Below are 57,671 nucleotides of genomic sequence, written 5' to 3' on the forward strand. Positions count from 1 at the left end.
AATCATGTCAGCATACAGATGATCATAAGCATTGATCATAGCCTGTACGGAGAAATTATCTTTGGCCCGTTGCTGATGTTCTTTCCCAAGTTCATTACGTCGTGCTTCATCATCCAGCAACGCAATGGCGATATCCGCCAGTTTTTCTGCATCGCCAGCAGGTGCAAGCATAGATTTCGAGTTAACAATTTCGCTGATAGCACCGATATCATAACCAATTACCGGTACACGCATATTCATGGCAAAAGGACTTACCTGACCAAAGCTTTCTTTCCATACTGGAGCGACAAACAATGACATGCGGCGATAATAATCCGGTAATGTGCTGTATTCCACATAATCGGTAAACTCAAAGTTAGCTTCAACCCCGGCGTCTTTAACCGCTTGTTGGAATGGGGCTAATAAACTACCACCACCTACGATGAGCACTTTTGTTCTTGGGCGTTTCTGAGCAATAACAATAAATGGTTTGATCGCGTCTTCATTAAGCTTATCGTTTTCAAGCCGATAAACCATACCCACACAGTCTTGCGGAACGGGTTCTGCATCTGCACGCATGAAATGTGAGAAATCAGATCCAGGATAAACGGTTACATGTGAATCTTTATTCTGCCCAAAGACATGGCGGACATAATCGCTCACATACACATAACGTTTTACTGCATCAGATAAATGCGGAGCAATTGGCGTATTAATATTTTCAATGACCGGAATATTTAATATTTTTGCAGCTTCTATCGCCTTAGCATACCAAGGTTCGTCAACATCCCCCCAGTAGTGGACATGAATAAAGTCAGGCTTGCGTCGATTATAATACTCGACAAAAGGTGCGGTATCTTCAGGGAAACGGCATTCCTCAATATCAACCCCCAGATAAGCAGGCGGATCAGGAATATAGCTCGTCAAAATGGCCTGTTTGTAGTCCTTCCCCAAATACTCAATCAAATCAGCAACCAGGCGAGAAGATCCTCCAGTCATAAAGTTGGCAATGATATGCACGATTTGTGGCGCATTTTCCTTAGCCTCAGGTACCAAGACCTGATGACCACGCTGAGGACTTTTATCTCCAGCCTCGATGACTGCCACTGCCGGACGAGTTGCCACTTTTGCCCGCAGTCGACTAATGACCGGTGCTAACGAATCCCGCATCCGTCTAGGGGTAACCAGAGAGGTTAGCAGGTAACCCATATGCAGAACCTTTCTCACGCTCAAAGGTTGCCCGGCAACATTTCTTAGACGAATAAGTCGAGAGTTCAACTGTCCGTTCAGATGCTGGATCGTATTGGTTTGCTCGACAAGCGCCTGCTCTTTATGTGATACGGTCTGATTGAGATGGGCTATAAGCTCTTCCTTATCTGCAATCGCCTGCTTTTTGAGCGACGCGGCCTGACTGAGCTTGGTTATAAGCTCTTCTTTAGCTAAGAGCGCCTGCTCGTTGAGCAATGCAGTCTGATTGAGTTCGGTTATAAGCTTTTCTTTCGCTATGATCGTCTGCTCGTTGAGCAATGCGGTCTGGTTGAGCTTGGTTATAAGCTCTTCTTTAGCTATTTGTGCTGAAAGCAACTCATCAATATATTGGTTATTTTTTTGCAACCTGGCGTTCAAATCATTCAACACCGCATCCTTATCGTGCATAACTTTTCCTAACTCGTTTAATAAGCTATCTTTATCTAACAAAGCCTGATAAATCTCTTCCGCAATTTTCTCTTTACTTGCCAAAGCGGATAGCAGTTGCTCAGTTTGCAGGTGATTCTCCTGCACTGTGACATCTGAATTTTGTGTCATCGCGTTTTTCTCACGCAACGACTTATTTAGACTGGCGATTTCCCTGCTCATGGTCGCCGCTTGTATGCCCACACTGCGGCGCAGTTGTAGCCACCACCATGGCTTATTCTCAAAAGAATCAATATTACTCAACGCATAAGCACACGTGCTTGCATAGTCAAGTATAGAGGATAATTCTGGCAGACCGAATTCGATGGGTTTATCTACGTCACCGAGGCTTAGCTTCCAATCCGCAGCCAAGGCGTGTTGCGCCATGACGATCCCCTGACGCCAGTAGTGGCTGGCTTGTTCTTTGTTCCCATGACCAAGAGCGATGACGCCCAGCAGTTGGCAAGCCTCAATGCTTCGATTCGCCAATAGCGGACTAAACGCCAGAGGCTCGATCGCAATGCACTTCTCAAAGGCCAGCTTTGCCTTTTCGCTATCACCGGCCATCAGCCAAAGCTTTCCGGTCACAAAAAGCAGAGAGACAGTCCATCGGATACCATGCGGCGTTGTCGGCTGCGCATCGATATACATCTCTACTTTATTATTGAAATGCAATATGTCTGCAAAAGTCGTTGTGGACTTGGCGTTCAATAATTGGTAACCAAGCACGCAAAGTGCGGCGCCAGTATCAGCACTGTTATCTTTGTTTTGCTGATAAACGGCCTCACAAAGTGCAACCAACTCGTCTTTGTTTTTCATGCGGTGGCCAATGTCCACCATCGAGCGCACAAGCCACGGGTTCTTATAATCACGAGAAAATGCGGTGACATTCCATGCCTTATTGTCTTCGTACGTGCTGAATTGCGTTTCACGATAAGACACTGACGCCCCAGCCAAGGCAGACTTCATACCGACGGCGAGCCACCACTCCGCTCTAGGTGCATCTTGCAATGAAACATTGCTCGGCACACCATACAGTTCGCGCTTAGCCGGCACCCATTCATGGCTGCCCGGCCCAGCCTTATAGTGCGTCGCTGACTGAACAACTAGCTGCTCAAGGTCATAATGCTCTTTAAGCTCATTACGCAACTTATCGAGAGTATAAACGTGAAGGTGGAAAGGATTAGGATCCTCTCCAGACTCATCACTCCAATCATTCGGAACACTGACGATAATTCTGCCCCCAGGCGTCAACACCCGATAAAACTCAGCCAGTAGCGCTTGCGGTTCGGGAACATGTTCCAACGTTTCGAAAGAGATCACCAAATCCACCGAGTTATCAGCAATATCTTTCAACGCCTCTGGCAACATACCCAGCGAAAAACTCAGTGCGGGAACCATGGAAGCGAAACTACTTTGCGCATACTGAATGGCATAGTCACTACCATCAATACCCAGCGTCTTCGCCGCCATCGTCCCACATTGGATGAGATAGCTTCCGTATCCCAATCCGCAAGCGGCATCAAGCACCGTATCGCCAGGACGCACAAACGTTGCGGCCCACTGATAGCGCGCAATATGCGCATCGGAACGCTCGCCGGTCTCGCGGGTCATATCCATATGCAGATCGCGCTCTTCTTTTAACGCTTCCAATGGATAACGTGTTAACGCTTCATCCGGTATGCATTCCAAAAGAATGGTAACCTCATCACCTTCATACCCAAAAGATTCATAATCCTTAAGCAAGTAATAGGAAGGATGCTTTCGAAAACCTGCGTCAAAAAAGATTCTTTCCCACGCATTTCTATTTCGACCGATCTGAGAGCCTTCTGTTTCCGATGCCGCTATGGTACTGACTCGCACATAAACGGAGCGACGAGTAACCCGACGAACCTCTTCCAGCCCAGCACGCAGAGTCTCTTCGGACAACCCCTCAAGACTATAAGTCAAGATAGCAGTATCGAATGACTGATTTTCGAAAGGCAATTTCTCTATCGGGCATTGTTTGAAACGATTTGGCATCAATTTTTCGCAATGACGGATCGCACCTGCCGATGAATCCACACCGTAAGCATCCATTCCGCTTGAAAGTAATGCCTGAACCAATGCACCATCACCGCAGCCAATGTTCAGGAATGTCCTCCCGCCGCAGGCGTTGAGTATTTCTTCTGAAACGTCAAAGGCATTATCGATTCTTTTCATTTTTATTAACTCTTTGTCATTCCGATTTTTTTCAAAAACATTTTCTTGTTCAGAATTCATCAGTTACGTTCCTGTAGTTGGCTAATCATACGCAGGTCGACAACTCCACCAAAATGGTACGATTGAGGTTCGCTGGTAACGGTAAAAAATGCGGCTTCATCCATCCAATGAATCATCCGTTGCTCAGCGTAATAAGGCTTGCCTTCTTCAGTTATTGAAGCCTGAATCTCATACAGATTTGGGCCTAAGCCACAGATGAATTCAAATTTGACCTGGAACTCATCGTCTTTTTCAAAAGACTTTTCCCAGAATACTTCACCCTCTTTCTGAATCTGACTGCGAATAGCCATATCTTGGTTAAGCGTGCCCCAAGAGTAAATCTTGACCCCTTCTTTATTCCTAATTCGCAATCCTACGTTTAAACGGGTCAAATCAGCATGGGCTCGGCAATGTACGATAACCGTAACCTTATCTCTAGGATCGAAGTGAGAACAGGATTCCCCTTTGGTATTCAGCAGTGTCACATCCAAGACTTCGGCATCAAGATCACCGAACGAAAACGCTTTCAAGCGTTCAGATAGCGGTGCGTTTTTCGTAGAAACAATGACATCCGCAGCCTTAGGGGCCGACTCAGGCGCAGCCTGCTGAATCTGTCGCGCATGCTGGCTCTTTTCTTTTAAGTGTTGAGCTACCTGATTTAAACGTTTAGATTCAAGTTCATGCAAAGATTTACGGTATTCCAGCAATGCGTCGGCGGAGGTTCCTGCAAATTTAATGACACCATGTTCTAAAAAGATGGCTCTGTTGGTCATCGTGCGAACAGACTCTTGATCATGAGAGACAAAGAGCAAGGTGGTACCATTCGTACGTAACCGCTCCATACGTTCGAAACAACGCTTCTGGAACAGTGCGTCACCCACGGCCAAAGCTTCATCAACGATCAAAATATCAGGTTCTATGCATACCTGAACAGCGAAGGCGAGACGCACCAGCATCCCGCTGGAATACGTTTTGGTCGGCTGATCAATAAACTCACCGATATCTGCAAAAACAAGTATCTCATCAAACTTGGCATTGATTTCAGCCTTGCTCATCCCTAATACGGCGGCGTTCATATAAACATTTTCGCGGCCGGTAAATTCTGGATTAAACCCTGATCCCAACTCCAACAGGGCGGCAATCCGTCCGTTAGTCTTAACGGTGCCATCAGTAGGGCTTAACGTACCGCAAATGAGCTGTAATAACGTTGACTTCCCTGAACCGTTCTGACCAATAATCCCGACAGACTCCCCCTTTTCGATATTAAAGCTAATATCCCTCAACGCCCAAAACTCACGAAAAAGCGGCTTCGAACCTTTCCCAAGTAGCCGCCTGGCTCCAGTATATATAGACTGTTTTAATCTGTCTGAAGGTCGTTCGTAGATTTGATAACATTTACTCAGATTACGAACCTGAATAGCATATTCAGAGCACATCTGCGAACCCCTTACGTGTTTTCTGGAAACAGACAAAACCAAGCCAAACAACAACAAAAGATGCCAACCAATAAACGCTCAACATTTCAAAATCAGGCAATTTCCCCCAATAAAGAATATTCCTAGTTTGTTCTATAACTGTTGTGAGCGGATTTAAATACATTAACCGTCTAAAATTTTCCGGTAAAATATCTGCAGAATAAAAAACCGGGCTCATAAACATGAGTGCCGTAGTAAACAAACCGATAAACTGATTGATATCTCTGAGGAAAACCCCCATCGACGTCAGGAACCAACTAATGCCCAACGTAATCAAAACCAAAGGCACAAGAATCAGAGGGAAATAAAGTACCGTAAGGTGTGGGATACCAAAGAAAACGCAATACGCAGCCAACCAAACAATTAAACTAATAATCAGCTGAAAAAAAGCCGAAACCAGAGAGACAACAGGTAATATCTCTAACGGATAAACAACCTTTTTCACATAGTTCACATTGCCGAGGATTATTTGCGGCGCTTTATTAAGGCATTCGGAGAAAAAATTAAAGACAATGAGTCCCGCAAATAAAACCAGGGCAAATTCGCCTTTTGAAGCACTACCGCCATGCCATCTCGCTTTAAAAACCTCACTAAATACAAAGGTATAAACCGTTAGCATAAAAAGTGGAGTTAATAAGGACCATACAATCCCCATAAATGAGCCACGATATCGACCCTGTACTTCGCGGATCGCCGTTGTTTTAATCAAGAATCTGTTGCGCCATACACTTGAAATCATTTCAAGTGGACTGATGGAAAAGCGTTGCATTACGAGTACACCTTATTTAAAAATCCACAAGTTTATTTCCACAACCGTTATATTTTCTTTAGTTGCACTAATAGAAACACACTCAAGTTATCGAAAAATCCTTGTCTATATAACCCAAGCTTAAAAAAGTAGAAATTTCTTACTAACCAATTTGCGTCGTGTATCTTTCTAAACCAATAAAGCTTCTGGTTGTTTTCAGGGGTTAATCGCTCTCGATTTTTCTCCAGAGCTGCAAGATTCCCAGCATGCCATCTTCTCGACTCCCCGCTCAATAGCTTACTCAACTTTGACAGTCTTCTCTTGGATACGGAGTCAAAACCAATCGCATTACCGACATGTTGTCGGTAGTCTAGACTGGGCTGTGCATCATAATGAACCACTCCGCCGACACCGGTTATCAAAAGATATATCCACCAATCATGAGTAATCACATCGACTATCCCACATTTGACGATGATGTCACGTGCGGCCTGATTAAACACCATGGTATTTCCACCACCAATATTTTGAATCAGTGCATTAGTAAATGAAGGCTTAACGGTAAAAGGATAGGAGAAGCCTAAATCACCGCCATTCTCATCGACAATATGCGTTCTGGAGCAGTATAGTGCCGGTTTTGACGAAGGTTGATTTGCTAACCAATTCACTGCGCGTTCAATTTTATCGTTATGCCAAATATCATCTTGATCGGAAAAAGAATAGTAGCCATCGTCAAAATTAACCCTGGATAACAGCGAAAGAAAATTACTGACAAATCCGGCTTTAGGGCCGGGCAGGATAGAAACCTCAATTTTATTTTCAGTAGAAAATCGTTCTATTTTACGGAGCGTTTCATCTTTCGATCCATCATCGGAGACATAAAGCTGCCAATTCTTGTAACTTTGGGATTTAAACGATTCAAGCTGTTCTAAAATATACCTTTCCCCTTGGTAAGTCCCCATTAAAATGGCAACTTTATGGCTATCTGCGAAGGGTATTGACATTTTATATCCTCGATGTAACCGTTTTTATCCCATGGCATTTTTTGCCTATACTTCATTCTTGGTGAGACTCAGCGGCCACGAGCAGTAAATGGCAGGCTTGCCAACCACGACGCCACTGCTACGCTACAGCCAAATATACTAAAAATCTGTTCCAGCTCTTGTCGAACCGCAAACCAAGCGATAGCAACCCTGCTCATCACCCAAGTCCAGGTGAATAAACGCTCTGCCAATAGTGCTTGGGCACGCTACCGCCCCTGGCGTTTCGCAACCAGAGTACGTAAGGGCAGTAACCAGGTCTGTTTTTATTTACTATACAATTAGTTAGCTGTATAAAATAACGTCTAGCCTACCATTCGCCAGAGCAAGTCTTCAACGTCGCAGAGTCTACTAAACCCCCTGCTTTTTGACCACACTCATCGATCCCCCAAGCGCAGCGCGCCTGAGGTACAATGTTACAATCTCTCTACAGGCGAGGTCATCGGAATATTCTTTAAGCACCCTCGGTTAATTACCGTACGCCGCCGATCGAAAAACCAGCCCCACTTGTTAAAATAGGTCATGGCCGAACGTATATGGTGTCTAAGCAGGGCCGCATTCTCATAGGACCCCTTACCGAAAACATGCGTAATAGTAGCCCCTGAAAAGTAAACGATCTCTGTATGCGACAACGCTCTGCGACAAAGATCGATATCTTCCATATACATGAAGTAACTCTCGTCGAATCCTCCCAGCTTTTTCAGCAGCGGGGAAGCGATAAGCATGAAACAGCCAGACACCGTTGGCACAGAAAATGTTTGTTTATAATCAGCCATATGGAGTTCGTAAGACACATCCATTTTGGCTCCAAGGCGAGGGAAAAAGCGGCGTAATAGCAGGTTTGCAGGTGCCGGCAGCAACCGACAGCTATGCTGAAAGCGACCATCGCTGTAATGAATACGTGGGGAAACGAACTGATGCCCACCTTCGCAGGCAAACTGATGCAAACGCGCTAAAGAGCCTGTTTCAAAACTGATGTCCGGATTGCAAATCAAAAAATAGTCACATTGGTCAAGACACTCTTTCATCGCCAAATTATGACCATGGCCAAAGCCGCCATTGTATCCAGAGTTAATGTAACAGATTCGATCATTGCATAATGAAGCAGCCCAGCCTGCCCCACCGTTGTCAACCAGCACGATCTTATCGACGCAGTGCTCTGCCAAGAGAGATGTCAACGTCGCCGCTACTTGCGCATAGCTGTGGTTGAATAAAACGATAGATGCAACTATCTGATATTTTTCTTTTACTACAGCCATGCTGTATCTAATTCCTCAACCCAAATTTATTGCTGTGACAAAACAGTCGCGGTCCAGGGATGCTTCGCTCAGTGTCGATGGCTACTACATCAGCCAGACAGAAACGGCAAAGGGGATAAAACTATCCCCTTTAATCTTATTCAATAAGGGAGCATCACTAAGATAATATCTTACTGAGAACAGGTTTAAGCTGTTGTCTCCATGGGCTTGGGCTAAGTCCCAAGGCACAAATTTTTTCGGTGCTGAGAATCGAATAGGCAGGCCGAGAGGCAGGCGTTGGGTATTCATGCGTAGCAATAGGATTAACTTTTACCTGATGCGCATAGAGTGAACTGGCTTGAGCCTCTTCAAAAATGGCTTGCGCAAAACCAAACCACGAAACCGCACTATCGCCACAGTAGTGATAGACACCATAAGGCAGATGCGGATTGGACAACATGCTGATGATCACGTCAGCGATATCCCCCGCGTAGGTTGGACAACCATATTGATCACTCACTACGCCAAGCTCGCTGCGTTGTGCCCCTACCCGTAACATGGTTTTTACAAAATTGTTGCCGTACTCACTAAAAACCCAGGCAGTTCTAATCACCACCGTCTTAGAATGAATTTTAAGGGCGGCACATTCACCATCAAACTTGGTTTGACCATAAACGCTTGCTGGCGAACATGGCGCCGTTTCGCAATAGGGTTCAGTTGCCGTACCGTCAAAAACGTAATCGGTCGATACATGCACCAGGGGGATATCCAGGTTGGCCGCTGCTGTAGCCAAAAAGGCCGGTCCATCCACGTTAATCGCCCGAGCCTTCTCAGGCTCCGATTCCGCCTTATCTACCGCAGTATAGGCAGCGGCATTAACAATGGCATCCGGTTTAAACTGTTCGACAGTCGCCGCTATGGCTGCAGAATCGGTAATGTCTAACTGCAGACTGTCAGTCGCCAACAAGGTCCAATCAGCAGGAAAGCGGTCTGTCAAACACCGCCCCAGTTGCCCCGCTGCACCGGTCAAAAGTACACGCATTAAAAAAGCTCTCTGAAAGGTTTTCCCTGAATATCTTTTGGTGACAGCAGTGGTTCGCTAACTGGCCATTCGACACCCAACTCAGGATCGTTCCACAGCAGGCAACCTTCGTTACTCGGATCATAGTAATCAGTGCATTTATATTCAAAATCAGCCGAGTCCGAAACTACGACAAAACCATGAGCGAGACCAGGCGGCACCCAAAGCTGATTTTTGTTCTCTTCAGACAAGTAGACGCCAACCCATTTTTTGAACGTCGGAGAATCAGGACGAATATCGACGACCACATCGTAGACTTCGCCACGTACCACTCTCACCAACTTACCTTGAGGTTTTGCCGTTTGGAAATGCAACCCTCGCAACACACCGCGAGCTGAACGGGAGTGGTTATCTTGTACGAACTCCGCATCAATGCCAAGCAGCTCCTGGTACCGGCTTTTTTGGAACGTTTCCAAGAAAAAACCACGCTGATCGCCAAACACTTTGGGTTCGATCAGCTTTACACCTTCAACCTGCGTCTCTATCACTTTCATTAAGAATTTACTCACGAAAAACGTTACCCAGAGACCTCGAATTATGCTTATAAGCACGCGCTGCCACCGAGTTTACACTTCACGTTTGAGGTCTTTTTGAACTGACCTTAAACAAACTCGCGTGCATATGACAGAAATAATATAGGGTCCGCGAAGGTTTGAGAGACTAGCACAATTTGCAAAAACATCCGACACCGTAACGTAAAAAAATACGCAAAACCTTCGTGGATGCTGGCCAAAAAACAACAATAGTCAATTGATTTTAAAAGAAAACACTGAATATTCAGTATAAGATCTTGCGGAACTTCCAAAGGGGTTGGTTACATTTTATCAAGTATTGCTTACTGATTACCCAATGGATGTTTGGGCCCCATCAATTATCCTTTCCGATAAACGGCAGGGCCCAATTGCAGGATCAACGCTGAAAACCCTTAGGATTTTTCTTCTGCCAGTTCCAGGTATCGCGCATCATGTCATCGAGACCCCGGCTCACCTTCCATCCCAGCTCTTGATAGGCCAGCTCTGCATCCGCCCAGAACGCGGGTAGATCGCCGTCGCGGCGCGGCAAGATTTGATAGGGAATCGTTACGCCTGATGCTTTCTCAAATGCCTTAACCATGGCTAACACCGAGTGCCCTACGCCGGCCCCCAGGTTATAGGCCTTGAATCCGTTGCTCTTCGGCAAATGATCCATCGCTTTCAGATGACCGTCAGCCAGATCCATCACATGGATGTAATCGCGCTCTCCCGTCCCATCTTTGGTCGGATAATCCCCACCGAAAATGCCCAATTTTTCGAGTTTGCCGATCGCCACCTGCGAGATGTACGGCAGCAAATTATTGGGAATACCATTAGGATCTTCGCCAATCAGGCCGGATTCGTGAGCCCCTACCGGGTTGAAGTAACGCAAAGCAATAATCGAAAATTGCGGTTCTGCTTTGGCAAAATCCTGCAGGATCAGCTCGACCATCAATTTGGATGTGCCATAAGGGCTGGTTGTCCCGCCGATCGGCGTAGTCTCGACATAGGGCACCGGCGAATTGGCTCCATAGACGGTGGCTGAGGAGCTGAAGATGAAATCATGCACGCCGGCCTGGCGCATGGCAGCCAACAGTACCAGCGTGCCGGTGACATTGTTCTGATAATACTCCAGCGGCTTGCGCGTCGACTCCCCGACGGCCTTGAGGCCAGCAAAGTGGATGACGGCAGTGATCTCATGCGCGCCAAAAATGCGATGCAGGCAATCGGCATCCTGCACGTCTCCCTGATAGAACAGCGCGGCCTTCCCCGCCAGTTTCTCCACGCGGTGCAAAGACTCCGCAGACGAGTTCGACAGATTGTCCAACACCACCACGTCTTGGCCACGTTCCAGCAGAGATAACACGGTGTGAGACCCAATGTAACCGGCGCCGCCGGTGACTAAAATTGCCATACTTCCCCTCTATTATGTTTGCCGGTTCCGCAGGATAACTTACGGTGATTATAAAAAAGATGCTCCCCCCGTAAGACCCACTTTTCAACGCCTTCGTGAAATTAATTCAATGCATTGAAAAAACTGCCATTTTTATCTTTTTCAGATAACAGAGGATTGTCGAGCGGCCATTCAATTCCAATGTCAGGATCGTTCCACAACAGGCACCCTTCATGAATCGGGTTATAATAATCCGTACATTTATACTCGAAATCAGCAATATCCGAGAGCACCACAAAGCCATGCGCCAGACCAGGCGGGATCCAGAATTGCGTTTTGTTCTCTTCGGAAAGCACGACCCCCTCCCAGACACCGTAGCTAGGCGAGTCTTTACGAATATCGACGACGACATCAAACACTTCACCGCGAACGACGCGCACCAGCTTGCCCTGAGGGTTTACCGTTTGAAAATGCAGGCCACGCAGCACTCCTTTTGAAGAGCGCGAATGGTTGTCCTGAACAAACTCGAACTCGATATCCAGCGCCTCTTGGTAACGTTTCTTTTCGAACGTTTCCAGAAAGAAACCGCGTGCATCGCCAAACACCTTAGGCTGGACGATCTTGACGCCATGAATTCGCGTATCGCTCACTTGCATTTTACTTCTCCACCAGCAGTTGTGCTAGGTATTGACCGTATTGGGTTTTACTCAATAACTTCGCCTCTTGCGCCACCTGTTCTGTGCTGAGCCATCCCTTTCTGTAAGCGATCTCTTCCAGGCACGCGACTTTAAAGCCCTGACGATGCTCGATAGTATGGATAAACTGAGCAGCTTCAATCAGGCTATCGTGTGTGCCCGTATCCAGCCAGGCAAAGCCGCGCCCCAAGATTTCAACATTCAATGCCCCGCGTTCCAGATACATTTGATTCAGCGTGGTGATTTCCAATTCGCCGCGGGACGAAGGTTTTACCTGCTTAGCCAATTCAACCACATGGCGGTCATAGAAATAGAGCCCGGTAACTGCCCAGTTCGATTTCGGCACCGCCGGTTTTTCTTCCAGCGATAACGCCCTGAAGTTCTGGTCAAACTCCACCACCCCGAAACGCTCAGGATCCATCACTTGGTAGCCGAATACCGTCGCGCCTTCCTCCTGCGCGGCAACGCTTTCCAACTTTTTGCCGAAACTCTGACCAAAGTAAATATTATCGCCCAGGACCAACGCACAGCGCTCACCGTTAATGAACTCTTCGCCTATCAAAAAGGCCTGCGCCAATCCATCCGGACTCGGCTGTACCGCATAGCTGAGTGTGATACCAAAACGCTGCCCATCCCCCAACAGGCGCCGGAACGAAGGCAGATCTTCCGGGGTGGAGATGATCAGAATATCGCGAATCCCGGCGAGCATCAGCACCGAGATCGGGTAATAAATCATTGGCTTATCATAAATAGGCAGCAGCTGTTTCGACACGCCGCGGGTGATGGGGTAAAGGCGAGTACCTGAGCCACCGGCAAGAATAATACCTTTCATAGCGTTCCTTAAATTATTGCGTCAGCCCAAGGCGTTCACCGGCGTATGAGCCGTCTTTGACGCGGCTCCACCAGATTTCATTCGCCAGATACCATTCGACCGTTTTGCGAATCCCGCTATCGAAGGTTTCCTGGGGTTTCCAACCCAACTCTTTATCTATTTTCGACGCATCGATGGCATAACGCATGTCATGGCCGGGCCGATCGGCCACGAAGGTGATCAACGCTGCGTAGTTGCTCAGGCCCGCCGGCTTGACCGGTGCCAGCTCATCCAACAGCCGGCAAATCGTCTGCACAACCTCGATATTCTTGCGCTCGTTGTGGCCGCCGATATTATAGGTTTCGCCTACCTCGCCCTCCGTCACAACCTTGTAGAGGGCGCAGGCATGATCTTCGACATACAGCCAATCGCGAATTTGTGCGCCGTCGCCATATACCGGCAATGGCTTACCTTCCAACGCATTCAGGATCGTCAAAGGGATAAGTTTTTCGGGGAAATGGTACGGGCCGTAATTATTGGAGCAATTGGTGACGAGGGTCGGTAAACCATAGGTGCGTGACCAGGCCCGCACCAGGTGATCGCTGGCGGCTTTCGATGCGGAGTATGGGCTGCTTGGTGCATAAGGCGTAGTTTCAGTGAACAAATCCTCGGTGCCGTGCAGATCGCCATACACTTCGTCGGTAGAGATATGATGGAACCGAAAGGCCTTTTTCGCCGCTTCCGGTAAGGTATGCCAGTATTGCCGTGCGGCTTCCAGCAACGTGTAGGTGCCTACGATGTTGGTCTCGATGAAGGCCGCCGGGCCATCGATAGAGCGATCCACATGGCTCTCTGCAGCCAAATGCATAACCGCATCCGGTTTAAAATCAGCAAAAACGCGGTCCAATTCGCTACGGTTACAAATATCCACCGGTTCAAAGCTGAAACGGTCAGAGCTCGCTACCAGTTTTAGGGACTCAAGATTGCCGGCGTAAGTCAGGCTATCCAACACCAACACCTGATCCATCGTTTTATTGATAATATGCCGGACCACGGCCGAACCAATAAAGCCGGCGCCACCGGTAACAATAATTTTCATAAACCCCTCAAAAATTGATTCAATCGCCTACGGCCCCTGACCGCGCGCCGAAGACGCGCCAGATTCATTTCAGATGGCTCAGAGAGTGGGAAATGGATGGAAATAACATACCGCATAGCCGGTTGAAAAAGCAGTCCTCAGACACGCTTTCGGAAAAGACCTACTCCCGTTCCCGGCGGATCAGACCGCCGGGCGGTTTATCTAGCGAGCATACTCAAAGTATTGTGCGACGCGATTAATATCGCTCTTATCCAACGTACCGGAATCGCTCAATAATGTGACCCAAGATTTAATATAGGTGTATTTTGCCGATGCCAGATCGCGGCGAGCCGAGTACAGCTGCTGTTCCGCATTCAACACATCGACGTTGACCCGCTGGCCCAAAACGACGCTTTTTTTAGTCGCTTCAACCTGTTTCGTGGCGGATTGCACCGCCAGCTCATAGGCGGCCAACTTTGCGCGGCTGCTCAGGCAAAGGTTAAATTGCTTACGCAGATCGTTCAGTTTGTCCCCGACCTGAGCATCCATTTCATACATCGCCTGGCCGTAACGTGCGGCAGCCTGACGCGTAGAAGCCGCTACGCCGCCGCCGGAATAAAGCGACATGCTAACCTGCACACCGATACTGTCGGTACGGTATTTTTGGTTAACGGTGTTATCGCTGCTGGAGTCATTTTCAGAATGAGAAGCATAAAGCTGCACCTGCGGCATAAAACCGGCCCGGTTTCTCTCTACCTCATACTTTGCCGCATCGACGCTGTGGCGGGATGCAGCCAACTCCGGGTTATTTTCCAGGGCAATCTTTTGCCACTCTTCAAACTTCGAAGGGATCAATGGAGCGACCTGGAATTTGCCCGGTCGAAGCATCTGAAGCGAACCATACTGCTCGAGCGGAGCGCCGATGATAACTTCCAAATCGCGTTTGGCAGAGTCAAGCGCATCCTGGGCCTCTATCTCTTGTGCTTCTGCCAGGCTATACCTCGCCTGCGTTTCGGAAACATCGGTAATCGTCCCCTCACCTGCCCGCAACAGCTCACGGTTCTGGCTTAACTGCGTGGCATAAGAAGCCTTCTGCGCTTGCGCGAGAGATATTTGATCCTTTGCGTAAGCGACTTCTACATAGGCGGTCACGACCCGTACCGCCAAATCCATAAACTTGGCGCGGTAACGCTCGTCTGACATCAGCGTTTGCGCCACCCCCGCCTTGTAACGGGCATAGGCCTCATAGTCAAACAGCGGCTGCGTCACAGAAACCGAGCCCGAGTAGCTGCGATATTTCTGGCTGTTCGTCGCCTCTATCGTCTCGCCGGTAAATATGTTGCTCTGCGGATATTTCACCGTTTGCCAGTTTTTCGGTGAATTTTGATAGTTTAATGCCACCTTCGGCAATAAACCTGCCATGCCGATATTTTTGCTCTCGTCTCCCGCCTCTTTCTCTTTAAATGCCGCCCTGAAGGTCGGATCCTTGTCAAGTGCCAGCGAATATGCGTCTAAAATCCCTATGGAATAAACCGGCGCAGATATCGCAAACAATAGGGTACTGATAGTAAGGCCAGCAACCTGTCGTTTAAATCGAATCAAAATTATTCCTCTGTTAATGAAGTATGAGCGCGATCCAAAATAGGTTTAAACAGATAACTTAACAGCGAGCGAGACCCCGTTTTCACGAAAACCTCCACGGGCATGCCGGCTTTGATATCGTCGCCATTTAACATTTTCATGCCTTCAGGGGTAACGGTCACCTGCATCTGGTAGTAGGGTTCGCCATTCGTCTTATCCACCAGGCGGTCTGCCGATATTAACGTCACCGTGCCCGGGATCTTCGGCGTCTTATTCTGATTGAAGGCGGTAAACATCAAGTCAACCGGTAAGCCGTCATACACTTTGTCGACCAAATCGACCTTGAGGCGTGAATCCACCACCAGGGTCGCCTGGCTCGGCACGATATCCATCAAATGATCGCCGGCCCCTACCACGCCACCCAAAGTGAAAACATTTAGCCCAACTACGGTGCCATCGACCGGAGACACAATCGCCGTGTTACCCAGATCGAAATTCGCCATTTCCAACTTGTTTCTGAACTCGTTGGCATCCATTTGCGTCTGTGCCAGTTGCGTACGAACTTCGCGCTGATAATCGGCAAAGCGCTGATCGATACGCTGGCGCGATTCCAGCAGCTGTTTCTGCAACTGACCAATGCGCCCTTGAGTTTCGTCGATACTGCCATTCACTTCGGCAAACTGCCTTTGTACCTCCAAATAACGGTTGCGCGGAATATAGCCGTCTGCAGCAAGCTGTTTCATTCCATTCATCTGCTCACGCAGGCTGGAGAGCTGAATACTTTTGTTCGCCTGGGAGTCCTGCAGCCCTTTTAGCTGGAAACGTACGCCGTCCATCGATTGCTTATACCCATCGATTTCACTGTTTAAACCGAGACGACGGGATGAAAACAGCTGCGTTTGCAGCGCGATGATTTCCGCCACGCGCGGCTGTTCTTTCGCTTTTAGCAGCGCCGGGGAGAAAGTGATCTGGCTTGCGCCGTCGCGTTCAGCCAAAAGCCGCCCTTCGGTGGCCAATGTGGTGTAATACTGGACGCGAAAAGAATCGACCTGCGCCTGGGCCTGGACCTGGCTGAGTTGCACCAGCATCTCACCGGCTTTAACCCGATCCCCCTCTTTCACCAAAATGTTTTTGATGATGCCGCCTGCCGGAGCCTGAACCGTTTTACGGTTGCCGGAAACGATCACTGAACCGGGCGACGCCACGCCCTTATCCAACGGCGCGAATGCAGCCCAGATAAAGAAACCAAACAGCCCTATTGCAACAACCAGCCATCCCAAACGCGTAAATCGCCGCTCATCTTGCGGGATCTGTTCAGCATACGGGTCCTGAGACTCGCCAACATGCGTAGACATACCTACTCCTTTGAGTGCGGGCGACGCATTTGCGCCACCGGCCAAGTTCACAACTAATTGGTTTGAGTTTTAGGGAAATGGCCTTCATCCGCCGGCGAATTCACCGCACGAGCCGCTTGCTGGCTAGCCTGCGTCTTTTGCGCGTTAGCCAAGGCCTGCAATACCTGTTGCGTTGGCCCGAAAGCGTTGACTACGCCGTTTGTCAGCAGCAACAGCTTGCTGGTCATCGACAGTAGGTTTGTGCGATGCGTAATCAAGATGACGGTTTTATTACGTTGCTTGAGGAACAGAATCGCCTGGTTCAGCGCCCTTTCGCCGGCATCATCCAGATTCGAGTTCGGTTCATCCAGAACGATCAGCGACGGATCGCCATAGAGGGCGCGAGCCAAGCCTATCCGTTGTTTTTGCCCACCGGACAATCCGGCCCCGCCGTTGCCGATATGCGAGTCGTAGCCGTTCGGGAAACGCAAGATCAGCTCATGCACCCCCGCCAATTTGGCAGCTTCAATGACTTTTTCGGAGTCGACATCATTAAACCGCGAGATGTTCTCGGCGATCGTGCCGGCGAACAGTTCGATATCCTGCGGCAGATACCCGATATATGGCCCAAGCTCATCCTTGTTCCACTGATAAATGTCCGCATTATCCAGACGCACGATGCCTTCGCTCACCGGCCAGATCCCGACTAACAGGCGTGCCAGCGTCGACTTGCCTGAAGCGCTGGGGCCAATGATGCCGAGCACATCGCCAGGCTGAATCGCAAAGCTGACATTGTGCAGCACCGCGTCTCCTTTCGAGCCGGGAGGTGTGGCGGTCACGCCTTCTACGGACACGATCCCTTCAGGCCGCGGCAGAGACATCCCGGTCCCGCGTTGCGGGTGCATCTCCAACAGCTTGACCAGGCGCTGATAAGAGAGTTTGGCCGAGCTCCAGCTTTTCCAGATGTTGATCACCTGTTCAATTGGCGCCAGCGTTCTGCCCATCAGGATAGAACCGGCGATCATCATACCGGGCGTAATGTGCCCATCAATCGCCAGCCACCCCCCCAATCCGAGAACCAGCGATTGCAGTGAGAGACGGACAAATTTGGTGATGGAAGTGACGGTCGTCGCACGCTCGCTGGCTACGCGTTGGCTATTAAGGAAGCGTTGGTGCAGCCCAAACCAGCGGCGTTTCAAATTAGGCAACATGCCCAGCGCTTCGATCACCTCCGCGTTGCGCAAATTGGTACTCGCCAGGTTGCCTGACATGATGGACAGCTTGCTGGCCTCGCCCAATGGTTTTTTAGAGACGATTTCATTGATGACGGCAAGGGCGATCAACAGCAGCGAGCCGATCAGCGCAAAAAGGCCCAACCAGGGGTTAAACAGGAAGATGACCAACAAATAGATGGGGAACCACGGGGCATCGAAAAAGGCGAACAGCGCGCTGCCGGTAAGAAATTGCCTTACGGTGGTCAAATCGCCCAGCATCTGACCGGCGTCTGATGAGCCGTTTTGCAAGTTAGCCTCATAGGCAGCAGTATAAACGCGCGTATTGAGGCGCATATCTAATTGGCTGCCGATACGGATGACCACCATGCTGCGAACGTACTCCAGTAACGCCATCACGCCAAACAGGCCCAGCATAATCAGCGTCAACATCAGCAGGGTTATTTCGTTACGAGAGGGAAGAACCCGATCGTAAACCTGTAACATATAGACGGAAGGAACAAGCATTAATAGATTTATAAATGCGGTGAATATACCAACGGTCCAAAAGACTTTACTTCGCGTCCGTATAACATCCGCAATTTCATTGCGCGGTATGAATTGATTCACTTTCTATCCCTTAACATCACCTGCACCAACTACCCACCCGCATTGATTTGCATAAGAAATATCTTATATCCAAACCACCCCAAACATGCTCGAGAATGCAGATACTTTTTTAGTAACTATAGTTAGACAAGTTGAAATCCTGCAAGGCGAAACGGAAAAAAAAACCGCGCCAAGAAAAAGAACCAATAACATATATAATCAATAACATAACTCATAACAACCCCGCTATTCTTGCGGGTCAGAACCAAAAAAAACGCCGTAATTGATGCCCAAGATAAATCATTAGCCCACTAACAAATCAAATGCAATAGTTTCAAATGAAACAATCCAGATGGAAACAGATTAAATTTTCATTAATAAAGAACAAAAAAATCATATTTTTTATAAAGTAACAATAATCCTATAGCCATTACAAATAGTTATCGCCCCACACCCCCAAAAGTTATCCGCAACCTTGACAAAACAGACTTCCGTGCCTTTCCTTAGGTGGAGGGTAAAGGCTCGCGTTTATTGCACGCGCCGTTGTCCCTCGCTTTTATTTTCTGTTTTTTTTGCAAAAAATAACTTTCAGCTTGACGCTAAACATTCCTTATAAAGGAAATAGTTAGCCCAAGGCTGGCCGGACATTTGTTCCTTAAATTGATTTATCCAAGGGGTAATTTATTATGGCTTCTCTAGCGTCACAGCAAGCAGCAGCGGCACTCTACTACGCTGTCTTGGGTAAGAGTGCGTCTCAATCTACCTATAATTACTTCGGTCAGTATTTAGAGACCGGACAAGCCACCGCCGCACAGTTGGTCAACGTCTTCCTGACCGGGAGCGATGGGCAAGCCCGTTTTGCGACCAAAACACAAGCGGAGATCCTGACGCAGATTTATACCAATATCTATGGTACAGCGCCGACCAGTGCACAGCTGACAGATCTGCTGAATGTGGGGTCGGTCACGACTGCCGTGTCGCAGTTAGTGACCAATCTTCTTAATTACGAAGGGTTTGATGCAACAACCCTTGCCCAGCAAGCCACTTTCGAAAACACGATTAACACCGTGCTGTATCCGGTTGCGGAATCCTCTGCAACGGCAGGCGCCTCTGCCGTCGAAGCGATTTACTATGTCATTGGCGTCGACGCAGCTCAGTCAGGCATCAACTACTGGGGCACTCAAGTCGCCAACGGTGCGAACCTTGCCAACGTAGCCCAGGTCTTTGTCAATGATCGCACGTACCTGACGTCGCTGAACAATACGGACTTTGTTGCACGTCTGTTCGAAAGTACCTTCCTGCGAGCCCCGACCTCCAGTGAATCCTCAACCTATGTCGCGTTGTTGGATGGCGGTGCCACCCGAGGGACCGTCATCGTTGATATCATCAACCTGATTAAAGGCACCGTCGCCAGTGGCGACCTGGCCGCACAGCAGCAATTCAACCTCGCAACGCAAGTCTACATCCCTGGTCAATTGCCGGGCCTGAGCTTCCAGGAACAAGTCGCCTCGATTTACCTTGCCGTTCCTCATCGCGGTGTCGACTCACAGGCGCTGGACACCTTCAGTAAACAACTGGCCTCCGGCACGACCTTCAGCAAGCTGCTGACCACCTTACTGGCCACCAATGAGTTCCAGGCCAAAGGTGCTGCGCTGAGCGGTTCGGCTTTCGTCACCAAAGTATTCACCGATGTGTGGGGTTCGCCGCCGTCAGCCGCTCAGTTGGCGACCTACACCGCATTGGGCAACAACACCGCCATTGCGCAAGCGATCATCAATGACCTGCGAGGCTCGACTGCCACGGATAACACCACGGTCAGCGCACAGCACGGATTTGAAGACGCTATCGGCACCAGTTTGCTGTATAAAACCTATGCCACGCTGTCCAGCACCGCCGCCGGCGGCAATGCCACCGGCACCATCAACACCGGCAGCAGCCACGTCCTCAGCAATGCCGAAACCGCCGTTCTGCTCAACGTGATCCTCAATGCGACCACCGCCAGCACGGTTAACCTGCAGTTCGCCGATCACCTCTCCAACCTGACGATCAACGGCACGGCGGCATCGACCGTCAATCTGTCGGCCAACGGCGTCAACCCAGGCGTTGCGGTATCCGTGAATAACGGTAACGTGATCCTCAATGGCAGCTCCGGCAATGACTACGTCACCGTCACGTCAACCGCCAACATCGCAACCGGTACCGCCAACTTCAACCTGGGCGCCGGTAACGATGTGCTCAAGTGGGCCGGCAATGCGGCGACCAATAGCCCGAACACCGTCTCCGCCTCAATCACAGCCAATGGCGGTACCGGTACGGATACGATTTCGGCCAACTTCTTTACCAAGTCGGTGGTGACCAACCAGAACGCGCTGGGCATTCGCACCAGTGCCATCAGCAGCAACGCCAACAACTTCAGCAACTTTGAGAAAATCGATATGACCGGCTATATCGGCCAGTCTACCGGTACGCTCATCACCACGCCGCTGATCGGCAGCCCGACGACCACACCGGTCACCACGCCGTCTCACGTTTTTGACTTCGGCCTATTAAACGGCACTGCGTCGGTTGAAGGGACAGCGGGAGGCGCCGTCACCCAGGCGACCACCCCAACCAACATGGGCTCGCAAGGCTTTGTCCTGAATGGCCTGACGAACGCCAGCGTCATTAACGTCGCAGGGGGCAACGCCGCCGCATTGGAAGTGAATGGCGATGCTACAGCTTCGACTACGCTGAACTTCAGCTTTGTTAACGCCGCGTCTCAGTTCGGCATTACCTTTGACGCTGTCAGCTCCTCCAACGTCAATGCTGGCGCCATCGGTCTAACCGGCAGCGCACTGACGGCGCTTAATATCGCCTCCGGCGGTACCGGCAACTTTGCTAACGTACTGTCATTGGCCGGTAGCAACAGCGTGTTAACCAACATCAACGTGACCGGCGACCACCAGTTGGACTTAACCGTAGGCTCGGGCTTCACCTTTATCCATGACATCAACGCCTCCGGCAACAGCGGCGGTTTGAATCTGACAACCAGCAACGGCGGTACGGGTGACGGTCTCATCGTGCAATTGCTGAATATCCTGCCGTTGAGCGCAGTGACGACTGCACTGTTGACACCGGTACTCAATACGCTGGGGTTGAACGGTTATCAGATGACCGTTGAAGGCACCAGCGGCGGCGACACGCTGAACGTCGCGGCAAACACCACGTTGACCGGCGGCGCCGGCGCCAACACTTACATGCTGCAATCCAGTACCACGCAAGCCGGTAACACCATTACCGACTTCAACACCTCCAAAGACAAGATCATCGACCATCTGTCGGGCCTGACCTTGTCGAATACGGGGACGGCGGTTGCGGACTACGGGACTCGTTCGGCGGATATCCTCGACGGCGTATTGGGTAGCTTGCTGGGCTCGTTGACCGGCGGGGTTATCGGCTTGCTGGGCGGTATTCTCGGCTTGAGCACCGGCTCACTGACTGCCAAGGTAGGTGTCGCTTCCGTTGCCTTTGATAACGGCACTAACAGCAACTACGTTATCATCGATAACAACAACAACCATACTTTGGATGCCGGCGACACCGTGATTTATCTGACGGGTCAAAGCCATGCAAGTCTGGTCAGCGATCTGCACTATGCCTAATGGCGCACGCCAGTAACAAAAAAGGCCCGGATTTCACCCCGGGCCTTTTTTTTGCTTCATATGCAGTCCATCTTCACAGTCCTGTGCGCAGACGGCGATCGCTCAGGCAAAAAAAAAGCCCTTTTTACAGGGCTTTCATCATTACGACGAATCGAAGAAAAACTTATTGCGGTGCCGCAATAGGCTTATCGGATTGCACCAATACAGGCACATTGCCGTAATTTTTCGTCAAGGCAGACTTCTCTTCATACAATGACTGCCCCTGGAAATTCGGATCAATCATGCGTATCGCACCTTCGCTCTTGTCCCCTTCCATCTTCACAAAGCTCTTCACTGACTTGAGCAGATCCTGCTGGGGAACCTGAGCCTGAACTGGCGGTTGCTGCCAGGCGAGCAAAGCATATTTCCCACCATGGCTCAATGAGATGCTGACATTGCCATCCGCGTTCGTCTGATAACCTTCAACCTTGTAGTCGCGAGCGACTTCAGCGATTTTTTGGAATTGCAACGCCATGGATTTTGGTTGATTGCTCTGCGTAACAAAACCGAAGCGGTGCTCGCGGTTCTTGACATCGGGGCCATCATCCACCAGGTCATACCACCACAACCCTTTGATATAAGGCCGCGCTTTCGCCAGAAACGTGTATTTGACAACGAACTGCGCGGTAGCGTCATCGGAAACATACCCCACCGCTGTCGAACTGGATTGGCCCATTTCGGTAATATAGACCGGGACGTCTTTACCGGCATAACTTTTGGCCAGCTCTTCAAACTTATCAATAGCCGCTAAATTGTCTTCAGGCAGCGTGAGCGAATAAGGGTGAATCGAAACGCCGTCAATGTATTTCAAAATGCCCAGCTTCATGAGCTCTTCAAACCAGGCGACGTCCCTGGGTTTATTCGTATTAAAGGAGCCTGCCAATATCACCGCGTTCGGATCCACCTTGCGCACGGCGGCCGATGTCGCTTTTACCAGGTCGAAATAGACCTGAGCGGGGGGAACGTTACGAGGCTTGGAGGTCAGGCCTGTGCCATACAGCCACTCATTCCAAATATCAAAGTACTTTACCTTACCCTTGTAACGCGCAGCGACCCAGGCCGCATAGTTTGCAAACGCTTCAATCTGCTCCGGCGTTCTGGGGAAATCAATGCCGTTATTGCTGTATAGCTTATTGCCGTAGCCGAGCACCATCAAAGCACTTAAGCCATATTGCGATAGGCCTGTCTGAAAAGCCTGGTCCTCTTTCTGGTTGCCGGCATCATTGATCGAGAACACCCCTTTCTGAGACTCGATGGAGTTCCAGGCCAGATCAGAGCGGAATGAATTAAATCCAAATCGTTTGATCATTGATAAATAGGTATCGCTCGAATCCGGATAATGATTAAAATGGCTATGAATACCGATGGCATCCAACGCCATGGCCTGGCTGGAACTCATCAGTATCAGCGCCGCAACGGTTACTCGCTTTCGAGCAGAAAAAAAACTGTTCTTGCTGGGGTTGGTCGCCATCGTGTAAACCCTCGAAGATATAAACCTGTAATAAATTCAATAACCCAACAACTGTATCAGCAGATTCTCAGCGTGAGGCAAGCACGCAAAATAAAGAAACGCCTGCTTACTCAAAGAGAAAATTAATCGGTAACCCCTAATAAAACCACCGATATTAAAACATCATACCGCTTACATCCTGAAACCATCGCGAATAGAGCGTATCACCAGGCCCACCCGCTTTAATTTCCCATGACATACCGCCTTCATGGCCAAGTCTGACAAGTATATTATCATGTTCGTCATATAGACGAATTTATTGGTAACCAAATTTTCCCTTTCGAAATAAACGCGATTTCTAAAACTGTAACGCACTCGAAAATCATCTCTCGTCTCAAGCACCGGGGAGTTAAAACGTTTCTTCCTCGCCCCGGAATCCCAAGACTGATCCAGATCGACAATCTTGGCCTCAGGAATGATGATGATCTCACCGCCTGCCTTAGTGATCCTATAGGAGAACTCTGTATCATCGCAGTACAAATACATCTCTTTTTTGGGGAAGCCATGTTTTTTCAGCAGGCTCTTATGGAAAAACATCCCGCCATAAGGGGCTATTGGTGAAACAATTTTCTCAGCGCCGTTTTTTTTCTTGTTCGCTATACCGAGGATTTTTTTCGCGTAATTAGCGATATGAAACCCCATGAAACTATTTTTCGCACCGAGTAACACATCTTCATTTCTCGTCTCAATAAACTTCATATAATGCAGTCTATCTTCACGCAAGGCAAGCAGCGCCGTATTATCCTCGGCCATTTTATTGACATGCGCCTGCCAATACCCTGTCAGTTTATTTATGTCCTCAGATGCGATCTGGTTGTCGTCGTCTAAAGCCAGAATAAAATCCACCTCCTGGATATTCACCGCACTTTCCATTGCGGCGCAAAACCCACCGGCAGAGCCAGTATTACTCTCCATTGTCACTATCATAACGGTTTTTGGATACGCTTCAGCGATAGCGGATAACCCCTGTTTATTCCCTTCACCAGAGCCGTTATCAACAATGACGATCTTTTTGACCGTCTCTCCCACGCAAGAGTCGACCACCTGCTTGACCAAATGGGCCCGTTCACCGTAAGTTACAATGATGACACATATGTCCATATGTACACCTTAAGATAATTTCCAAACAGATTGCCGTCGCTTGTCATCAGCAATTATTTTCGTCGATTCAAACAGTAAATAATCCAGCGAGTTGAGCTTTTTAATATGCGCCATCTCTCTTGAGTACGACATTCACCGTTTTGAAGAGAATAACGATATCATTCCACAACGACCAATTTTTAACATACCATGAGTCAAAATACACCCGGGTATCATAATCGACGTCGTTTCGCCCACTCACCTGCCACAACCCCGTCATGCCAGGTTTCGCCATCAGGTAATAGTCGACATCGCCGGCGTATCTTTCCAGCTCTTCTTCAATGATGGGCCGAGGGCCGACTAAACTCATGTCGCCTCGCAAAACATTCCATAGCTGCGGCAATTCATCAAGGCTGGTTTTACGGATAAAGGCACCGATCCTTGTGATTCGCGGATCGTTTTTAAGCTTAAAATCTTTGTTCCATTCAGCCAACGCTTCACTGTCTGTCGCCAGTAAATGCGCCAACACCTCTTTAGAGTTGGTCACCATCGACCTAAACTTCAAACAGTTAAATTTTCGCCCTTTCAGACCGACCCGCTCATGCCCATAGATAGGTTTTCCGCCATCTTTGGACACCAGCAGCAAAATACCCAGCAGCACCGGCGAAAGCATCACCATGATGGCCAGGGAGCCAAAGATGTCAAAGACACGCTTCACAAATCGGGATGTCAACTTCGCGAGATTGTTATTGACTCGCAGAATCATCACTTCATGGCTGAAAATAAATGACATGTCTGTTCCATATAATGGAACACCGCGCAAGGTAGGGATCACCGAGACCGAACGACAGGCATGTTTAGCCAGGCTTTTCAGCCAGTAATCTCGTAGAGCATGTTGTTCAAACTCAACGGCGACAATAACCTGCGTATTCTCAGGGTCGACCAACCGCCAAAGAGCCTCTTCAGACTTTATCAGCCGTTTCCCAAACAGGCTTTCTCTCTCCTCCTCGGGTGACAGGCAATAGAAAGCCACGATATCAAAACCCAGGATTTCCTCACTTTGCAACGCGACATAGGCTTCTTCGGCATTTTTACCACTGCCTATGATAATGGTTTGTTTTTTCCACAGGCCAAGCATATTAAAAATATGTTTGGTGATAATTCTGAATGCAGGAATAAGAATCAATGCAAATAGCCAGGTTGACAACCAAACATAACGTGATAATTCCCATTTGGAAAAGCCAACAAACGCCAGGCTGATAATGGCGAAGATGATTATGGTTCTCAACATCTCCTTAAGCTCAAACCAGAAAGGTTTCCGATAAGAGTAATGGCGCAGCCGAACCAGGAACCAGAACGTGCAGGCCAGGGACAACACAAAATGAGAAAGGAAGAATGTGCCCATTACTGACTTGGGGATGTATTCGTAAATATCATTTGAGATGAAAGAAATAATCGCCACAGACAGAAATAAGGAAAAGTTAAAGAAAAACAAATCTGAAAATGCCAGTGTGAATTTAACAAACACTGGTTTTGACTTTATACTTTCACTGTTCATAGATAGCTCTTTTAATTAGCTTTCAGGATATATATTTAACGTTACTCCGTACATGCGGTGTTATCATTGACAATTTCGATAGTTCCGATTTTGCCACACATCCGCATGCCGCCACACCCCTAAATGCAACGTTAAGTATCCCATGCAATCACCGATTCCCTATTTTCTCTTTCGTTATCTACGATTTCGCAAGAGCAGAGAAGCCCTAAAAACACTGACGCACTCATTGTGCAATAATGCTCGCCTGCCAATTTTATGCAGGGAAATTTTTGCCGCCTTAACATGCCGGCTAATCTTGCAATAACTTCAGTAATTCGCTGGTTTTTTCCTTCATCAGCGAAATATCGCCACGGGATTCCACGTTCAACCTCACTACAGGCTCTGTATTTGAGGTGCGGAGATTAAATCGCCAGTCTGTAAACTCAATGCTAATGCCATCCGTCCTATCGATGGCGACGCTGCCGGTTTGATACCTCCGGCAAATATTTTCAATGACCGAGTTAGCATCGTTCAGCCGCACGTTAATTTCTCCCGAAGCCGGGTACGCGGTGATGCGCTCAGAAACCAGCGAAGCCAATGACTGCCCCGTCATACTGAGCAATTCTGCCACCAACAACCATGGGATCATCCCGCTGTCGCAGTAGGAGAAATCGCGGAAATAGTGATGAGCGCTCATTTCGCCGCCATAGGCAGCGTCTTCCTGACGCATTCTTTCCTTGATGAACGCATGCCCGGTTTTGGACATCACAGGCGTTCCCTGATGCTCCGTCACAACGTCTATCGTATTCCAACACAAGCGAGGATCGTGAATGATCTTGGCCCCCGGCTCTTTTGCCAGGAAGGCTGCCGCCAGCAAACCTACAATATAGTAACCCTCGATAAAGTTGCCGGCGTTGTCAAACAAGAAGCAGCGATCAAAATCGCCGTCAAAGGCAATACCTAAATCCGCATCGTGTTCGATTACCGCTCTGGCGGTATCATCCCGACATTCAGGCAATAACGGATTCGGGATGCCATGAGGAAAGTGCCCATTGGGCTCATGGTGAATCTTAATAAACGTGATCGGCACGTTGCCTTCAACAAAACGGCGCTCAATAGCATCGATCACATGGCCTGCCGCACCATTACCGGAGTTAACCACCAACGTCAACGGTGTCAAATTAGCGAGATCGATGTAACTCAACAGATGCTCAACATAAGCATCGAGAACCGTGATCCGCTCATAATTCCCCCGCCGCTCAACGGCCGGAAAATGATTTTCCTCCGCCAAGCGCTGAATATCCTTCAGCCCCGAATCACCGCTGATGGGCTGTGCATTTTCTTTGACGAGTTTCATCCCGTTATAGTTAATCGGGTTATGACTGGCCGTCACCTCAATGCCGCCATCAAGCCCTAAATGGAATGTTGCGAAATAGATTTCTTCCGTCCCGCTCAAGCCAATATCAACAACGTCTGTGCCGGCATCACGCAATCCATTAGCCAGCGACATTTTCAACTCTTCACTCGTCAGGCGAACATCGCCCCCCACCACGACTTTACCGGGTTTCAGAAAAGTCCCGTAAGCACGGCCGATTCGATAAGCGATCTCCGGGTTTAATTCCCTGCCTAATTCGCCACGAATATCATAAGCTTTAAAACAAGTCAGTGAGCTGGTCATTATCACTCCAATACCGTTATGCAATCATTGGTTTCATTTTGTTCATAAAAATGATACTGCTAGATACGGCCATAACGATCTTCAAAACGAACGATGTCGTCTTCCTCTAAATAGGCGCCGGATCTCACTTCGATAATATCTAATGCTATTTTCCCCGGATTTTCCAAAGCATGCGTAGCACCGAGGGGAATATAAATAGATTCATTTTCAGCAACGATAGTGGTTTTGCCATCCAGCGTCACTTTGGCCGTCCCGGCAACGACAATCCAGTGTTCTGCGCGATGATGATGCATTTGCAACGACAACCTTTCTCCCGGTTTTACCGTTACTCGCTTCACCTTATAGCGCTCACCTTCATCGATAGAATCATATTTACCCCACGGGCGGTAGACTTCCCGGTGCTGCAAATACTCACTGCGCTGTTGACGCTTCAGATCCGCCACCACTGATTTTACGTCCTGCACGCGATCTTTGTTCGCGATCAGAATCGCGTCTTTGGTTTCAACCACGATGAGGTTTTCAACCCCGACCGTCGCCACCAGTTTATGCTCAGAGCGGACATAGCTATTAGCGGTATCCTGGCACATGACATCGCCAATCGCGCTGTTGCCCTTATCGTCTTTTTCGCTGATGTCCCATAATGCCGACCATGAACCGACATCACTCCAGCCAGCGTTCAGCGGCACGACAACGGCATTTTGCGTGTGCTCCATTACGGCATAATCAATCGACATGTCTGGACACGTAGCGAAAATGTCGCGGTCTACCCGGACAAAGTCCATATCCTCAGCCAGGTTCTGCAAAGAGGCTTCACAGCACGCGACGATGTCCGGACAAAAACGGCCCAGCTCCTTAAGATAGGTGCTGGCTTTAAACAGGAACATACCGCTATTCCACAAATATTCGCCTGAAGCGACATACTTCTCGGCCGTCGGCAAATCAGGTTTCTCCACAAACTCCGCAACCTGCGCCAACACGCCGTCGTCCATCAATTTTCCGGTGCGGATATAGCCATAACCGGTTTCCGGAACATGAGGAACAATGCCGAACGTCACCAAATTGCCCTGTTCGGCAGCGGGCATCGCTCTGATAACCTGCCGCTGAAACTCGCAGGCATCCGTGATCACATGGTCCGCGGCCAACACCAGCAACAAAGGATCACTGTTGCCTCTAACGGCTCTCAGCGCCGCCAGGGCAACAGCCGGCGCCGTGTTGCGGCCGATAGGCTCCAATATGATATTGTGGGATAATTGTCCAATCTGACGGAGCTGCTCCGCCACGATGAAGCGATGATTTTCGTTGCAAATGACAATGGGATTCTCGGCTTCCAATCCCTTCAGCCTCGTTATCGTTGTTTGCAACATGGACTGGTGGTCATGCAGTGCAAGAAATTGCTTCGGGAAATGTTCTCTGGATAAAGGCCAAAGACGACTCCCGCTCCCACCCGCCATGATGATTGGCAACATTTTCACACTTCGCCCTCGAGTTAAAATAGTCTATTTGCTCAGCCAAAATTTGAGTTATGCACCAAGAACCTTCTTATACAGCGCTGCCGTATTACCAATCATTGCCTCAGCGGTAAATTTGCGCAGGAAGCGCTGTCTCGCTGCCTGCCCCATGCGTTTCCATTCCTCTTGGGGCGTATCCATCAAGTAGTCGACGAGCATTTCCGGCTGCTGCAGCTCAAACAGCAGGCCCGTCCGACGGTCTTCAATCATTTCAGGGAAAGAAGTGCAATTGCTGGCGATAACCGGTACCCCATAACTCATGGCTTCCAACGGCACCATGGCAAATCCTTCCCACCGGCTTGGCACGATCAATACGTCGGCATGACGGAAATAAGGTTCAAGCGCTTCAGCATTCAGCCAACCGGTATAGGTAGTCTGCGGCACGGTATCGAGCGGAGCATTTTTGTTATGCACCCCGCCGCCGACAGCAGTAAGGTGAACGGAACGCCCGCGCAAACGCTCCATTGCAGTTAACAGGATGTCAAAGCCTTTTTGGTAATCAAATCGTCCAACAAACAGAAGGTTAAGGACATTTTCAGGATAAGGATTAGGTGTCGACTTCTCGCTGGCTACGGTGGGCACGCCGTTATAAATCACCTGCAATTTATGCGCGGGAAAACCATATTCAATCGCTTTATCTCGCTCATGTTCACTGACGCAAATTATCGCATCGGTGATGCCCATCAGAGCCTTTTCAATCAGCGAAAAGGCTTTTCTTTGCTTCTCGCTGCCCTGCATTAAAAACGAGAAGGCATGCGGGCAGTAAATCACCTTCGGCCGTCTTATCGGCCAAAGCAGAATCAAGGCAATCCTGCCCAGCACGCCGGCAAAGGTGCTATGCAGGTGCACGACGTCGGGATTCTTCCTGAGCAGCAATGCGCAAAACCCGACAAAGAAGCGGATGAACGAAGGGATATTTCTACCTGTACGGTGGAACGTCGTCAGATGTTCGGCACGCACCGCACTCATTTCCTCATACTGATCGTCGGGAACCAGACAGTCCAGCGACCGTATCTCAGCGTCTTGCTGTTGGCTTAACACCAGTTGCCGCAGTACGGTCGCCACGCCGCCCTTGATTGTCTCCGCTGCGTGCAACACTCTCATGCGCTTCTCCCTGGGGAGGCAGGCTGAATTTCACGTAGGATTTGATCCACTTTCTCCGCAGAACGATGCCAGGAGAAACGGGCGACATTCCGTTCGCCTTTAGCGATCAGTGCCTCGCGCAGCGACGCATCGGTAATGATGCTTTCCATAGCCGCCGCAATGTCACTGATATTATTAGGATCAAAGTAAACCACGCTGTCCGCCAATACTTCGGGCATAGAGGCAGCTTTAGCGGCAATCACCGGACACCCGCAGGCTTGCGCCTCAAGCGGTGGGATACCAAAGCCTTCGTAGAAGGAGGGGAAAACGAAGGCCAACGCGTTCTGATACAGCTCAATCAGTTCTTTATCGTCGACGCGCCCCATAAATTGAATGTCATCCGAGCCATTGATCAACTTACTGAAATCCTGAGCAGCGAAAGTTGTCGCCGATTTGCCAATAATTTTCAAAGAAACACCGCTGTCTTTCGGCAACCTGGCAAAAGCCTCTAACATTCCGTGAAAATTTTTGTGGTAGTTCGGCGAAGAGACGGCAAGCAAATAGTTATTTATTTTCGCATCCGGTTTTCGGTGGAACTCGCCGCTAACCGCATTATAGACCACCGCAATTTTTTCTTTTGGACAGTGATAGACTTCATTGATCTCATTACGCGAAAATTCGCTGACGGTAATCAGTCTCTTGCTGTTTTTCAGCATGGCGGGGATCAACACGCTGTAAAGCGCTCTAAACTTTCTTGAAAAACTTTTGGGATAACGTTTATAAGTCACATCATGGTGAGTGACAATTTGGTTACGATAGAATATCGGCGCTGTACTGCACAGGTTTAATAAGATTGGCGAACCTTTTTTCTTCAGATAGGCAGGCAGATCCAACTGCTCCCATAAATGTCCCTGACGCTCGCCGACTTCTTCAAACCTCACCTTTTCCAACAGGGCATTTCGTTTAACATTCTTGGGGACAAGGAAGACAATATCATCACGAATATCATTAAGCGCCATCGATATTTGTTCAGCGAAACGTTGTACGCCTGTAAGATCTTGCGCCAAAAAACGTGCATTAATATAAAGCATAATCTGTCCTTGCGAAAATCGAAACCGTAATGAGTGGCGAAATAAAAAGATAATCACATATAATAGAATTACAGCATTAAAGCTTTAATCTATTATATAAAATCACAGAAGGGAGCCCCGCAGCTGATAATAACAGCTGCGGGGGTAGGTTATATCCAGATATTATTCCGACTTGCTTTGGTAGCCGTAGTTATAATAGCCATAACCATAGTAACTGCTTGCTTTCTTCACAATGGCGTTGAAAATGACGCCTTTAATCTCTACGCCGCTATTTTCAAAGCGAGACAGGCTGACCTCAACTTCTTTTTGCGTCGTCACACCAAAGCGAGTCACCATCATGTTAGTACCGGCATGGCGCCCTACGATCGAAGCATCGGTGACGGCAAGGATCGGCGGCGTATCCACCAGTATCAGGTCATAATGCTGTTGAGCCCAGGCCAGTAACTGGCTGAAACGCTGGTGCATCAACAGTTCGGACGGGTTAGGCGGTACTTTGCCGCGCGGAATAAAGTCCAGGTTCGCCACTTCCGTTTTGCACAGCGCGTCCTCCGTGCTGGCCTGTCCAGACAACACGGCCGACAGCCCCTTATCGTTAGACACATGCATCACTTCGTGCACGCGGCCGCGGCGCATGTCGCCATCCACCAACAGCACTTTCACGCCGGATTGGGCAATGACGGCAGCAAGGTTACTACATACAAATGTTTTACCGATTTCCGGTGAAGCACCTGAAATCATCAGCACATTGTTTTTCGCTTCCAGCATGGCGAAGTGCAAACTGGTGCGCAAGCTGCGAATCGACTCCACCGCCAAATCGGCCGGATTAGCCAGCGCCAACAGCATGTCGCTGTGTTTGGAACGCCCTTTGCTGCGGGTGAACAACATATCCTTTTTCTGCTGCGTCTCCGAAATTGGGATGCTGGCATAAACGCTAATCCCCAGCTCCTCAAGCTCATCCGGCGTTTCAATCCCTTTATGCAACAACGCACGCAAGAATACGACGCCGGAAGAGATCAGAGCCCCCAGGAACGTGAACAGCAGTATCATCAGCGTTTTCTTCGGCGACACCGGATTTGGCGACGTTATCGCGCTATCAACAATGCGAACGTTGCCGATGGTACTCGCTTTGCTGATGCTTAACTCTTGCTGTTTATTCAACAACTCCATGTAAATTTCTTGTCCAGCCTGGACGTCTCGCGTCAACCGCAGAATTTCCTGCTGCGTCGCCGGCATCGTGCTGATGCGCTTATTGAAGCGATCTCGTTCATTCATCAGCGTCTGGCGTTTATCCATCAACGCCTTGTATGCCGGGTGATCTTTGGTATAAAGCTGCGAAATCTCTGCTTCTCTCAAGGTCAGTTGATTCAGTTCCGATTCAACGCCGACGACGGAATCCAGTAACGATTTGGCCTCCAGGGACATATCGACTGAATCCTTACGCTGGCGATAGCTGTTCAGCTTGTCTTCCGCTATCTCCAGTTGTCCACGCACTTTCGGCAGTTGCAACTCAAGGAATTTCAGGCTTTTGCCTGCCTCTTCCGATTTGCGCTCAACGTTCTGCTGCAGATAGTTTTGCGCAATGCTATTCAGAATTTTTTGAATTAATACCGGATCGTCACCCGTGTAGGTCAAGCCGAGCACGCCGGTATCCTTGCCTTTATCCGCTACCGTCAGGTTTTTGGACATTTCCTGCATAACATTGAGCGGGGTGCGTTTGACCACATAAAACGTGGTGCCGACATCCGCGTCAATATCGCTGACCAGTAAAGAGAAGCCATTACCCGATGCCAACTGGCCAATTTTGCCATTAAGCACGGTGGAACCATCCGCGGTGAGTTGGTACTGCCCCTCATTGCCGACGGTAAGCTCCAGCGGAATATCCAACCATTTCGCTGGAACGGTCAGGCGCGAGAGCGCGATCTTGGCCGGTTCTTTATCCGTCAGGCGCGCCCAGCCACGGCCGAAAATAGGGAAGAATTTCTCTACCGCCCGCGTTTCCAGGCCCAGATCCTGAATTGTTTTTCCCATCACCATACGCGACTGGATAAGCTCAATCTCCGCCTGGCTTTGTGGCTGACTGTCCGGAAGAATGGAAGATATGTCCGTCAATATCGTATTGCCGACGTTGCGCTCTACTTGCACCAGCGCATCCGTTTCATAAACCGGTGTTGCAAATAAAACATAAAGCAAACTCAGAACGCTGAAGAGGCTGGTAATAGCGATAATCAGCCATTTGTTGTCTACCAGTTCCCCCAGCAGGCGGCGCAAGTCGATCTCTTCGGGCCTCTCAGCAGAACCACCAGGCAATTTATTCTTTTCTGACATAACAATTCTCGTATTAAGCGGCTAGCACTTTGGCCCATTTACTCGCGGAGTTAGACAGCATTTGATAAACGTATTCAAAAGCTTCCAGGCTTTTCCGATAGGGATCATCGATTTCCTGCTGCCCCATCCAATGGCCGAATAACATGGTTTTCCCTCTGACTTCCGGCGCGAGGTTGCTGACCATATCGATATGGCGTTTTTCCATCACCAGTATCAAATCATACTCGCGGCACAGCGCCGAGGTGAGTTGGCGTGCGACATGCCCGTCCAGCGATACCCCATGTTTTTCTGCGGTAATTTTCGCATTGGCGTCGGCACTTTCCCCCACGACCGCTTGCAGCCCCGCTGACGCCACTTTCTTGCCGGGAAGCAGCTGACGCAACAGCGCTTCTCCCGTTGGCGAACGGCAAATATTGCCAACGCAAATGACCAGAATGGAATCAAACTTCATTGCGGCCAGCTCCTGATATAACGCACGGTTTCAACCATATCGTGAACGCCCGCGATGGTCGGCACCAGTTGAGTGATAACGCGGTTCCAGCGAACTACCGGCGCGGTGGTAACATAAACAATGTCATAAGGCTGTAGCTGGAACTCGGTTCCCAGTACCATCGCCGTGGCATCACTGGCGTTCAGCTGATAGATATCGGCAATCTTTCCTTCCGGCTGTCTGCCACGCAGCGGCCTGATGACGAAAATGCCGGTCGCATCGGACAACGCCTGATCGACGCCGGAGGCATTACCCAAGGCCTCGGTCAGAGTCATGCCGCTGCGATCCATCTTCAACGTGGATTGCTGTTTAACTTCGCCCATCACAAAGACTTTCAGATCGTCATTGCGCGGCACATAGAGAATATCCCCAGGATAAAGCAGGTGGTTTTCCTGCAAATTGCCGTTTTGCATCAAAGCCTGCAGTGAAACAGGTATTTCTTTACCGTTATGCGTCAGCACTGCATTGCGCCAATCGGCATTCTCCGTCAGGCCACCGGCGGCGTTGATAGCATCAAGAATAGTCAGGGGAATATTGGTAATGGCTTGTTGACCCGAGGTTTTCACCTCACCGGTCACATAGACTTTCTGTGAACGAAATGCCGCGATGCTGACATCAACCTGCGGGCTTTCAATGTATTTGGCCAGGCGATTGGCGATATCCTGTCGGATCTCCACCACGGTTTTGCCAACCACATTTACCTTTCCGATATACGGGTAGAAGATGGTGCCATCTGCATGCACCCAGTTACCGCTGTCGCTGGCGCTGCGGTAAGTACCGGCCGGCGTCGTCAGTTCGGGGTGATCCCACACGGTAATCATGAGCACGTCGCCAATACCGATCCGGTACTGATGCGTCTTCAGCTCCCGATCAAGCTGCGGGTTAGCCTGAGCGATAACCGGCTTGCCGCGCAGGCTCTCGAGCAGCTTTGGCGTCAGAGGGTAAACGTTGACGCGTTTGTTGAGATCAAAATCCTCATCCTGCTGCCGAACCACATCCTTGTTGCTGGTACTAAGATGCTGTCCAGGGGAGATAGTACAGCCAGCGAGCAGCGCACTAGCGATCAGAACAGCGACTCGCTTAGTTTTCATTTTTCTCATGTCCACTTACTACCATCAGTTATTTCAGATAAAGGAAAATGGCGCGTCAGGGAGTGGCCAGAACACCTATCCAGATGTTTCTTATATAGCCCCCACTTGCGAGTAGCTGCCACGCCAAAAGGTAAAGGGTATTGATAAAGAAAGATACTTGTTTATTTTCACAAAAAAGCCACACCCTCATCTACAGTGCCGCCTGTAAACAACCGGTTTGCATTAAGCCCCCTGCAAGCTATCGGGGGCGCGCCTTAGCCCCGGCACTTTTTTTGCCTTGGCGGCCTGTGGCCGGCAATAAATCATCGAAAGGTACACTAACGTATACATAATCAGGTTGCAGGGGAAATTAGCAAAAATATTGTTGGTAAAGAACTCAACCGACAATGAGTAGAATAAAAGCACGATCGCGATATTATCGTTCTCACGCCCCTGTAGACAAAGGTAGAGCAGGATCAACAACGCGGTGGCAATGTAGATAAACACGCCAATAAAACCATAGTTACTCATGATGTAAATATAGGTACTGTCCAGCGCCTTACTGTTCACCTTCAGATCTTCACTCGGCCCTGAAGTGCCGTTCACCCCCACGCCCAACCCGGTATAAAACTGCCCTCTCCCCTCGATATCTCTAATAATATCAGCATGTTGAAGAACGCGAATATAGATAGAGTTATAGGCCACATCCTTGTATCGCGTATAGGCAAGTTTATTATAGACATCCATGCTGTTGAAGACGAAGGTCATCACTGAGAACACCACGACGGTGGCGAAGAAATAGATCATTTTCGCACCGCGAACGCGGCTAAACATCATGTATATCGCTTTAACGCCAAAATACAGCACTATCGCCAACAGCGTCGTCTTATAGGTCGTCAATACCATTGCCACGGATAACATGCCAAACATGATCAATTTCTTCCAGCCACGATACAGCCGGGTCTCCAGGAGACACACGATGGCGAAAAATACCAACGTACCGGAGTTAATGAACGATGTCATGGTGCCCATCGCTCGCAGCCCCCACAGGGTGTTATCAAGACGTACGCCGGAAGCGCCGCCGGCATTGTTCATATCATCAATGGCGAGAACCGACATGAACAACGAAGAGAATGCACTTTCAAAGTACACAAACAGTGAGTTGATCATACCGGTGATAATGACTACTTTGACCATCTTCAGATAGAGATGCTCTTTGGACTCCCTGCTATTGACGATAAACGCCACGGCGGCGACAAACAGGAATGGCACGACGTCATTCTTGATCTGATAAGCCACAAGAAGACGGTTAGAATCTATGGTAAGTATAAGATAGATAACCAAAAATGGCATAAGAAAAATCAATAACAGCAAAACTTTCCTGATGTTTATGCTGCGTTTCATAAATACGAATAAGGTGGATGCTGAGAAAAGAACGATAATCAGGATTTCTTTCCAAAGCTTTATCAGTGGGTTATCAAATTTAACCGCGATAATTGAAAAGGCGCCGGAAAATGTGAATAAAAAGAGAAAAACGACCGCCACAAACTGTAATTTGTAATCTGATATTTTCATGTTTCATAACCGTTAGATGGTTTTTTTCTGATCGTATCATCTATCCGACTAATACAGCCACGATGCTTCACGCTCAAAAATGGCAGCCCTGCCGTAATGCCCTGCCTTGGCAGGGCCATAATGACTTTCCGTCTCTGGCAGAGGGGCCCGTGCATTAAGCAAAAAACACGCTTATGCCACGAATCCCGTCAGCCATTTGCGAAATGCGTCACCCTGTACAGGGTGACGCAGCCCATAACTGACAAACGCTCGCAGGTAACCCATTTTTTCACCGCAGTTGAACGACTCCCCAACCAGACGCACTGCATCGACAGGCGTTCCCTTGAGCAGCCCGGAAATGGCATCGGTCAGCTGTATCCGCCCCCAGGCACCAGGCTGCGTCTGTTCCAAAACGGGCCAGATATCCGCAGATAAAACATATCTGCCTACGGCGGAAAAATTGGAGCTGACCGTCACGTCCGGCCCCGGTTTTTCGATGATGGAGATCATGCGGCTGCTGCCTCCGGGCTGCATATCCGGATCGTCACATGCCACAGCAGAATAATTCGGCAAAAGAGCCGCATCCATTTCCTGCACCAACACCTGACTCACCCCCGTCGCCTCAAAACGTGCAATCATATGGGCAAGATTATCTTTTCCAGCATCCGAGGTGGCGTCGTTCAACAGAATATCCGGATGAACGACGACAAAAGGTTCATTGCCCACTAACGGTTTAGCGCAAAGCACCGCATGGCCCAACCCTCGCGGTTGTCCTTGACGGACATGCATCAATGTCACCCCTTTCGGGCAAATGGACTGCACTTCGTCAAGCAGTTGCCTTTTTACCCTAGCCTCAAGCATAGCTTCGAGTTCAAAAGAAGTGTCAAAATGATTTTCGATCGCATTCTTGGAAGAGTGCGTGACCAGGACGATTTCCTTGATGCCCGCCGCCACGCACTCGCCAACGATATACTGAATGAGAGGTTTGTCGACTATCGGCAACATTTCTTTAGGAATAGCTTTCGTCGCTGGCAGCATCCGCATGCCCAGCCCCGCCACGGGGATAACCGCTTTCAACGTCGTCATCGAATTCACCTTTAACCGATTAATCACATGCGCTGCCAGCGCCAAATCAGCGCTTAACTTGCTGCTTAAGCCACTGTTGGAAAGCTTCGCCTTCCGATGCATGACGTACACCGTACTGCACAAACGCTTTCATATAGCCCAACTTGTCACCGCAATCGTGCGACTTTCCGCTCATATGGAAAGCCTCAACCTTCTGCTGCTTCATCAGCATAGCAATGGCATCCGTCAGCTGGATCTCATTGCCGGCTCCTGGCGGAGTCTGCTCAAGCAGCGGCCAAATGTCGGCGGACAAGACATAACGCCCCACCACCGCCAGATTAGAAGGCGCAACGTCACGCTCCGGTTTTTCTACGATGGCCGACATTGCCGCGCTCTCTCCGGCGTTCAATTCAGCCCCACCGCAGTCAACAACACCATACTTTGATACATCCTGTTCGGGGACAGGTTCAACCATAATCTGGCTCACGGCGGTTTGCTCAAAGCGTGAGATCATTTTAGCCAGATTGTCGCGCAGCGGATTGCACGTCGTCTCGTCAAGCAACACATCAGGCAAAACCACCACAAAAGCCTCGTCACCCACCATAGGTTTAGCACAGAGAACCGCGTGCCCCAGCCCTTTTGCCTGTCCTTGGCGCACCTGCATAATGGTGACGTCGGGTTGGCAAATCGACTGCACCTCTTTCAACAGCTGGCGTTTAACGCGAGATTCGAGCATTGCCTCCAGTTCGAAAGAGGTATCAAAATGGTTTTCAATCGCGTTTTTCGACGAATGAGTGACCAAAATGATGTCTTTGATCCCCGCCGCGACGCACTCATCCACAATATATTGAATCAATGGCGTGTCGACTACTGGCAACATCTCTTTCGGAATAGCCTTCGTAGCGGGAAGCATCCGGGTTCCTAAACCGGCAACCGGGATTACCGCTTTGATTCGTTTATGCATAATTTCTATCCAAATAAAACATTTATGAACCAATCCACGGCGGTCGACAAATTTTAGCCCTCATCGCCGACGCAATCAGCCTGGTATCAACCATAGCCGTTAGCCATGCATCATGATTCCACTGCCGTGCACGCCAAAGGTACGCAACCAAAATCGCTTTTTAATCAACCAACTCATTATATTTATTGAAAATTTCATCAACCTTTTTCACATCGAAACTCACGTCTTGCAAACGGCTGACGCGTTCGAGCGCCGACGGAAAATCGCGACTGAGATCGCAGACCAAGCCATTTTCGCTATCAATGATTTCATTGATTCCGCCCGGATAGTTGTTTGCCAAAACGGCTGTACCGCAAAGCAGCGATTCGATGACGACGTTTGGATATCCTTCCCAACGAGAGCTCGAAATGAACACGTCAGCCTGCCGCATGAAGCGATACGGGTTATCCGTGCTGTCGATAAAAGTGACTCGCTCCTCAAGCCCCAGCTGTTTGCGTAATGCGAGCAACGCCGCCTTATCTTCCCCTTCACCGATAATGGTCAGGTGATAGCGTGGCTCATTGACTTTGGCGAATTCGTTCAACAGCAAGTCGAAACCTTTTTGGTACGTCAGTCGCCCGATGCTCAACAGGTTAATCTTGTTCTCGTTGAAGCAAGGTTCACCATCCCGCTGCGATAATGCATTGATATAACGGTAATCGAGGGGGTTGTTGATTTTGACTATTTTGTCGGCCGGAATTTGGAAGTTTTTAATTAAATCTTCACGCATATCATCGCTTTGAGCGACGATCTTGTCATAATTCTTGTAACTGTACTGATAGAGAAACTTAACAATCGCGCTCTTTTCAAACAGGCTGGGCAAATTCGACTCGCGGGCGATCGTTTTCACTCGTTTGCCGAACAGGAACAAAAACGGCGAAATAACCGCATTAGATGTCCCTGAACTGATGAACAACGTGCTGACCTGCTTTTTCCGACAAACCCGCCGGATGCCAGTCAGGATCTTGGGAAAAGAGAACCTGGCGCGCCCGGAGATGTTCAGATAAGTCACCTCGACATCCGGCCTAAGCTCCTTGACCAACACGTTCAGGCCGGGATCATTTTTGTAAAGCAGCAACATGGGGCGAAAGCGCGTTCTATCCAGATTGTTCAACAAGGTAAAAATAACGCGGTCTGCGCCAGTTAACCCCAAAATCGGCATAACAAAAAGAATGTTCTTCACTGCCCATAACCCCGTTCTAGATATATATTCAACACCCGCCAAAGGTTCGCCACGTTGTCGAAAACCGGGTTCAGCAACAAGCCCTGAAGCCTCCCTGCGACCTAAAACCGCTGACTCCAACAGCCCAGGCACGCTACCGCCCTTGGCTTGCATCGCCAATATGCCGCTGTCGCCTGCGCTCAACCAGCTGACTTTTGAGGTGACATAAACATCGCCAACGCAGTTGTAGCGGCGATTCAGTCACGGCTATTTCGTATTATGAATTCGAAAAGTGATGTCATCTCTAAATATGCATAAGATTTTTATACATTCAACCCATTGATACAAGATTTACATCGCCACAACGGGATTTTTAGGAATAAGACTACTTAGCGGACAAACTAAAAAAATATATTTTCAACCTGGTACCTGATCGTTAACCGCCCAACAGAATCTAGCAAAGAAAGTCAACCCGTCGTTATTTTCTTGGTAGCGCTCACTCGTACCAAACCTAACTGAAAAATTAAAACCAGATTCATCTTAATATTAGGATGAAGCTAAAGCCGAGCATTGGATTTTTTAAAAAATCAATCTGAAAAATAATTTTCCACTTCGCTTAAGAATCTCTTAACGTTATCGACGGTCTCAGTTTCTTTATTTTTCAAGTTTCTTTTCGCCAATTCCATTTCGGCTCTGGCCTGCTCAACGTGGTCAAAGCCATAGGATAATCCTAGCCGGGACTGAGCGTTAGGATACCACTCCTCCACACCGAGCCCTTCCTGAGGAATAATTACCGGCACACAACCACACATAATAGCAAACCAGCTATAGGCGGTATAAAGATCGTAACTAACAAAAATATCAGAACGCCGAAAAATAGAAGCCACTTCCCGATGAGAAAGACCGTCAATCAGGATTGAATGATCCACATCATGGACCATATCCCGCCCCTTACCTTTACGTAAACAATAAGCGACTCCCGTCCGCACCTTATCCGTGCCGACATCGTTATAATATTCGTCAAAAAAGTGCGTTATGTGCAATGGCCAATCAGACGTTTTCGATCCGTGAATGGTGAAATCACGCCCAAATGAATCATATGAAAAATATAACTCACCAGAGAAGTAGTTCACCTGACCTGAATGATATCCTGGATGATGTAAAAACCAACGGACAACGCGTCTGCCACCGACAGGATTACCACTAATATTCTCAGGATACACTACGCAGAAATCTTCCAGCTCTCTCTTCGTCACTCGTCTTTTAACCGGGGTATTAAAAGAAGGGTTGGTCTTATATTTGCCAAAATTGACTCTCAAGAAGGACTTGGCCGCTCTTAACAAACTTTTAAAACCCGCGCGAAATTCCGTGACACGCGGGTGTAAATAAGCCTCACCGCCGAGAGAGTTAATCACATGGCATAGTTTATGTAACGCAATGACGCCACCGCTATTTTCATCATATGAAGTGGCAACTATTAAATATTTCATCCCTTACCCTTAGTTAATTACCTGCCATATAATGACTTTCAGAGATCGGCTATTGATCTCTTTTTACTCCCCGACAGCGTTCGGCAAACGAGCCCTCACCCAACTAGCATTGCTTGATCAGAGCAATTATCAAATCCAGATCGTCTGCCTCCAGCGTATCAAAAATAGGCAAGCACAACACTTTATTAGAAATGGTATTGGCATGCTTCAAATTTTCGGGCGCAGCCGACGCATAACCGCGATACATTGGCATGTTGCTGATTAACGGATAGAAATACTTACGGGAAAGAATGTTGTTATTCTTTAATTTATCATAGAGTTCATCCCGGCTCAGAGGAAACTCTTTCTCAATCAGAATCGGGAAGTATGAATGATTGCTGTTGGCATCAGAGGACAATGTTGAGAGCGTGATACCCTTTACTTTCGACAATTCTTCACGGTATTTTTTATCAACCGCTTTGCGTTTATCGATTGCGTGATCGATATATTTCAGTTGAACCAAACCAAACGCAGCATTGATTTCACTCATTTTCCCGTTAATCCCGGGGGCCGTCACCGTCAGTTCATCAGCGATACCAAAGTTTTTCAGACGATCAACTCGTTGCTTGGTTTTCGCATCAGGGCTAATGATCGCCCCTCCTTCGAAAGTATTGAATACTTTCGTTGCATGGAAGCTCAGTATAGAAAGATCGCCATACTTCAACAAACTTTCGCCTTTGTAATTGATGCCAAACGCGTGTGCTGCATCGTAAATAACTTTTAGACCATAGTTGTCGGCAATTTTTTGAATCTCTTCAACATCGCAAGGATTAGAATAGCAATGCACAGGCATAATTGCAGAGGTTCGGGGCGTGATTGCCGCCTCAATCTTTTTAGGATCGATGTTGTAGCTGTCGCTATCAATATCGACAAAAACAGGTGTCAGACCATTCCAAAGAATGGAATGTGCAGTTGCAACAAAGGAATAAGGCGTGGTAATCACTTCGCCGGAGATACGCAATGCCTGAAGTGCCGTAATCAAAGCAATGGTTGCATTATTGAACAGAGATATGTGTTCAACGCCCAGGTAGTCACAAAGTTCACTTTCCAGTCGTTGATGGAATGGACCATTATTTGTTAGCCAACGATTTGACCAAATTTCTTCCAGATAAGGAACAAACTCACCAAGTTCCGGAAGAAATGGTTGTGTTACAGGAATATTTTTTTTCATGCTAATCCTTATCTTGAGTTTATTTCTTCACCGCAGTGAAAATAGTCTTCAACAAATCTCTCTGAAACAACACCGAATAAATTAAATAGAGAATTGCCGGCATAAAAATAGCGATAACGATCTCGGCGGGTAACGAGAAGCTAAACACCCGATTAAGGTAAAACGCGCATCCCGCACTCACGATGGCCCCCAACCACAGTGACCACAAAGCTTTAAATTGGATCAGTTGGCCAATCTGCGTCAGTTGGCTGGTGTAGTACGTATTGATAATCAAGGCAATATACGAGTGAATCACAATGCCGATACACATCGCAGTGATACTGATTTGCATCGTCACCAACAAGATCGCCACGCCTAAGACTTTCTTAATCACCTCAAGTTTGAGAAAAAGATCCGATCGTCCTTTGACCTGCAATATGTTCAAGTTTATCGCATGAATGGGATAGAGCAGGTAGCCAATACACAAAATAGACAATAGATGAGAGGCGTAAATCCACTTTTCGCCCAATATCCAGGTCAGCAGCGGTGTCGAAGCGACAGACAATATGGACAAGAGAGGAAAAATAACAAATGCTGCCAGTTTCAAGGTCAACAAGTATGCCTGATCCATCTTATCCGGGGTGTTTTGCATGTGGCTAAACATCGGAAAAGTCACCCGTTGGATCACGGTTGTCGCTGTCATTGCCGGCACACTTGCAAGCTGGTTTGCCTGCGTGAACTGCCCGACATAGTTTGGTGAAAAATGCTTGCCGATAATCAGCTGATAAATGTTGTTGTAGACCGTTTCCAGTAGTGAAGAACACAGCAGCTTGCTGCCAAACCCAAACAGATAACGAAATGATTGAAAAGAAAATTTATCTTTAGGTTTCCATGGTGAGATAATATTGTACATCACTACGCTGGTCAGCGATGCCAGCAAGGTCTGTGCGACCAAAGCCCATACGCCGTATCCTTTCCAGGCCAGAAACAAGGCGATCGTTCCGCTCACCAACACACTTAAAATCGAGATTTTCGCTTGCGATTTAAAATCCATCGCGATCGTTAAATTGGTTCTGGGAATGACCAAGAAGGAGTTGAAGATAACGGCGAGCCCCAGAACTTTCAGCAATAAAGAAAGCTCAGCCTGATTATAGAATCTGGCCACGCTGTCCGCACTGAAATACAATACGGCGTAGCAAACCAACGAGATCGTAATATTGAAGTAGAAAGTGGTCGCGACATCAGCCTCAGTACGTTCCGGTTTACGTATCAACGCGGCACTGAAACCACTATCGACAAAAACCTGGGCCACGGCAATAAACACCGCCAACATGCCCACTAAACCAAACGATGTCGGCCCCAGTATTCGAGCCAAAATCAGCATGACGCAAAGCTGTACCCCTTGCGCCATCACCCTTTCCAGCGCACTCCATTTTAAACCTCTGGTCGTTTTTTCTTTCAGTTTTTCCATTAAGTTTTAATCGCTATGGTAAATGCATCAGAATTTTATATACGGAAAACATTTGCCCTCTCTCAAATAATCACGAGAGGGCAACGACAGGAACGCGAAATGCCAGTTTTTATGACGACCTTGACATGTTTAACTCAGCGCTTGCGATTAACCTGTTGTGCCTGGCGAAAAGAAATACTGAAAACACTTTCGTCAACAGCGGTGAAAGCGTCTGAGGAAACCATCCTGCATAAGCACCAGATGACTGAGGGTAAAATCTATAATTTTTTCTTTAAAGTCAATAAGTTGAAAGAATACCTTTTAACCTTTCCATTATTCTTCCTATGCTACCGCCCTTGGCTTACAGCTACCAAAGCACTGAATCAAGCTCACCCAGGCTATCGATTAAATCGATATCACACTTCCCTATAAATAGAGATCCTTACCGCACTGTTTCTGTAAAAACAGTCCACATAATCATAAAAAAAACTGGTCTTTTTATAACCAGATCTTATCGTTTTCCCACATTTCATAACTAGGATTCTTATACTATTGTCCTATCGACACAAGCCTAAGATCCCCCCGGCGAGTCCTTTTCAGAATAAGACTACTATAGGCGGGCTGAGCCGCTGGGCATGGAATCAAAAATCCTTCACAACAAATTGATTTTCATATAAAAAAATTAACCACTTTATCGGGCATTCTCTCTCTCTCAGCATAAAAATCGTTATTTATCCTCAATCCAACGTCCTCTGCCGCATAAAAGTTTATGTAGGGCTTTATCCACACCCTAAATGCTCCGTCGCAGCCGGCATAACAACGTCCTAAAAACGTATTCATTACCGTTTTAAAGTTGAATTTTGCCGCCTCAGCGCCCATCATTCCCGTGCGGCATAAGCCGTAGAACTTACAGGTGAAATTGGGCGTATGGAATGGATCGCTGATCCAACAATTTGGGCCGGCCTGGCCACATTGGTCGTGCTGGAAATCGTTCTGGGTATAGACAACCTTGTCTTCATCGCCATTCTGGCGGACAAACTACCAAAACAACAAAGGGATAAGGCTCGCGTCGTCGGCCTGATGCTGGCGCTGCTGATGCGCCTGGCGCTGCTCGCCTCCATCTCGTGGCTGGCGACGTTGACCAAGCCAATGTTCATCGTCGCGGAGCACCCCTTCAGCGGCCGCGATCTGATCATGCTGATCGGCGGGATATTCCTGCTGTTCAAGGCCACGATGGAACTGAACGAACGGCTGGAGGGCAAGGATGAAGAGCAACACGGCACACGCAAAGGCGCGCGTTTCTGGCCGGTGGTAGCGCAGATCGTGGTGCTGGACGCCGTCTTCTCGCTCGACTCGGTGATCACCGCGGTCGGCATGGTCGACCATCTGGCGGTGATGATGATCGCGGTCTGTATCGCCATCGGCCTGATGCTGCTGGCCAGCAAGCCGCTGACGCGCTTCGTCAACGCGCACCCGACCATCGTTATCCTGTGTCTGAGCTTCCTACTGATGATTGGCTTCAGCCTGGTGGCTGAAGGTTTTGGCTATCACATTCCGAAAGGCTACCTCTACGCGGCGATCGGCTTCTCGGTGATGATCGAGGCATTGAACCAGCTGGCGCAGTTCAACCGCCGTCGCTTCCTGTCGAAGGTGCGGCCGCTGCGCGAGCGCACTGCCGAAGCGGTGCTGCGCATGCTGAGCGGCAAACATGAAGAAGCGGAGGTCGACAGCCATTCGGCCAACCTGCTGGCCGACAGCGACAGCGAAAACGGCGAGATCTTCAATCAGCAAGAGCGGCGCATGATCGAACGCGTGCTGGGCATGGCGCAACGCACGGTCAGCAGCATCATGACCTCGCGTCACGACGTCGAATACCTTGAGCTGAACGATCCGCAGGAAAAGCTGACGCAATTGCTGGAGCGCAATCAGCACACGCGCATCGTGGTGGTGGAAAGCAGCGCCAGCGATGAGCCGCTGGGTGTGATCCACACCATCGACGTCCTCAAACAGCAGCTGGCGCAGGCGCCGCTGGATCTGCGTGCGCTGATACGTCAACCGCTGATCTTCCCGGAGCAGCTCACGCTGTTAAGCGCCCTGGAGCAATTCCGCCAGGCGCAGACGCACTTTGCCTTTGTAGTCGACGAGTTCGGCTCCGTCGAAGGTATCGTCACCCTGACGGACGTGATGGAAACCATCGCCGGCAACCTGCCGGAGGCAGGCGAAGAGGTGGATGCCCGCCATGACATTCGGCAAATCGAGGACGGTAGCTGGATCGCCAACGGCTATATGCCGCTGGAAGACCTGGTGCTGTACCTGCCGCTGCCGCTGGCGGAAAAACGCGAATACCATACGCTGGCGGGGCTGCTGATGGAGCACAGCCAGCGTGTGCCGCAGGAAGGCGAACAGATCAAGATCGGTGACTACCAGTTTGAGCCGTTGGAGGTCAACAGCCACCGCATTCTGAAAGTGAAGATCACCCCGCCTCCCCCACCGGAGGACTACGAGGTTTAGCATTGAGGCCGGGCATCGCCCGGCCTTTCTTTTACTGGGGAACCAGCAACTCCGTCGCCGCGATCACCACCACCAACCCGACGATCACCGGTACCGAAGTGCGTTTCACCACGTCGAACGGTGAGATTTTCGCCATCCCGGAAACCGCCACCACCACACCGGAGACCGGCGACAGCGTGCGGCCGAGGTTAGACGCCTGCAGCATCGGGATCACCAGATAAGCCGGATTCACCCCCATCTGCGCCGCCAGTTTCGGGATCAGTTCGACAAACGCATAGAACGGCGCATTGCCGGAGCCGGTGGTCATGGCCGCCAGCATGGTGATCACCACCAGCACCAGCATCATGATCAACCCACCCGTGCCGAACGACTGCGCCAGCCCGATCAACCCGCTGATAAAGCCGACGGTGCTCAACCCTTGCGCGAAGACGCCCGCGGCCACCAACAGCATGACCACGCCGGCGAAAGCATCCGCCATGCCGCGATAGGCCACTTCCAGGCCGCTGAATACCTGTTTGGCGCTGAAACTGCGCACGAACTCGATCACGGCCGCCAACAGCATGCACCCGACCAGCACGGTAATAATGTGCAGCTCCGGGCCCCATTTGCCGTCGAAGATCAATACGCCGAGGATTGGCGTGAACGGCAATATCGCATAGAACCCCGGGGCGTGAGTTTTGATTTCGCTGACGTCCATGATGTGATGCTGCTCATTGCTTTTTCTGTCGAGATAACGCTGCCAGAAAAAGTGCGCCACGGCCATGCAGACGATGGCGGCAATCGAGATCGGCAGCGTGGTTTTGAACGCGAAGTCCACCAGCGGCATCTCCGCCGCCTTGGCCGCCAACACCACGTCACCGGAGGTCGGCGCCAGAATAATCGCCGCCGGCGAGGCGCAGATAGCCGCCGCCGCGCCACGGCTGATGCCGACATTCACCATCAGCGGGAATAGCGTCGCCATCAGCAACACGCCGAGGCCGGTGGCGGAAGAGACCGCTAATGACATCAGGCACGCGACAAAGTATGCCGCCACCATCAGCAGGTAAGGCGAGTTGATCATCTGCAGCGGGCGCGAGGCCAGTTTAACGACCACGTCGTTGGCGCCGATATGCGTCATGTAAGCGGCGAAGCCGCACAGCATCATGATCATCATGCCGAGATCGCCGCCGCGGCTCATCAGCAGGATCTTGACGTATTCGATGATATCGGTCGCGCGCCAGCCGGTAGACGCGGCGCTGGCGGGCAACAACGTTTTCCCCATCAGGGCGCTGATGCCGAGCAGCAGCAACCCGCCCACCATCAATACGCCGGTGGCGGAATACCCCTTGATAATGTAACGGCCCACGCCCGCCGCTACGGCGGCGCCAATAAGAAGTTCTATCATGTTTCCTCAACTCGTCATGTTTTCGCGGCGCCCAAGCGCATCGCAATCGCGGAATAGCCCTTACTCTGCACAAACTGAGCGCGGGCCTTCATGACCTTCATCAAGGTAACGGAGGGAAATTATCGCGGGAAACATCGATATTGACGCGGGCCAAAAGGCGGCCCGCGTCAGAGGGGATTACAGCTTGTCGAGCAGCTTTTTCAGATCCTGGCCTTCGCGCGAATCCTTGTTCTTTTCAGCCCACTTGTTCAACGCATCCTTGGCCCGATCCTGCAGCGTTTTGCGCAGCACCTGATCGACCTGCAATTGGTAATTCAGCCGTTGCCACGGCCCGTAGACGCGCAGCGGGATCGGCGTCTTCTGCAGTTGTTCGATCAGCTCGCCGCGGCCTTGCCAACCGCCGGTGACGCGCACATTGAGCGCCATGTCACACTGTTTGCCCGGCATATTGATGCTGCCGGCACCGGTCAGCGCCAGCAATGGCGAATCCGCCGTCAGGCCGCTGAGCGTGATCGTGCCCTGGCTCAGGCTGGCCTGCGCCGACACGCTTTTGACTTCGGTATAGCGCTGATAGCTGTCTTGCCCGCGCACGCTGTTATCATTGCGCGTCACCGCCTGCTGGATCAGTTGCTGAATGTTCAGGCCGTGCAGTTGAGCATCCTGCATCGCCAACTGCGCCGTACCGCGCCAGCGGCGTTCAAAGGACTGCGGCGCCAGGCGATCGCCGGTCAAATCGCCTTTCATGCTGAATTTGCCGGTCAACATCTGCGGCATATCGAATGCTTTGAGCACCGTGCCCAGCTCAACCTGGTTCAGCGTCGGCTGCACGTTTATCACCACTTTATTACCGCGCGCGTCCAGCGATCCCGGCAAGGAGAAATCACCGCCGGTCAATTGCCCGGCAAGTTTATGCAGCGTCAGCAGGCCGCGTTGATTATCTGCCGCGACGGCCAACTGGGTGACGTTCATACCGCGATAGGTCAACTGCGCCGCCTGCAGATTCAACTGCGCATTGAAATCGCGCAGCGCCTCTAAATTCTGCTGCCGATCGTCAACCTGGCTGGCGATCACCGGCGCGGCGGTCACGGCGGGCTGCTCGGTGGCATTGCTGCTGGATTGCCAACCGGAAAGCGCGTCGAGATCGAGGTTGGCCGACTTGAGGTTCACCACATAATCGGGCACCGCCCCCAGGCTGGCGCTGATATCGCCGGTCAACTGGCTGTTATTGGCGCTGACGTTCAGCTGGCTGACGGCAATCTGCGCCGGCGTCTGCTGGTAGACCACCTGTGCATTGCCCTCCCCCTGAATGCCGCCATTCAGAATATCCGCGCCCGCCAGTTGATAATTGAACCGGGTTACCTTGGTGCCGATCTGACGTGGGAACTGCTGCAAATCGACATTGGCCGCCATGCTGAAAGTCAGGTCGCGCTGATCGCGGTTGACCCGGCTGGAAAGCTCCAGCTGCACCTGCCGTTTTGCCGTCTGCTGCAGGGTGAGATTGATGTCCCGCACATTGATTTGCTCATTGTCGGCGCGCTGCCAAATCAGCAGGCTATCAACAATCTGCAGGTTATCGATGTCGAACTTCCAGGACGCGTCTGCCGCGTCAGCGCCGCTGCCGGCCGGCGCGATCGGCGCGTCTACCTGCGAGTGTTCTTCGCTGTCCGGCGTCAGGCGAATAACGGCGTTTTTCAGCATCACCTGTTTCACAAACAGCTGATGCGACAGCAGCGGCAGCAGTTTGACGTCGAGGCGCATGTTTTCCGCACTCACCACCGGCGTCTCGGCGCCTGGCGCGGTCAGCGTCATGCGCCCGGCCAAAATGCTGAGCTGCGGCCAGATATGCCAACGCAGATCGCCTTCGAGCGTCAGTTGATAGCCACTCTTCTGCTCGACCTTTTTGACCATGTAACCGCGAAAATCATTCGGATTCACCAGCAGGACCAGCGCGGACATCCCCGCCACCACGACCACCAGTAAAATCGCCAACGTCGTCAGTAATCTTCTCATGCCACCCTCTTGTCAACGCCACATCGACGGTGCATCCCGCGCCGTTAGTCCTTGTCGATTCGACTGGCGACAGCGCCCTGCTGATCGCGATATTTCGCGTCCTGCCGGCTGTTGTATGGCCGGGCCGCCGGGCCGGACAACGGCTCGAAGCTCAAGGCGCCGATCAGCATCCCCGGCCGCAGCGCCAGCGGCAGCTTGCCGGAGTTGTAAAACTCCAGCACGATGCGCCCATGCCAGCCCGGATCGATACGGTGCGCGGTCACGTGGACCATCAACCCCAAACGCGCCAGAGAAGAACGGCCATCGAGCCAGCCCACAAGATCGTTCGGCAGCGTCACGGATTCGAACGTCACCGCCAGGGCCAGTTCGCCGGGATGGAGGAAGAACGCCTCGCCTTCCGGCAAGACAATCTCGTCACTCATCACGCGATCCAGCGCGGCGCTGACTTCATCTTTCGGCCCGCTAAGATCGATAAAAGGCGCAGTATGGCCGCGGAACACGCGGAACTGATTGCCCAAACGGACATCTACTGTGGCCCCGTTGATGCGCTCAAGCGGCGGGCGCGGGGAGATCACCAGTTTCTCGCTATCCAGCCAGGCTTCTATATCGCGGTCGCACAGTCTCATGTCTTTCTTCTCCATCAAAACGCGTTACTAAACAAAAATTGCCACACAACGGGCGAAAGGTCTACGCCGGGGTGCAAATAGTTGGCCACCGGCCGGAAATGCACATTTCCGGCCATTACGCGGCATTATTCAAAGAATTGGCTGATTTTGGCTTTCAGAATATCGATCGCGATGCGGTTCTTGCCGCCGCGCGGGACGATGATATCGGCGTATTGTTTGGAAGGTTCAATAAACTGCAGGAACATCGGGCGCACGGTTTTCTGGTATTGCGCCATCACCGAATCCATCGAGCGGCCGCGCTCGTTGACGTCGCGCTTCATGCGGCGCATCAGGCAGATATCCAGCGGCGTGTCGACAAAGATCGAGAAGTTCATCTCCTGGCGCAAACGGATATCCGTCAGCAACAAGATCCCTTCCAGGATGATCACTTTTTTAGGTTCCAGGTGGACGGTTTCTTTCTTGCGCGTGTGCTCGGTGTAGCTGTAAAGCGGCAGTTCGATCGCCTTGCCGGCCTTCAGCATCTGCAAATGCTGGAACAGCAGGTTGTGATCCATGGCGCTCGGGTGGTCATAGTTGGTTTTGACCCGTTCTTCCATGGTCAGGTGAGTCTGGTCTTTATAGTAACTGTCTTCTGGAATAACGCCGATGTGCTCATCGCCGACTTGCTCACGGAGTTCACGGTACAACGTGCTGGCGATAAGGCTTTTTCCGGAGGCAGATGCGCCAGCTATACCAATAATGACGCACTGATGCGGATTGTCAGTCATAAAATTAAAGACCTGATTTCGTAATGTGAAGGGGGGAACTAAAACGCGACAATTATAGGGAGTCGGCGGGGTTTGCGCCACTGTATATTGCGCGGCTGCGCTGCGAATTCAGGCTATCGCGCCCTAACGGCCATGCGGCATTTTAAGAATCTCACGGCTAGGGCAATGGGCGGCAACAGGTTACACTCCCGAGCTGACTTATGCTCCCCGCAGCCTTTCATCGGAGATTGATGTGCTGGATTGGTATTTCCTGACTTTTTTTGGCGACAGCATGCTGCTGCTGCCCTGCGCGCTGATTCTTTTTTTGTTGCTGTTAATCTCTCCCGCCACCCGCGCGGCGGGCTGGCAGTGGGCGCTGCTCTTCGGCTTCACCGGTGGGGTGGTCTGCCTGTCCAAACTGGCCTTTATGGGCTGGGGCATCGGCAGCGAGCGCTATGATTTCACCGGATTCAGCGGCCATTCGGCGCTCGCCGCCAGCATCTGGCCACCGCTGCTCTGGGCATTGGCCGGCCGATTTTCCCACCCGGTGCGCAGCATCGCTTTGCTGACCGGCTGGATATTGCCTTTCACCATCGGCGTGTCGCGGCTGGAAATTCGCGTGCACTCGGTATCCGAGGTGCTCGGCGGGCTGATTCTGGGCTACCTGGCCAGCGCGCTGTTTCTGTGGTTGCAGCGCAATAAAACGCGTCCGCATCTCTCGTGGCCGCAATTCGTCATCGCACTGGCCTTGCCGTTGGCGCTGATGGGGCAGCGGCAGCCGGCTCCGACCCAGGGATTGCTGGAGCATATCGCCAAAACGCTGGCGCAAATCGAACGTCCTTATACCCGTGCGGATTTGCACAACCCTACCCGCATCCCATAAAAAAACCCGGCGCCTGAGCCGGGTTCTTGCATTGCCATGGGCAGATTACAGCGCGCGGAACGCGATCTCCGTCGGGATCGCCTCACCCTGCCAATACATCTGCGCGGCCACGCGGCCGGCGAGCTGGCGATACATCTCGGCGAACTCGCTGTCCGGGCGGCTGATCACCGTCGGCGCACCGCGATCCAGGTCTTCGCGCAGCGAGATATGCAGCGGCATCTGCCCCAGCAGACGGCTGTGGTATTTCTGCACCAGCTTCTCGGCGCCGCCGGTGCCGAAGATCGGCTCATGGTGGCCGCAGTTGCTGCAGATGTGCACGCTCATGTTCTCTACGATACCCAATACCGGCACATGCACTTTCTCGAACATCACGATGCCCTTGGCGGCGTCCAGCAAGGCAATATCCTGCGGCGTGGTGACCACCAGCGCGCCGGTCACCGGAATGTTCTGCGACAGCGTCAGCTGAATGTCGCCGGTGCCCGGCGGCATGTCCAGCACCAGGTAATCCAGATCCGGCCACAGCGTATCTTGCAGCAGTTGCATCAGCGCCTTGCTGGCCATCGGGCCGCGCCACACCATCGCGTTGTCGTCGGTCACCAGATAACCGATGGAGTTGGTCGCCAGGCCGTGCGCCACGATCGGCGCCATGTGCTGCCCGTCCGGCGAGGTTGGCCGTTCATGTTCGGTGCCTAGCATGTTGGGGATCGACGGGCCGTAAATGTCGGCGTCCAGAATGCCGACCTTAGCCCCTTCGGCGGCCAGCGCCAGCGCCAGGTTCACGGCGGTGCTGGATTTCCCCACCCCGCCCTTGCCGGAGCTGACGGCGATGATGTTGCGCACGCCTTTGATGCCGGCCTGGCCGTTGGCGCGCTTCAGCGTCGTGATGTCGTGTTTCAGCTTCCAGTCGATGGCGGAAGCGCCGGTCACGCGCAGCAACTCGGGGCCGACGCTCGCCTGCAGCGCGTCAAAGCCGCTCTGCCAGGCAAACGGCATCGTCAGTTCGATATGCAGCACATCGTCCAGCAACGCGCAGTGATGAATGGCCTTCAGCGCAGTCAGATTGTTTTTCAACGTCGGGTGTTCAAAGGCGGCCAGTACACCGGTCACCAGGGCGCGCAGAACTTCGGGGTTGGTCTGCTCAGGGGATTTAGCGTTCATCCCGGCTCCTTGATTTTGAATGGGTAGCTTCCGGCTAAGCATATCAGAACTGCCCGGCGGCTGGCGCGTATAACCTGTAAGAAACCGCCCTAGCAGCGAAGGGCGCGATCGGTTAACATCGAAGGCCCTTTTATTCATTACAGAAAGCAAGTTCTCACTATGGCTCAAGTCGCGAAAAAATTATTGGTGACGTGCGCGCTACCGTACGCAAATGGTTCCATCCATCTCGGCCACATGCTCGAGCACATCCAGGCGGATATCTGGGTGCGTTACCAACGAATGCGCGGCCACGAAGTGCATTTCATCTGCGCGGACGACGCGCACGGCACGCCGATCATGCTGAAAGCGCAGCAGCTGGGTGTGAAACCGGAAGAAATGATCGCGGAGATGAGCCAGGAGCACCAACAGGATTTCGCCGGCTTTGGCATCAGCTATGACAACTACCATTCGACCCATAGCGATGAAAACCGTGAGCTGTCCACCCTGATTTACAGCCGCCTGAAAGAAAACGGTTTTATCAAGAACCGCACCATTTCTCAGCTGTACGATCCGGAGAAAGGCATGTTCCTGCCGGATCGCTTCGTGAAGGGCACCTGCCCGAAATGCAAATCGCCGGATCAGTACGGCGACAACTGCGAAGTGTGCGGCGCCACCTACAGCCCGACGGAACTGATCGATCCGAAGTCCGTGGTTTCCGGCGCAACGCCGGTGATGCGTGACTCCGAGCACTTCTTCTTCGACCTGCCGGCCTTCAGCGAAATGCTGCAGGCGTGGACGCGCTCCGGCGCGCTGCAAGAGCAAGTGGCGAACAAGATGCAGGAGTGGTTCGAATCCGGCCTGCAGCAGTGGGACATCTCCCGCGATGCGCCTTACTTCGGCTTCGAGATCCCGGATGCGCCGGGCAAATACTTCTACGTCTGGCTGGACGCGCCGATCGGCTACATGGGCTCCTTCAAGAACCTGTGCGACAAGCGTGGCGATCTGAACTTCGACGAGTTCTGGCGCAAAGACTCCGCCACCGAGCTGTATCACTTTATCGGCAAGGACATCGTCTACTTCCACAGCCTGTTCTGGCCGGCGATGCTGGAAGGCAGCAACTTCCGCAAACCGACCAACCTGTTCGTGCACGGCTATGTGACGGTGAACGGCGCCAAGATGTCCAAATCGCGCGGCACCTTCATCAAGGCCGGCACCTACCTGCAGCATCTGGACGCCGACTGCCTGCGCTATTACTACGCCGCCAAGCTCTCTTCGCGCATTGATGACATCGATCTCAATCTGGAAGACTTCGTGCAGCGCGTGAACGCCGACATCGTCAACAAGGTAGTGAACCTGGCTTCGCGCAACGCCGGCTTTATCAACAAGCGCTTCGGCGGCAAGCTGGCCGACAGCCTGGCCGATCCGGCGCTGTACCAGACCTTCGTCGACGCGGCGCAGAGCATCGCCGAGGCTTACGCCGGCCGCGAGTTCAGCCGCGCGATCCGCGAGATCATGGCGCTGGCCGATTTGGCCAACCGCTACGTGGATGAGCAGGCACCTTGGGTGGTGGCAAAGGAAGAGGGCCGCGACGCCGATCTGCAGGCCATCTGCTCGATGGGCATCAACCTGTTCCGCGTGCTGATGACTTACCTGAAGCCGGTGCTGCCTTCGCTGACCGAACGCGCCGAAGCGTTCCTCAACGCAGAGCTGAGCTGGGACGCCATTCCGCAGCCGCTGCTGGGCCATCAGGTCAACGCGTTCAAAGCGCTGTTCAACCGCATCGATCTGGACAAGGTCAGCGAGATGGTCAACGCCTCGAAGGAAGACATGGCCGCCGCCAAGCCGGTGACCGGTCCATTGGCCGACGATCCGATCCAGGAAACCATCACCTTCGACGACTTCGCCAAGGTGGACATGCGCATCGCTCTGATCAAGAGCGCCGACTTTGTCGAAGGCTCCGACAAGCTGCTGAAGCTGCAGTTGGATCTGGGCGGCGAATCGCGCCAGATCTTCTCCGGCATTCGCTCCGCTTACCCGGATCCGAAAGCGCTGGAAGGCCGTCTGACCATCATGGTCGCCAACCTGGCACCGCGTAAAATGCGCTTCGGCGTTTCGGAAGGCATGGTGATGGCTGCAGGCCCTGGCGGGAAAGAGATCTTCCTGCTGAGCCCGGACAGCGGCGCACAGCCAGGCATGCAGGTCAAGTAACCGCGCCGGCCGCATAACATCGAGGGTCGAGCTTGCTCGGCCCTTTTTTAATGCCTCAAACCCAACGTTATAAACAGTAAGAAAAAGTCATAACCGCTCTGATTCCCTCGCCTGCCACATCCCGCTATGATGCTTCGCAACAACAAATAGACGTCCAGACAGAAAGACTGCTATAACAGACCCTGACCAGGATCGTTTCCCTGCTTTTTTGGAGCCTATAATAATGAAAAACCTCAAGACTTCGCTGCTCGCCCTCAGCCTGCTGGCCGCCCTGCCGTTGCAGGCGGCGGAAAACGCCGCCGTGCCGGCCGCCATCGCCCAGCATCAGGGGCCGGTGCGCATCGCGGTGATCCGCAATCTCGGATCCGACGACAACACCACGCAATTTTTGGCAGGTGCCATTCAGGAAGGGCGCAAGCTGGGCTTCAAGGTGGACACCTTCCTCAGCAACGGCGACGACGCGCGCTTCCAGGACTTCGTCAACCAGGCTATCAGCCAGAAATATGACGGCATCATTCTCTCGCAGGGGCGAGCCCCCTATTCCACCGATCTGGTCAGACGCATCGCGGCGGCCGGCATCGCCGTCGCGGCTTTCGATACCGACGTCAGCGGCAGCGTTCCCGGCGTCACCGTCTCGCAGCAGGACGACGCTTCTCTGGCCAACGCCTCCTTCGGCCAGTTGGTGAAGGATTTCAACGGCCAGGCCAACATCATCAAGCTCTGGGTGGCCGGCTTCCCGCCGATGGAACGCCGCCAGGCCGCTTATCAGCAGCTGCTGAAACAGCATCCGGGCATTCATGAGCTGGAATCGATCGGCGCAGTCTCTTCCGACGTACAGGGCGATACCGCCAACAAGGTGGGCGCGATATTGGCGAAATACCCGAAAGGCAAGATCGACGCCATCTGGGGCACCTGGGACGCCTTTACCCAGGGCGCTTACAAGGCTTTGAAAGAAAACGGCCGCACCGAAATCAAACTGTACAGCATCGATATCTCCAACCAGGACTTGCAGCTGATGCGCGAAGCCGGCAGCCCGTGGCAGATCAGCGTGGCGGTGGATCCGAAACTTATCGGCGCAGTCAACCTGCGCCTGGTGGCCAACAAGATCGCCGGTGAAAGCACGCCGGACAGCTATCAATTTCAAGCGACGGTCATTCCACAGGCGCTGTTGCTGGCACAGCCGGGGCCGGTCAACGTCGCCGGGCTGGCGAAGATCATCCCCGGCTGGGGCAGCAGCAGCGACTTCGTTCAGCCGTGGTTCGCTACGCTGCAGGCCGAACACGGCAAATAATGCTGTTTTTGACGAGGCTGCCGACGCAGCCTCTGTTTTTCAACTAATTATCGGCTTCCCCCTTCCGTCCCCGCCAAAATACGCTATGTTATCTGCATCGCCCAATAACTGTATGCATAAACAGGTTTCGAATGAAGGGATTCCCCTCGCTGATCAACGTGCTGCTGGCCAGTTCGCTGGTATTGACCATCGGTCGCGGCGTGACGCTGC

42 protein-coding genes (2 of these 42 only partly in view) are annotated in these 57,671 nt (G+C 50.9%); 6 read left to right on the plus strand and 36 right to left on the minus strand.

Annotation, left to right across the window (positions count from 1 at the left end):
- The 14 genes from M6G53_RS06110 to M6G53_RS06175 all read right to left on the minus strand — a co-directional run.
- On the minus strand, positions 1 to 3,915 hold the 5' portion of the coding sequence (locus M6G53_RS06110) for a methyltransferase domain-containing protein (protein ID WP_253329782.1). Its footprint begins 9 nt before the window's first position; the window shows 3,915 of its 3,924 coding nt (coding positions 1–3,915); its start codon is at positions 3,913 to 3,915; its stop codon lies beyond the left edge, outside the window.
- Positions 3,915 to 5,330 (minus strand): ABC transporter ATP-binding protein, encoded by a 1,416-nt coding sequence (locus M6G53_RS06115; RefSeq protein ID WP_253329783.1) that lies wholly within the window; start codon positions 5,328 to 5,330, stop codon positions 3,915 to 3,917. Before M6G53_RS06115 ends, M6G53_RS06110 begins: the two co-directional genes overlap by 1 nt.
- Positions 5,320 to 6,138 carry an ABC transporter permease gene (locus tag M6G53_RS06120; protein ID WP_253329785.1) on the minus strand — a complete coding sequence of 273 codons (819 nt, stop codon included), beginning with the start codon at positions 6,136 to 6,138 and terminating at the stop codon, positions 5,320 to 5,322. Before M6G53_RS06120 ends, M6G53_RS06115 begins: the two co-directional genes overlap by 11 nt.
- Before the next feature lie 47 nt (positions 6,139 to 6,185).
- Entirely contained in the window at positions 6,186 to 7,121 is a 936-nt protein-coding gene (locus M6G53_RS06125; protein WP_253329787.1) for a glycosyltransferase family 2 protein, read from the minus strand.
- A gap of 452 nt (positions 7,122 to 7,573) precedes the next feature.
- On the minus strand, positions 7,574 to 8,416 hold the full coding sequence (locus M6G53_RS06130) for a glycosyltransferase (RefSeq protein WP_253329789.1): 843 nt from the start codon (positions 8,414 to 8,416) through the stop codon (positions 7,574 to 7,576).
- A 157-nt stretch (positions 8,417 to 8,573) separates the two neighbouring features.
- Positions 8,574 to 9,437: a dTDP-4-dehydrorhamnose reductase gene (gene rfbD, locus M6G53_RS06135; protein ID WP_253329791.1), complete on the minus strand. Its 864-nt coding sequence runs from the start codon at positions 9,435 to 9,437 to the stop codon at positions 8,574 to 8,576.
- Positions 9,437 to 9,970 (minus strand): dTDP-4-dehydrorhamnose 3,5-epimerase, encoded by a 534-nt coding sequence (rfbC, locus tag M6G53_RS06140; protein WP_253329793.1) that lies wholly within the window; start codon positions 9,968 to 9,970, stop codon positions 9,437 to 9,439. The genes rfbD and rfbC (M6G53_RS06140) overlap by 1 nt, the downstream gene beginning before the upstream one ends.
- Positions 9,971 to 10,385: 415 nt before the next feature.
- Positions 10,386 to 11,402 (minus strand): UDP-glucose 4-epimerase GalE, encoded by a 1,017-nt coding sequence (gene galE / locus M6G53_RS06145; protein ID WP_253329795.1) that lies wholly within the window; start codon positions 11,400 to 11,402, stop codon positions 10,386 to 10,388.
- A gap of 101 nt (positions 11,403 to 11,503) precedes the next feature.
- Positions 11,504 to 12,037, minus strand: coding sequence for a dTDP-4-dehydrorhamnose 3,5-epimerase (gene rfbC, locus M6G53_RS06150; protein ID WP_253329797.1), 534 nt, complete (start codon positions 12,035 to 12,037; stop codon positions 11,504 to 11,506).
- A 1-nt stretch (position 12,038) separates the two neighbouring features.
- Complete coding sequence (gene rfbA, locus M6G53_RS06155) at positions 12,039 to 12,908, minus strand: glucose-1-phosphate thymidylyltransferase RfbA (protein WP_253329799.1); 870 nt, start codon at positions 12,906 to 12,908, stop codon at positions 12,039 to 12,041.
- Between the two features lie 13 nt (positions 12,909 to 12,921).
- A complete protein-coding gene (gene rffG / locus M6G53_RS06160; RefSeq protein WP_253329801.1) occupies positions 12,922 to 13,986 on the minus strand; it encodes a dTDP-glucose 4,6-dehydratase in 1,065 nt (354 codons plus the stop codon).
- A 201-nt stretch (positions 13,987 to 14,187) separates the two neighbouring features.
- Positions 14,188 to 15,567: a TolC family outer membrane protein gene (locus M6G53_RS06165; protein ID WP_253329803.1), complete on the minus strand. Its 1,380-nt coding sequence runs from the start codon at positions 15,565 to 15,567 to the stop codon at positions 14,188 to 14,190.
- 2 nt (positions 15,568 to 15,569) lie between these two features.
- A complete protein-coding gene (locus tag M6G53_RS06170; RefSeq protein ID WP_253329805.1) occupies positions 15,570 to 16,901 on the minus strand; it encodes an HlyD family type I secretion periplasmic adaptor subunit in 1,332 nt (443 codons plus the stop codon).
- 53 nt (positions 16,902 to 16,954) lie between these two features.
- Positions 16,955 to 18,721, minus strand: a complete 1,767-nt coding sequence (locus M6G53_RS06175; RefSeq protein WP_253329807.1) for a type I secretion system permease/ATPase — start codon at positions 18,719 to 18,721, stop codon at positions 16,955 to 16,957.
- A gap of 665 nt (positions 18,722 to 19,386) precedes the next feature.
- Between M6G53_RS06175 and M6G53_RS06180 the strand changes: the two genes are divergently transcribed.
- On the plus strand, positions 19,387 to 22,341 hold the full coding sequence (locus M6G53_RS06180; RefSeq protein ID WP_253329809.1) for a beta strand repeat-containing protein: 2,955 nt from the start codon (positions 19,387 to 19,389) through the stop codon (positions 22,339 to 22,341).
- A gap of 163 nt (positions 22,342 to 22,504) precedes the next feature.
- Here M6G53_RS06180 and M6G53_RS06185 read toward each other — a convergent pair whose 3' ends face one another.
- The 17 genes from M6G53_RS06185 to M6G53_RS06265 all read right to left on the minus strand — a co-directional run bounded on the left by M6G53_RS06185 (position 22,505) and on the right by M6G53_RS06265 (position 44,686).
- Positions 22,505 to 23,851, minus strand: coding sequence for a cellulase family glycosylhydrolase (locus M6G53_RS06185; RefSeq protein WP_253329811.1), 1,347 nt, complete (start codon positions 23,849 to 23,851; stop codon positions 22,505 to 22,507).
- 171 nt (positions 23,852 to 24,022) lie between these two features.
- Positions 24,023 to 24,991 carry a glycosyltransferase gene (locus tag M6G53_RS06190; RefSeq protein WP_253329813.1) on the minus strand — a complete coding sequence of 323 codons (969 nt, stop codon included), beginning with the start codon at positions 24,989 to 24,991 and terminating at the stop codon, positions 24,023 to 24,025.
- 100 nt (positions 24,992 to 25,091) lie between these two features.
- Complete coding sequence (gene wbaP, locus M6G53_RS06195; RefSeq protein ID WP_253329815.1) at positions 25,092 to 26,528, minus strand: undecaprenyl-phosphate galactose phosphotransferase WbaP; 1,437 nt, start codon at positions 26,526 to 26,528, stop codon at positions 25,092 to 25,094.
- 289 nt (positions 26,529 to 26,817) lie between these two features.
- On the minus strand, positions 26,818 to 28,185 hold the full coding sequence (gene cpsG / locus M6G53_RS06200) for a phosphomannomutase CpsG (protein WP_253329817.1): 1,368 nt from the start codon (positions 28,183 to 28,185) through the stop codon (positions 26,818 to 26,820).
- Between the two features lie 59 nt (positions 28,186 to 28,244).
- Positions 28,245 to 29,651, minus strand: a complete 1,407-nt coding sequence (locus tag M6G53_RS06205) for a mannose-1-phosphate guanylyltransferase/mannose-6-phosphate isomerase (RefSeq protein WP_253329819.1) — start codon at positions 29,649 to 29,651, stop codon at positions 28,245 to 28,247.
- Between the two features lie 54 nt (positions 29,652 to 29,705).
- The gene (locus M6G53_RS06210) at positions 29,706 to 30,797 is read right to left on the minus strand and encodes a glycosyltransferase (protein ID WP_253329821.1); all 1,092 of its coding nucleotides are present in this window, start codon (positions 30,795 to 30,797) and stop codon (positions 29,706 to 29,708) included.
- On the minus strand, positions 30,794 to 31,867 hold the full coding sequence (locus M6G53_RS06215; protein WP_253329823.1) for a glycosyltransferase family 4 protein: 1,074 nt from the start codon (positions 31,865 to 31,867) through the stop codon (positions 30,794 to 30,796). The genes M6G53_RS06210 and M6G53_RS06215 overlap by 4 nt, the downstream gene beginning before the upstream one ends.
- A gap of 162 nt (positions 31,868 to 32,029) precedes the next feature.
- Positions 32,030 to 34,192, minus strand: a complete 2,163-nt coding sequence (wzc, locus tag M6G53_RS06220; RefSeq protein ID WP_253329825.1) for a tyrosine-protein kinase Wzc — start codon at positions 34,190 to 34,192, stop codon at positions 32,030 to 32,032.
- Positions 34,193 to 34,205: 13 nt separating this feature from the next.
- On the minus strand, positions 34,206 to 34,643 hold the full coding sequence (locus M6G53_RS06225) for an arsenate reductase/protein-tyrosine-phosphatase family protein (RefSeq protein WP_301286138.1): 438 nt from the start codon (positions 34,641 to 34,643) through the stop codon (positions 34,206 to 34,208).
- Positions 34,640 to 35,782, minus strand: coding sequence for a polysaccharide export protein (locus M6G53_RS06230; RefSeq protein ID WP_253329827.1), 1,143 nt, complete (start codon positions 35,780 to 35,782; stop codon positions 34,640 to 34,642). Before M6G53_RS06230 ends, M6G53_RS06225 begins: the two co-directional genes overlap by 4 nt.
- Positions 35,783 to 35,995: 213 nt before the next feature.
- A complete protein-coding gene (locus M6G53_RS06235; protein ID WP_253329829.1) occupies positions 35,996 to 37,327 on the minus strand; it encodes a hypothetical protein in 1,332 nt (443 codons plus the stop codon).
- Positions 37,328 to 37,498: 171 nt separating this feature from the next.
- On the minus strand, positions 37,499 to 38,392 hold the full coding sequence (locus M6G53_RS06240; RefSeq protein WP_253329831.1) for a sugar phosphate nucleotidyltransferase: 894 nt from the start codon (positions 38,390 to 38,392) through the stop codon (positions 37,499 to 37,501).
- A gap of 46 nt (positions 38,393 to 38,438) precedes the next feature.
- A complete protein-coding gene (gene galU / locus M6G53_RS06245; RefSeq protein WP_253329833.1) occupies positions 38,439 to 39,335 on the minus strand; it encodes a UTP--glucose-1-phosphate uridylyltransferase GalU in 897 nt (298 codons plus the stop codon).
- 160 nt (positions 39,336 to 39,495) lie between these two features.
- Positions 39,496 to 40,740, minus strand: coding sequence for a glycosyltransferase (locus tag M6G53_RS06250; RefSeq protein WP_253329835.1), 1,245 nt, complete (start codon positions 40,738 to 40,740; stop codon positions 39,496 to 39,498).
- A gap of 383 nt (positions 40,741 to 41,123) precedes the next feature.
- Positions 41,124 to 42,026: a hypothetical protein gene (locus tag M6G53_RS06255; protein WP_253329837.1), complete on the minus strand. Its 903-nt coding sequence runs from the start codon at positions 42,024 to 42,026 to the stop codon at positions 41,124 to 41,126.
- 103 nt (positions 42,027 to 42,129) lie between these two features.
- Positions 42,130 to 43,236, minus strand: coding sequence for a dTDP-4-amino-4,6-dideoxy-D-glucose aminotransferase VioA (gene vioA / locus M6G53_RS06260; protein WP_253329839.1), 1,107 nt, complete (start codon positions 43,234 to 43,236; stop codon positions 42,130 to 42,132).
- A 19-nt stretch (positions 43,237 to 43,255) separates the two neighbouring features.
- Positions 43,256 to 44,686 carry a lipopolysaccharide biosynthesis protein gene (locus tag M6G53_RS06265; RefSeq protein ID WP_253329841.1) on the minus strand — a complete coding sequence of 477 codons (1,431 nt, stop codon included), beginning with the start codon at positions 44,684 to 44,686 and terminating at the stop codon, positions 43,256 to 43,258.
- Between the two features lie 906 nt (positions 44,687 to 45,592).
- On the opposite strand from M6G53_RS06265, the gene M6G53_RS06270 reads away from it, so the two are divergent.
- Entirely contained in the window at positions 45,593 to 47,176 is a 1,584-nt protein-coding gene (locus M6G53_RS06270; RefSeq protein ID WP_253329843.1) for a TerC family protein, read from the plus strand.
- A 31-nt stretch (positions 47,177 to 47,207) separates the two neighbouring features.
- Here the strand turns inward: M6G53_RS06270 and dcuC are convergent, their stop codons facing one another.
- The 4 genes from dcuC to udk all read right to left on the minus strand — a co-directional run bounded on the left by dcuC (position 47,208) and on the right by udk (position 51,963).
- Positions 47,208 to 48,560, minus strand: coding sequence for an anaerobic C4-dicarboxylate transporter DcuC (gene dcuC / locus M6G53_RS06275; protein ID WP_253329845.1), 1,353 nt, complete (start codon positions 48,558 to 48,560; stop codon positions 47,208 to 47,210).
- Positions 48,561 to 48,737: 177 nt separating this feature from the next.
- Positions 48,738 to 50,570 carry an outer membrane assembly protein AsmA gene (gene asmA, locus M6G53_RS06280; RefSeq protein WP_253329848.1) on the minus strand — a complete coding sequence of 611 codons (1,833 nt, stop codon included), beginning with the start codon at positions 50,568 to 50,570 and terminating at the stop codon, positions 48,738 to 48,740.
- Between the two features lie 44 nt (positions 50,571 to 50,614).
- On the minus strand, positions 50,615 to 51,196 hold the full coding sequence (gene dcd / locus M6G53_RS06285) for a dCTP deaminase (RefSeq protein WP_004938917.1): 582 nt from the start codon (positions 51,194 to 51,196) through the stop codon (positions 50,615 to 50,617).
- 125 nt (positions 51,197 to 51,321) lie between these two features.
- Complete coding sequence (udk, locus tag M6G53_RS06290) at positions 51,322 to 51,963, minus strand: uridine kinase (RefSeq protein WP_004938922.1); 642 nt, start codon at positions 51,961 to 51,963, stop codon at positions 51,322 to 51,324.
- Positions 51,964 to 52,195: 232 nt separating this feature from the next.
- Here udk and M6G53_RS06295 point away from each other — a divergent pair, with 232 nt between their 5' ends.
- Entirely contained in the window at positions 52,196 to 52,825 is a 630-nt protein-coding gene (locus M6G53_RS06295) for a phosphatase PAP2 family protein (protein ID WP_253329850.1), read from the plus strand.
- A gap of 45 nt (positions 52,826 to 52,870) precedes the next feature.
- Here M6G53_RS06295 and apbC read toward each other — a convergent pair whose 3' ends face one another.
- Positions 52,871 to 53,983 carry an iron-sulfur cluster carrier protein ApbC gene (gene apbC / locus M6G53_RS06300; RefSeq protein ID WP_253329852.1) on the minus strand — a complete coding sequence of 371 codons (1,113 nt, stop codon included), beginning with the start codon at positions 53,981 to 53,983 and terminating at the stop codon, positions 52,871 to 52,873.
- A 159-nt stretch (positions 53,984 to 54,142) separates the two neighbouring features.
- Here apbC and metG point away from each other — a divergent pair, with 159 nt between their 5' ends.
- The 3 genes from metG to M6G53_RS06315 all read left to right on the plus strand — a co-directional run.
- Positions 54,143 to 56,170: a methionine--tRNA ligase gene (metG, locus tag M6G53_RS06305; RefSeq protein WP_253329854.1), complete on the plus strand. Its 2,028-nt coding sequence runs from the start codon at positions 54,143 to 54,145 to the stop codon at positions 56,168 to 56,170.
- 223 nt (positions 56,171 to 56,393) lie between these two features.
- The gene (locus tag M6G53_RS06310) at positions 56,394 to 57,461 is read left to right on the plus strand and encodes a sugar ABC transporter substrate-binding protein (RefSeq protein ID WP_253329856.1); all 1,068 of its coding nucleotides are present in this window, start codon (positions 56,394 to 56,396) and stop codon (positions 57,459 to 57,461) included.
- A 131-nt stretch (positions 57,462 to 57,592) separates the two neighbouring features.
- A protein-coding gene (locus M6G53_RS06315; protein WP_253329858.1) for an MFS transporter crosses the window boundary here: on the plus strand, positions 57,593 to 57,671 show its beginning. It continues 1,130 nt past the right edge of the window; only the first 79 of its 1,209 coding nucleotides appear in the window; the start codon lies at positions 57,593 to 57,595; its stop codon lies off the right edge, out of view.

The organism is Serratia nevei, from assembly GCF_024160145.1.
In the GTDB taxonomy this organism is placed as follows: Bacteria; Pseudomonadota; Gammaproteobacteria; order Enterobacterales; family Enterobacteriaceae; genus Serratia; species Serratia nevei_A.

Coding starts and splice junctions, on each gene's coding strand:
- M6G53_RS06115 (WP_253329783.1), bottom strand. CDS start 5,330: ATGTGCTCTGAATATGCTATTCAGGTTCGTAATCTGAGTAAATGTTAT.
- M6G53_RS06120 (WP_253329785.1), bottom strand. CDS start 6,138: ATGCAACGCTTTTCCATCAGTCCACTTGAAATGATTTCAAGTGTATGG.
- M6G53_RS06125 (WP_253329787.1), bottom strand. CDS start 7,121: ATGTCAATACCCTTCGCAGATAGCCATAAAGTTGCCATTTTAATGGGG.
- M6G53_RS06130 (WP_253329789.1), bottom strand. CDS start 8,416: ATGGCTGTAGTAAAAGAAAAATATCAGATAGTTGCATCTATCGTTTTA.
- rfbD (WP_253329791.1), bottom strand. CDS start 9,437: ATGCGTGTACTTTTGACCGGTGCAGCGGGGCAACTGGGGCGGTGTTTG.
- rfbC (WP_253329793.1), bottom strand. CDS start 9,970: ATGAAAGTGATAGAGACGCAGGTTGAAGGTGTAAAGCTGATCGAACCC.
- galE (WP_253329795.1), bottom strand. CDS start 11,402: ATGGCAATTTTAGTCACCGGCGGCGCCGGTTACATTGGGTCTCACACC.
- rfbC (WP_253329797.1), bottom strand. CDS start 12,037: ATGCAAGTGAGCGATACGCGAATTCATGGCGTCAAGATCGTCCAGCCT.
- rfbA (WP_253329799.1), bottom strand. CDS start 12,908: ATGAAAGGTATTATTCTTGCCGGTGGCTCAGGTACTCGCCTTTACCCC.
- rffG (WP_253329801.1), bottom strand. CDS start 13,986: ATGAAAATTATTGTTACCGGTGGCGCCGGCTTTATTGGTTCGGCCGTG.
- M6G53_RS06170 (WP_253329805.1), bottom strand. CDS start 16,901: ATGTCTACGCATGTTGGCGAGTCTCAGGACCCGTATGCTGAACAGATC.
- M6G53_RS06180 (WP_253329809.1), top strand. CDS start 19,387: ATGGCTTCTCTAGCGTCACAGCAAGCAGCAGCGGCACTCTACTACGCT.
- M6G53_RS06185 (WP_253329811.1), bottom strand. CDS start 23,851: ATGGCGACCAACCCCAGCAAGAACAGTTTTTTTTCTGCTCGAAAGCGA.
- M6G53_RS06190 (WP_253329813.1), bottom strand. CDS start 24,991: ATGGACATATGTGTCATCATTGTAACTTACGGTGAACGGGCCCATTTG.
- wbaP (WP_253329815.1), bottom strand. CDS start 26,528: ATGAACAGTGAAAGTATAAAGTCAAAACCAGTGTTTGTTAAATTCACA.
- cpsG (WP_253329817.1), bottom strand. CDS start 28,185: ATGACCAGCTCACTGACTTGTTTTAAAGCTTATGATATTCGTGGCGAA.
- M6G53_RS06205 (WP_253329819.1), bottom strand. CDS start 29,651: ATGTTGCCAATCATCATGGCGGGTGGGAGCGGGAGTCGTCTTTGGCCT.
- M6G53_RS06210 (WP_253329821.1), bottom strand. CDS start 30,797: ATGAGAGTGTTGCACGCAGCGGAGACAATCAAGGGCGGCGTGGCGACC.
- M6G53_RS06215 (WP_253329823.1), bottom strand. CDS start 31,867: ATGCTTTATATTAATGCACGTTTTTTGGCGCAAGATCTTACAGGCGTA.
- wzc (WP_253329825.1), bottom strand. CDS start 34,192: ATGTCAGAAAAGAATAAATTGCCTGGTGGTTCTGCTGAGAGGCCCGAA.
- M6G53_RS06225 (WP_301286138.1), bottom strand. CDS start 34,643: ATGAAGTTTGATTCCATTCTGGTCATTTGCGTTGGCAATATTTGCCGT.
- M6G53_RS06230 (WP_253329827.1), bottom strand. CDS start 35,782: ATGAGAAAAATGAAAACTAAGCGAGTCGCTGTTCTGATCGCTAGTGCG.
- M6G53_RS06235 (WP_253329829.1), bottom strand. CDS start 37,327: ATGAAAATATCAGATTACAAATTACAGTTTGTGGCGGTCGTTTTTCTC.
- M6G53_RS06240 (WP_253329831.1), bottom strand. CDS start 38,392: ATGACGACGTTGAAAGCGGTTATCCCCGTGGCGGGGCTGGGCATGCGG.
- galU (WP_253329833.1), bottom strand. CDS start 39,335: ATGCATAAACGAATCAAAGCGGTAATCCCGGTTGCCGGTTTAGGAACC.
- M6G53_RS06255 (WP_253329837.1), bottom strand. CDS start 42,026: ATGAAATATTTAATAGTTGCCACTTCATATGATGAAAATAGCGGTGGC.
- vioA (WP_253329839.1), bottom strand. CDS start 43,236: ATGAAAAAAAATATTCCTGTAACACAACCATTTCTTCCGGAACTTGGT.
- M6G53_RS06265 (WP_253329841.1), bottom strand. CDS start 44,686: ATGGAAAAACTGAAAGAAAAAACGACCAGAGGTTTAAAATGGAGTGCG.
- M6G53_RS06270 (WP_253329843.1), top strand. CDS start 45,593: ATGGAATGGATCGCTGATCCAACAATTTGGGCCGGCCTGGCCACATTG.
- dcuC (WP_253329845.1), bottom strand. CDS start 48,560: ATGATAGAACTTCTTATTGGCGCCGCCGTAGCGGCGGGCGTGGGCCGT.
- asmA (WP_253329848.1), bottom strand. CDS start 50,570: ATGAGAAGATTACTGACGACGTTGGCGATTTTACTGGTGGTCGTGGTG.
- dcd (WP_004938917.1), bottom strand. CDS start 51,196: ATGAGACTGTGCGACCGCGATATAGAAGCCTGGCTGGATAGCGAGAAA.
- udk (WP_004938922.1), bottom strand. CDS start 51,963: ATGACTGACAATCCGCATCAGTGCGTCATTATTGGTATAGCTGGCGCA.
- apbC (WP_253329852.1), bottom strand. CDS start 53,983: ATGAACGCTAAATCCCCTGAGCAGACCAACCCCGAAGTTCTGCGCGCC.
- metG (WP_253329854.1), top strand. CDS start 54,143: ATGGCTCAAGTCGCGAAAAAATTATTGGTGACGTGCGCGCTACCGTAC.
- M6G53_RS06310 (WP_253329856.1), top strand. CDS start 56,394: ATGAAAAACCTCAAGACTTCGCTGCTCGCCCTCAGCCTGCTGGCCGCC.